Source organism: Hymenobacter edaphi (assembly GCF_003258365.1).
Classification (GTDB): domain Bacteria; phylum Bacteroidota; class Bacteroidia; order Cytophagales; family Hymenobacteraceae; genus Solirubrum; species Solirubrum edaphi.
On the sequence record NZ_QHKM01000009.1, the window covers coordinates 1 to 57,671 of the forward strand.

The window sequence follows — 57,671 nt, forward strand, 5'->3', positions numbered from 1 at the left end:
CCTCGACACCTACTTCAACCTCGACCGCCGTCACTCCGCTCTCGGCTACCGCTCGCCCCACCAGTTCGAAACCGACCTCGCCAATCACCTACCTTAGCACTCTGTCCGTTTCGGCTAGACCGCCCCATACAACGTCATTGAATACACAAGCTACTTTGTCCAGCTTTCTTAGATAAAGCCGGCTACACACCAATACACCGCTCCTACTTGGTTTTCAAACTCACCAAGGGTTCGGGTGTAAATCAGCACCACTGAGCTGCTCACGTACATACTGCCGTACCACAACTTGCTGTGCAGGTGTAAGGGATTTGCTGCTGCCAGTGTAAAAGCCCGCTACGATCAACTCCAGCTTACGCAGCAAGAGGCGGAACCGGTCGCGGCTCATGTTCAATTCAAGCGCCATTCGGCTTTTGCGCTTCATCGCTGATGGCAATACTTGCCCGGCCAAATAGTGCTGGGCGTCTCGTCTGTGTGGCCATGCGCTCATGCAAAACGGGCTTTGGGTTTCTCTAATGAAGCCAGCACCTCGTTGTGCTTGAAGTACAGGCGGCGTCCTTTGCGGTAGAAGGGCAAGCGCCCCGCGCGCATCCACTCGTAGCACGTCGGGCGGGAAATGGAGAGCAAGGCGCACACGTCCTTCATTTGCAGCAGGGCTCCGGGTTTATCGACGGGTGGGCGCCCTTCGGAGGAAGCAAGCACACGGGCCAGTGCCCGCGCAAAGCAATCGGTGAGGAATTGTTCGGCCTCCGGCAAACTGAGTTGAAATAGGTAGTGGTTCATGGGTTGTTAGATGAATGCCCAAAACAACTACTTCCCTTTTCGCAAAGAGTGCACACCATGCACAAGTGCACTATTGTGCACTCCTCCCAAGGTGCTCCTATGCCTTTGTCGCCCGGCCGCGTGGGGGAAACCACCGCCTAAACTGTTCGACTAGATCGTTGGGGACCAAATCCCAGCGTGCGGCCAACGACCGGGAAAGTGAACACCCGAACCGGGCACTGAAGGCCCGCGCTAACGCAGTGCGGTTGGTAGTGGCCAAGTACCCGCCTTCCGATAAGGCCATAACCAGCGCGACCAGTTCTCGTTTGCGGCCGCTGATCCCTGCCCACTGTCCGGCGGCATTCAGCACGTCCCGCGCCTGCAGCGCCTCCACGATATCTGCTCCCTTTACCTCGGGCCGGAACAACTCTTCGAACGCCGGATCGGTCCGCCGCGGCTTGGGCAGCGCTGTCACCAGCCGGCGCCGCCGTTGTTGCCGCTGCAACCGGCGCTGGGTAGCCGCCACGCCCTCGTGCACGCCGGGCGGCTCGGGGTAGCCCAGCAAATCCAATTGCAGGCGGCGCAGGTCGCGCAGCACCCGGTGCCATACCTCCAGCAGCAAAAACGCATGGAATTGCGCGTCGCTGCTGAGCCGAACGGCCGCCTCGCGCACCGCCAAGGGATCAACGGCGTCGAAGTCAGCAAATAGAGGAAGCCGTCGGCAACGCTCGGTTGTGTCCGCATGCAGGATCCGTAAGACTTCCAATCGGTGCCAATCGGTGGCTAGGTCCCGCACGGGCGCTACCAACTGCTGCAGGGCCTGTTGCGCGAGCTTGGGCGCATGTTCGTCCCACTCGCGGTGACGTGCCGTTTGAACAGCGGCGGAAACAGAAGGGTCAGAAGCAGACATATGTGCGGAATGGCAGTTACAAATCGAAAGCTACGCCCTAGCCACCCCAATCACCAAAGCATTCTGGGGCCATAAAGCTCAACTAGACGCTATTTGCTAACGGCTGACATGTGCCAACCTGACCGCTTGCTCTTACTTGACCAATCCTGCTAAACAGCCACCTAAATCAAGCTGGGATGCCTGAGTTTCCATACCCACTTACATACCCAGTAAATAAAAAACCCTGTCTGCAGTTTGCAGACAGGGTTTTTAGTGATTCCGCTGGGATTCGAACCCAGGACCCGTACATTAAAAGTGTACTGCTCTACCAGCTGAGCTACAGAATCGTTTTCTTTGTGGTCGGCGACCTGCTGTCGTCGATTGTGGCACAAAAGTAGCGGGCTACTCATCTAATGCCAAATTTTCCGGCAAAAAAAATTGCGGCATACGGGCTGCTTATCGTGCTTTGGGCGCAATGCGCTATTCTTCAGGCTGCTCCCTCGCTCCCATCCACCGCTGACTCGCTGTTTGCCGGCGGCCGGCCGCTGGAGGCTTACCAGCAATACCGCCAACTGCTGCACCGCCGCCTGGTAAGCCGGCAGCAGTTGCTGCGCATGGCCGCGGTGCAGGAAAGCCACGACCAGTACCCGGCCGCGCTCTATTACCTGAACCTGTACCAGCAGTATTACCCCAGCCCGGTGGTGTGGCGCAAGACCGCGGAATTGGCCGCGGCGCACCGCCTGACGGGTTACCCCGACAACTGGCGGCAGCAGTTGGGCCTGTCGCTGCGGCGCTACTACCCCACGGTGCTGCAGGGCCTGCTGGCCATCGGCGTGGCCGTCGGTACGCTGCTGTTGGTGCGGCGGCGCGGGCTGGCGCGCGGGTGGTGGCTCACCTACGGCTTTTACCTGCTGTTTGTGGCCGCGTTCCTGAACATCTTCGATACCAGCACCGTGGGCCTGGTATGCCGGCCCCGGGCGGCGCTGATGAGTGCGCCCAGCGCCGGCGCGGCCTGGCTGACCACGGCCGCGGCCGGCGACCGGCTGCTGGTACGCGGGCAGCAGGACATCTGGTACAAGGTGCTGTGGCGCGGCCGTACTGCCTACATCCGGCAGCACGACCTGCTGCTGGTGCAGTAACGCCCGGCTAGCGCACCGGCGAGTCTTTTTCCTTACGAAACTCGTTGAGCACCAGCCGGTCCATAATGCCGGCGGGCAACCACTTGTTCAGAAACACCGTCAGCTTGCCCTTGCTGGTAAGCACCAGCGTGGGGCTGCGCTGCTGCACGGCCCGCAGAATGTGCTGGGCCACTTCCTCGCTGCTCATCATGCTGGCCTCGTCGCGGGGCGACTCGCCTTGCTGCGAGCCGTCGGCGGCCAGGGCGGTGTTGCGGATATTGGAGGCGGTGAAGCCGGGGCAGGCCGTGAGTACGTGCACGCCCTGGGGGGCCAACTCCGTGCGCAGGGACTCCAGGAAGCCGTTCATGGCAAACTTGGAGGCCGAATAGCCGGTGCGGCCCGGCAGCCCGCGGTAACCGGCAATGCTGGAAATGCCCACCACGCTACCGCCGCCGCTGAGCAGGTGCGGCAGGGCGTACTTAGTGGTGTAGACGGTGCCGAAGAAGTTGGTTTGCATCAGCCGGCGGATAACGTCGAGCGAGGCATCGGCGAAAACGGCGCGCATGGAAATGCCGGCGTTGTTGATCAGCACGTCGAGGCGGCCGAAGGCCTGCACGGTTTCGGCCACGGCGCGCTGGCAGTCGGCTTCCTCGCCCACGTCGGCGCGGATGGCGCGGGCCTCGATGCCCTGGGCGGTTAGCAGAGCGAGCGTTTGCTCCAGGCGGGCCGCGTCGCGGCCGGTGAAGGCGACGCGGGCCCCGGCCCGGCCAAACGCCAGGGCGCAGGCCTGCCCGATGCCGGAGGTGCCGCCCGTAATCAGAACTACTTTTTCGTGCATGTGCAAAAGCGAAGTTAGGCCGTGGCTGCGGCCAGGACCAGCGGGCAAAACTACGGGCTTTTTTGGCAGGCCCGGGGCCCGGCCGCCTTTGGTCGACAAAACTGCCGGAACTGTCGATTTAGGCGCTTAAAAGTTGGATTGAAGGGAGTAAAGCCTTGGATTTACTCGCTACATTTAAGGCGGTGAATTCCCTCCCTACCGTCTACTTTATGACGCAGCATCTACGATTTGGGCGCCTGGCGCCGTTGTTTATTGTATTGGCCGGCTGGTTATCAGCCGCATCGGCGGCGGCCCAGTGCCCGGCCACCACCAGCACCTGCACGCCGGGCTCGGCGCCCTCCTCGTCGTACCCCTTTGCCATGGGTGTTTTCAACGTGACGCTGGGCACCATCAACAGCACCACCCTGGGCGTGGCCGACGGCTACCGCGACTACTCCTGCACGGTGGGCACCACGCTCAACATCGGGCAGAACTACCCCGTGCAGGTGCGCACCAACGCCGCGGCCGACGAGAACGTGCGCGTGTGGATTGACCTCAACAACGACGGTCAGTTCAACAACACGGCCCAGAGCAGCGGCGGCGAGCTGGTGTTCAGCTCGTCGGGCCGCGGCACGCAGACGGGCACGGTGCGCATCAGCGCCGGGGCCACCACCGGCGTGGCCCTGCGCATGCGCGTGGCCGCCGACTACGTAAACGCGACCGTGCCTACCCCCTGCTCGACGCCGCAGTACTCGCAGACCGAGGACTACCGCGTGACGCTGCAGGCGGCCACGGCGGCGCCGGTGGCGGCCTTCGTGGCTGATCAGACCCTGACCTGCTCGGGCTGCGTGCAGTTCACCGACCAGAGCACCAACGGCCCGACCAGCTGGCTGTGGGACTTCGGCGACGGCACGACCAGCACCCAGCAGAGCCCGCGCAAATGCTACACCACGGCCGGCACCTACACCGTGACGCTGACGGCCACGAACACGACTGGCTCGAACACCAGCACCCGCACCGGCTACATCACCTACAACAGCCAGGTGCCGGTGGCGGCCAGCTGTACCCCGGCCACGCTCAACTACTGCTGCAACTACGGCATCACGGCCGTGACGCTGAGTACGCTCAGCAACACCTCGGCCAGCGGTACGGCCGGCTACCAGGACTTCACCTGCGCCGGTCGGGTGTCGCTGACGGCGGCGACCCGCTACCCGATTACCATCATCACCAGCAGCAACCGGCAGGACACGCGCGTGTGGCTGGACATGAACAACGACGGGCAGTTTGCCGGCACCGAGCAGCTGCTGCAGTCGCTCGACCAGGCCTCGCCGGTGACGGGCTTTGTGACGATTCCGAACACGGCGGTGACGAACACGCCCCTGCGCCTGCGCATCGTGTCCGACTACGTGGGCTCGAGCTTTACGGCCTGCGCCGGCGTGCAGCAGGGCCAGGCCGAAGACTACACCGTGACGGTGCTGCCCAACACCCAGCCGCCGGCGGCCGATTTCACCTCCAACTACTCCAGCACCTGCACCAACCCGGTGCAGTTCACGGACCAAAGCTCCAACGCCACCAGCTGGGCGTGGACGTTCGGCGACGGCGGCACCTCGACGCAGCAGAACCCCGTGCACACCTACGCCGCCTCGGGCGTGTACGACGTGGCCCTGACGGCCACCAACGCCTTCGGCAGCCAGACCATGACCAAGCGCGCGTACATCGCCGTATCGGTGCCCTGCCTGACGTACTGCGCTTCCTCCGGCACCAACCTCAACTCGTGGATTACCTCGGTGCAGATCAGCGGCGGCTCGCTCGCCACGCCCTTCGTCAGCACGTCCTCGGCGGATGCCGGCGGCTACGGCAACTACACCACCCGCGTGGCGCAGCTGCGCCAGGGCACCACCTACACGATGAACGTGGCTACGGCCAACAACTTTCAGCGCACCACCACGGTCTGGATTGACTACAACCGCAACGGCTCGTTTACCGACGCCGGGGAGCAGGTGTTTAACGTGACGGGCACCACCACCATGTCGGGCCTGCTCAGCGTGCCCACCGCGGCTGCGGCCGCCGGCTTTACTCGCATGCGGGTGCTGATCCGGCTGAATTCCAACGCCCCGCAGCCCTGCCTGCAGAACCAGGTGAATTCCGAAACGGAGGACTACTCCGTCAACATCTCGCCCGCGCTGGCCACGGCCGGCGCCCGGGAGCTGCCGGGCCTGGAAGTGTACCCGAACCCCACCGCCGACGGCCACCTGCAGCTGCACCTGGGTGCGACGGCTGCGGGCACCTACGAGGCCACCGTCGAGAACCTGCTCGGGGCCGTGGTGCTGCGCCAGCCGGTGCGCCTGGGCGCCGCCACCGATGCGGCCCTGAGCCTGAGCCAGCTTCCGCAGGGCGTGTACGTGCTGCGTCTGCGCGGGGCCAATGGCGAGCAGGCGTCCCGCCGCATCGTGCGCAACTAACCCCGCCCCGCGGATTTTTCTCCCGGCCGAAACCTTGGTTTCGGCCGGGCTTTCCGGTCTTTTCTCCCCCCTACTTATATGACTAAACTTTTCCTCCGCTACGGGCTGCTTCTGCTGCTGCTGCTGGGCCTGGCGGCGCCGCAGGCGCAGGCCTCCCACTTGCTCGGCGGCGAAATGACCTACACCTACCTCGGGGCCCTGGGCACCGGGACCACCCCGTTTCGCTACCGGGTGACGGTGCTGATCTACGTCAACGCCGCGCTCGGGGGCTCGACGCCCTCCAGCGTGCCCGACGGCCGCCCGCAGATTACCGTCAACTTCTACAACAAGTCGCAGAACGGGATACTGATCCGCTCGCTGAACATGAACCGGCTGAGCAATCCGCTCATCGTGCCGCCGGGCTGCACGTCGGCCGGCACGCCGGTGCCGGTGCGCCTGTGTCGCTACGAAGCGACGGTGGATTTGCCCGTTTCGTTTGACGGCTACTACGCCACCTACACCGACGGCACCCGCAACCGGGGCATCACCAACCTGGCCAATCCCTCGGACTCGCAGCAGCAGACCATCTACATGGAAATGGCCCCGCCGCTGCTGCCCAACACCTCGCCCACGTTTTCGGACACGGCCGTGGTGGTTATCTGCCAGGGCGACACCAGCCTGTTTCTGAACAACGCCGTGGACCCCGACGGGGACCGGCTCGTGTACTCGCTGGTCACGCCCTACGACCGGCTGGTCAATAACAACCAGTTTACGCCCCCGCCCATTGCGGTGCAGTACGCGGGGGGCTACGGCCCGACAACCCCGTTCGGCACGAGCCCGGGCAACTTCGCCAGCCTGAACGCCAGCACCGGCCTGGCCACCTACGCCGTGACCCAGCTGGGCAACTACGTGGTATCGGTGGAAGTCAAGGAGTTCCGGACCATCAACGGGCAGCAGGTGCAGGTGGGCGCCACCCGCCGCGAAGTGCAGCTGGTGGTGCGAACCTGCCCGCCCAACAACTCGCCGCAGTTTACGGCCAGCTCGGTGGCCCAGCACCTCTTTACGGTGGAGGAAGGCCAGACCCTGAACTTCACCCTGGGCACCACCGACGCCGACGGTAACACCGTCACCCTGAAAGCCAACAGCGTGCTGCTCGACGGCACCGGGGGCTACAACGCGACCTTTGGCGGGCAGGCCGGCACGGTGCTCCCGGGCGCCCTCACCGGCAGCGCCTCGGTGGTGGGTGCGGGCGGCAACGCCAGCGCGGCATTCCGCTTCACTCCCCGCTGCGGCGACGCGCGCGCCAACCCCTACGACGTGGTGATTACGGCCACGGACCAGGTGAACTGTAATTCCAAGACCATTGCCGACGTATTCCAGATTCAGGTAACGCGCACGGCGGCGCCCACGGCCCTGAGCGGCGACAGCGTGGTGTGCGACGCCTCGCAGGTGCGCACCTACACCGCCGCCGGCCCCACCCCGGCCGGCGGCTACACCTGGCGCGTGCAGGGCGGCACGATTCAGGGCTCGGCCACCGGCCCGGCCATTCAGGTGCGCTGGAACGGCACCGGCCAGGGCCGCGTGACGGTGCGCAACATCTCGGCCTTCGGCTGCCAGAGCGACTCGCTGAGCCGCACCATCAACATCCGCCCGGCCAGCACGCTGGCCGTGACGGCTTCCGTTCCCAGCATCTGCGCGGGGCAATCGGTGACGCTGACGGCGACCAACGGCACGACCTACACCTGGACCGGCGGCACCGGCACGCCCACCAGCGGCAGCAGCATCACCGTCTCGCCAACGCAGACCACCACTTACTCCGTCAGCTCGGGCGACGGTGTGTGCACCACCACGCGCACCATCACGGTGACGGTGAATCCGCTGCCGCAGGCCAACGTGGGCGCTACGGCCACCCCGACGGTGTGCTCGGGCGAATCCATTACGCTGGGCGCGGCGGCCGTAGCCGGGCAGACCTACCAGTGGAGCCCGGCCACCGGCCTGAGCAGCGCCACCGTGGCCAACCCGACGCTGACGCTGACCAACGCTACCGCGGCCCCCATCACCCAGACCTACACGCTCACGGTTACCACCACCAGCACCGGCTGCACCAGTACGGCGGCCGTGACGGTGACGGTGAACCCCGGCGCGACGGCCAACGCGGGCACGGCCCCAACCTTCTGCTCCGGCGAATCGGCGCAGCTGGGGACGGCAGCGGTGGCGGGGCTGACTTACCAGTGGAGCCCGGCGACGGGCCTGAGCAGCGCCACCGTGGCCCAGCCCACCGTCACGCTGACCAACACCACCGCGGCCCCCATCACCCAGACCTACACCGTGACGACCACCACGCTCCTCGGCTGCCAGGCGACCAGCCAAGTGGTAGTGACGGTGAATCCGCTCATCGTAGCCCAGCCGGGCACCAACGTGGCCATCTGCTCGGGCGCTTCGGCCCAGCTGGGCGCGGCGGCGGTGACGGGGCTGACTTACCAGTGGAGCCCGGCGACGGGCCTGAGCAGCGCCACCGCGGCCCAGCCCACCGTCACGCTGACCAACACCACCGCGGCCCCCATCACCCAGACCTACACGCTGACCACGACCTCGGCCAGCACCAGCTGCGCCGGCACGGCCACCGTAACGGTGACGGTGAACCCGCGCCCGCAGGTGGCCCCGAACACCCCGCTCACGGTGTGCTCGGGCCAGGCCGCGGCGCTGACCGGCACGACGGCCGCCCCGGGCGTCACCTACGCCTGGACCTCGGCCACTATCGGCGACCTGGATAACCCGGCCTCCCCCACCCCGACGGCCACCGTTACCAACTCGACCAACGCCTCCATCGTGCGCACCTACACCCTGACGGCCACCAACCCGGCCGCCGTGGGCGGCTGCACCAACACGGCGGTGTTTACGCTGACGGTCAACCCGGCCGTCAACGTCAACGCCGGGAGCAACGTGACGGTGTGCTCGGGTGACACGCCCCCGCAGCTGGGCGCCGCCCCGCAAGCCGGCTACACCTACCAGTGGAGCCCGGCGACGGGCCTGAGCAGCGCCACTGTGGCCAATCCTACCTTCACCCAGACGCTGGCGCCGGGGGCCGGGCCGCAGGTCATTACCTACACCCTCACGGCCACCACGCCCGAGCGCTGCTCGGCCACCGCGCAGGTAGTGGTGACGCTCAACCCGGCCGCGGAGGCCGTGGCCGGCACCGACCAAACCATCTGCACGGGCCTTACCACGCAGATCGGTGCTCCGGCCGAGGCGGGGCTGACCTACCAGTGGAGCCCGGCAACGGGCCTGAGCAGCGCCACCGCGGCCCAGCCCACCGTGTCGCTGACCAACGCCAGCACCACCGCCTTGCTCACCCAGCAATACATCCTGACGGTGCGCAACAGCTTCGGCTGCTCGGACCGCGACACGGTGCTGGTGACGGTGAACCCGACGGTGGTGGTGACGCCCGGCGCCTCGCCCCGCAGCGTGTGCTCGGGGGAGTCCATCACGCTGGGCGCCCCGGGCCTGCCGGGCTACCGCTACCAGTGGAGCCCGGCCACCGGGCTGAGCAGCGCCACCGTGGCCAACCCGGTATTCAACCAGACGCTGGCCCCGGGCTCGGCCCCGCTGACCATTACCTATACCCTGACGGCCACCTCGCCCCAGAACTGCCCGGCTACCGCGCAGGTGGTGGTGACGCTCAACCCGGCCGTGGACGTGCAGGCCGGCCCGGACGTGGCCATCTGCGCGGGCAAGTCGACGCGCCTGGGCACGCCGGCCCGCACCGGCTACCAGTACCTGTGGACGCCGGCTACCAACCTGAGCAGCGCTACGGCGGCCCAGCCCACCTTCAGCACCCCGCTCAACGGCGCGGCCCAGACGCTGCGCTACGTGCTGCGGGCTACCACGCCGCAGGGCTGCGCGCTGACCGATACGGTGGTGGTGACAGTGAACCCGCGCCCGGCCAACGACAGCATTCAGGGCACGGCTTCGGTGTGCCCCACGGTGCAGGGCGTGGCCTACAGCATCCGCAACCCGCGCAACACGGCCTACCAGTGGATTGTGAGCGGCGGCACCATTGCCAGCGGGCAGGGCACGCCGAACATCACCGTGAACTGGGGCGCGGCCAGCAGCACCGCCAACGTGCGCGCTTTCCAGCTGAACGCCGCCACCGGCTGCTCGTCCGACACGGTGGCCTTCCCGGTGCGCATCAACTCGATTCTGCTCACGCAGAAGCCCACCGGCCCGTTGCGCGTGTGCCAGGCCGACGGCCCCTACACCTACCAGACGCAGCTGACTGCCGGTTCGGTGTACGGCTGGCAGATCATCGGCGGCACGCAGGTTAGCACCAGCGGCGCCGCGGTGGTGGTGAACTGGACGCGCACCGGCATCGGCAAGATTGTGGTGACGGAATCGAGCAACCCGGCCGGCGGCCGCTGCCTCGGCACCTCCGATACGCTGTTCGTGACGGTGCTGCCCTCGCCGGCCGCCCTGACCGTCAACGGTCCGGCCCGCGTCTGCACGGGCACCGCGGCCACGTTCACCGTGCCTTCGATTGCCTCCCCAACTTACCAGTGGACCCTGAACGGCACGGTTGTGCCCGGCGTGGTGACCAACAGCGTCACCTTCCCGACGCTGGCTCCCGGCCCGTACACGCTGTCGGTAGTGGCCACCAGCAGCGGCGGCTGCGCCAGCCCCGCGGCCACGCGCACCTTCACCGTTGATCCGCTGCCGGTGGCGCCCACCGTTACGGGCCCGCGCTCGGTGTGCCCCGAGGGCCTGACCGGCGTGACGTACAGCATCGGCAGCGCCAGCAGCACCAGCACCTATCAGTGGACGGTGGTGGGCGGTACCGTCGCCAGCGGCCAGGGCACCGGCTCGGTGCAGGTGACCTTCTCCGGCACCGCCCCCACCCGCAGCGTGGCGGTGACGGAAACCTCGCAGTTTGGCTGCGCCGGCCCGGCCACCACCATCATCCTGCCGCTCGACAACGCGACGGTGGCCCTGAACGCGGCGTCGGTGGACCAGACCACGGACCGCAAAATCACGCTGACGCTCAGCGTGGCCGACCGCAGCAACAACGCGGGCCAGGTGCGCATCCTGCGCCGCAACGCGGGCAGCACCACTGCCTTTAGCCAGGTGGCCACGGTGGCCAACGCGGCCAGCAGCTACGACGACACCAGCGCCGACGCCGATGCCACCGCCTACGAGTACCGCCTGGAGCTGCTCAACAGCTGCGGCACGGTGCTCAACAGCTCGAACCACACTACCATGCGCCTGGAAGTGACGGGCACCCAGACCGGCTCGGGCCGCGCCCAGGATGCGGTGAGCCTGCGCTGGAACGCCTACCAGGGCTTCGCGGTGCAGCGCTACGAGGTGTACCGCCAGGCCGATGGCGGCCCGGCCGAGCTGGTGCAGACCGTGACGCCCACCACGGCCCCGGACTACACCGTGAGCTTTGCCACCAGCGCCGCCGGCTTCGACCAGCACTACCGCGTGAAAGCCGTGGGCGCTTCGCAGGTTTCGTTCTCCAACGAGGCCGGCCGCGCCTTCACCAACGAGCTGGATTTCTACAACGTGATGACGCCCAACGGCGACAACCTGAACGACCAGCTCACCATCAAGAACGTGGCGCTGTACCCGGGCAATACGCTGGCCATTTACAACCGCTGGGGCAAGCAGGTGTACCAGACGCGCAACTACCAGAACACCTGGACCGGCGACACCCAGCCCGCCGGCACGTACTACTTCATGTTCACCGAAGCCTCCGGCAAGGTGACGAAGGGGTGGTTTGAAATCATCCGGTAAGCCGGGTACGATTCGCTGAAAACGGCCGTTCGGAGCAGATCCGGGCGGCCGTTTTGCGTTACCTTCCGGCCACTTTATTTCCCTTGGTGTTATGCGTCTTCTATCGATTCTGGCCCTGCTGCTGGCCAGCCTGACGGCCCACGGCCAGGCCATTATCAACCTCGACTTCGAGCCCGAAGCCAACGGCCGCCGCCCGCTGCTGCTCCGGGGCCGCCGCCAGTACCCCGACGACCTGCTCATCCGCCTCGACACCACCAGCCGGGCCCAGCACGGCCGCGGCAGCCTGCTCATCGACGCCTCGCGGGCCGAAGAGGCAGAAGCTACTTTTATTTCGGCGACCATTCCCGTCACGGACTCGCTGCGCGGGCAGATTGTCACCTTCACGGCCTGGATTCGCACCGAAGACTTCAGGGGCCAGGTCTGGCTGAGCGCCAATTCCGGGGTCATCAATGAAAGCTTATCCAGTGGCAACACCCGCACCGATGCGGTGTCAGCGACGCCCACGGCCGACTGGCAACAGTTGCGGCTGCAGCTGCCCGTGAGCCGGATGGCAGACCATGTGTGGCTGGCCGTGCACATGAACGGGCGGGGCCGCATTTGGCTCGACAACTACCAGCTGCACTGGCGGAACCAGCCCTGGGTAGATGCGCCCCTGCCTGGCACCGAGGCTCTGCTGCTGCCGCCCGGCACGCCCCTGCCCGACTGGGACTTCGAGCGCCGCGGCCCCGCCGAAGTGCGCGGCCCCCAGGCCTGGCCCCGCCGCTGGCAGCTCGATTCGGCCGTGGTGCAGCACGGCCGGCGCAGCCTGCGCGTGCCGGCCGCCGAGGCGGGTGCGGCCCCGGTGTACCTGGGCGTGGTGCCCCTCGACTCGCTGCAGGGCAAAACGCTGACCATCCGCGGCTACGTGCGCTATGCAACGGCCACCGGTGCGCCGGCCCAGCTACAGTACCGCATCCTCAGCAACAGCGACCGGCGCAGCTTTCCGTACGACCGGTTTAAGTGGCCGGGCCAGCTGCTGACGGCGGCGCTGCCGGCCCCCGCTGGCCCACCCGGCTGGCAACCCTTCGAGCTGAAAGTGCCTATTTCGGATAGATTCAACCACTCCGAACTGACCCTGCTGCTGCGGCCCGGCGCCGGCCCCGTGTGGCTCGACCACCTGGAGCTGCTCGTCGACGGCCACGGCTTCACCCCCACAGCCCCGCCCACGCCCGGCCTCCCCAAGCCCGCCGAGCTGGCCTGGCTGCGCAAAGCCGCTGTGCCGCTGCGCACCACCGCCCCCGACGGCGGCGACCAGAAGGACCTGGCCGCTTTCGGGCAGCTGGTGGGCACGAGCAAGGTTATCGGGCTGGGCGAAGTCACGCTGGGTTCCCACGAGCAGATGCAGCTCAAGCACCGCCTGTTTCGCTACCTGGTGGAGCAGAAGGGTGTGCGCCTGCTGGCCCTCGAAGCCGACCTGGGCCCCTGCCTGGCCCTGAACGACTACCTGCAAACCGGCCAGGGCGACCCGAAAGCCCTGGTGGCCGAGCTGCCCGCCTGGGACACCGCCGAAATGCTGGCCCTGGTGCAGTGGATGCGCAGCTACAACCAGCGCGCCCCCGGTGCCAAGCTGCAGCTGCTGGGCCTCGACCTACAAGAAGCCCCCGCAAGCCTGCGCTACCTGCGCCCGCACCTGCCCGCCAGCCCCAATTACCGCACCGACAAGCTGGCCGAGCTGCAGGCCCACCTGCGCGAGCTGGAAGCGGCCAACGTCCAGCTGCACCTGCTCCGGCAGCCTGACGCCGCCGCGCCCCTGCTTGCCGAGGCGCAGCGGCTGCTGGCCGAGCTGCGCACCGCCTACGACCTACCCGCCAAGCTCAGCAGCCGCTACCAGCCCTTCCCCGGCGAAGCCGTGCTGCTGCCCCAACTGCTGCGCGTGGCCGAGCAATTCAGCCTCTACCACACCCTCGCCGCCAGCCTCCGCCCCTCCTACCGCGCCGCCTGCCTGGCCGAAAACCTACAGTGGGCACGGGCTCAAACCAGCGGCGGCAAGGCGGTGGTCTGGTCGCACAACGAAAGCCTCGCCACCTACAACCGCGACGACGAAACCCTGGGTATGCAGCTGCGCCGCCAGTACGGGGCCGACTTCCTGGCCGTGGGCCTGGCCTTCCACGAGGGGACATTCCGCGCCCTGCGCAGCGAAGAGCCGCCCGCCTTTGTTACCGCCACGGCTGCTGCGTCCGCCGTCGGCAGCTACGAGCACTACTTCCGGGCCGCCGCCCTGCCCGCGGCCCTGCTCGACATCCGCACGCCCGAGCTGCTGCCCGGCACGCAGTGGCTGTTCGAAAACCTGCAGTTCCGGGAAGGCACCCTGAAAGCCTACACCCAACCCTTCGGCCGCCACAGCCTCCGCCGCGAGTTCGACGCCTTGCTGTACCTGCCGAAGTCGACCCCGGCGCAGGCGGTGCAGTAGGTAGTTCCGGCCAAGCCCCACCAATGCCCGTACCCGTTGCGCTGAAGCAGCGGGCACGGGCGTTTCCAATCACCGCTGGCCCGGTTGTATCAGCTACCGCCCCCGAACACACCACCCGACTTCGCCCCAACGCCTCCCAACTTCGCCCCAACGCCCCCTGACTTCGCCCCAACGCCTCCCGACTTCGCTCCGACACCTCCCGACTTCGATCCAACCCCATCAGACTTCGATTCAACGCCTTCCAACCTCGCTCCAACGCTACTTGACTGCGTCCACACAGGTCTTGACTACGGCAAAACACCTCCCGGCTTCAGCAAAACCTTGCCCGCCAGCTACATCACGGCACCGCTCCACCCCGCGCCGTCCACAAAATCCGTGTAATCCGAAAAATCCGGAAGAATCCGTGGTCTATCTTTGCACCCGTGAATCCCGTAATGCCTAACCCGAAGAAAATCCCGGCGGAGGACCTCCGCAACGTGGAGATACAAGACATGGTCGCCGAAGGCAAGTGCCTGGTGCGCCACAACAACCTGGTCATTTTCGTGTCGGGCGTCGCGCCCGGCGACGTGGTGGACCTGCGCATCACCAAGTCGAAGAAAAGCTACCTGGAGGCCGAGCCGGTGTTCTTCCACAAGTACTCCGACCTGCGCGTGGAGCCGTTTTGCCAGCACTTCGGCACCTGCGGGGGCTGCAAGTGGCAGCACCTGGCCTACGAGACCCAGCTGATGTACAAGCAGCAGCAGGTGAACGACACGCTGCAGCGCATCGGCAAGGTGGAGCTGCCCGAAATCCAGCCCATCATGGGCTCCAAGGAGACGACCTACTACCGCAACAAGCTGGAGTACACTTTCAGCTACCAGGGCTGGCTGACCTCGGAGCAGATCAAGGACGAAACCAAGCAGTACGACCGGCGCGTGCTGGGCTACCACCTGCCCGGCCGCTTCGACAAGATCATCGACATCGAGCACTGCTGGCTGCAGCCCGACCCGTCCAACCAGATCCGCCTGGCTTTCCGCGACTACGCCCGCGAAAACAACCTGCGCTTCGGCAACCTCTTCAAGCACACCGGCCTGCTGCGCACCCTCACCATCCGCACCGCCAAGAGCACCGGCGAGCTGATGATTGTGGCCATGTTCTACCGCCAGCACCAGCTCATCCCGGTCATCCTGGATTACCTGCTGGAGCAGTTCCCCGGCGTCACGTCGATGAACTACGTGCTCAACGACAAGGGCAACGACTCGCTCGACGGCCTGGAAGTCATCTGCCACCACGGCCTGCCCTACATCCACGAGGAAATGGAAGGGCTGCGCTTCCGCGTCGGGCCGAAGTCGTTCTACCAGACCAACTCCGAGCAGGCCTACGAGCTGTACAAAGTGGCCCGCGAGTTTGCCGGCCTCACAGGCACGGAGCTGGTGTACGACCTCTACACCGGCGCCGGCACCATTGCCAACTTCGTGGCCCGGCAGGCCCGCGAGGTTATCGGCGTGGAGTACGTGGAACAGGCCATCGAAGACGCCAAGCTGAACTCGGCAATCAACGGCGTGCAGAATACCAAGTTCTACGCCGGCGACATGAAGGACGTCCTCACCAAGGACTTCACCGACCAGCACGGCCGCCCCGACGTCATCATCACCGACCCGCCCCGCGCCGGCATGCACGTCGACGTGGTCAACCGCCTCATCGAGCTGCGCGCCCCGCGTGTCGTGTACGTGAGCTGCAACCCCGCCACCCAGGCCCGCGACCTGGAGCTACTCGCCGACACCTACCGCGTGACGCGCGTGCAGCCGGTGGATATGTTCCCCCACACCCACCACGTGGAGAACGTGGTGCTGCTGGAGCTGAAGTAGACTTTTGAATCACTTCATGCGGCTGGTATTTCTACTCTTTCTGCTTCTGTGCTTCCGTTGCAGCTTTGCTCAAAGCTCATTGCAAGAGAGGCTGCAGCAGGATATTTCAGCAAGCAGAGAGAAGCCGTATTCACTACACCCCTATTGGTATGCAAAGGATACGACCAATATCAGCGCCAGAGACACAATCACTTTCCATAACAAGCCCGGCTATTATTTTGACGCGCCAGGAGTTTGCAAGTTCCTGACCTGGTCGTTCGATTCAAGGTCAGTCATCAACCAGCACGCCTACTTTCCTTGTGTAGGTCATGGATATAGCATTTCGTCAATAAATGGTAGTGACCGATACAGCTTTAAACTCAAAGAAGTATCCGGTAAGACTTACCTGAAACTTATCAATTACAAGTTTCAGGTAAGCTGGTTTGCCGTTTCCCGGTCATTAGAGTATGATTCCCGTAACGTCGCTTATCCAATAATGACCTTGGTGCGCTTGAAACACAAGCCTCTTTAAAAACCCTACATGGACTACGCCAACGACCCCGAGCTGAGCGGCAAGTACCTCGGCACCATCACCAAGGACTTCGCCATTGTGGCCGATACGCTGAAGGAAGCCTCCTATCAGATCCGCCGCAACGACATCAAGTACCCCATTTTCATCTTCTCTCGCGTGCCCGTGCCCTTCGGCTCCCTGCTCCTCTCCCCCGAAGAGGTAGCCACCGAGTGGTACGTGCTGGCCTCCTACCTCGACGTGTTCGTGCAGCAGGGTCTGGTGGCCGAGGAACTGGTAGAAGACTTCCAGCGCGCCTACAAAGACCCCGACGAGTTCTGCTGCCTGTTCGTAGTCGACGGCGAGTTTACCAAGTTCGTCTTCGTGCCCTACCCGGAGGATTAGCCGTGCCCGGCCGCGGAGCGGCGCCACATCAATAGAATAGGTGCCCCAAGAACAACCAGAGCTCCGTAGGAGCGACACCCGAACCGCGTAGGTAGGTGCCGCTCCTACGGAGCTCGGCTTTTATCAGCTCGTCCGGGCTATTGACGTGACGCCGCTTCGCGGCTAAAAGCCACCTCGAACGTGTTACCTGTCACCTGTTACTTTCCGAAGTGTGCCCAGCCCTGGGCCCGCAGCGGCACGGCGTTGCCGCCTTTGGTGGCCAGAATAGCCCCGTCCGCGGCCTCGGTAATTTTGCCGATGATGGTCACGTCGGGGTGGTTCTTGAGCTTATCGAAGTCCGAGAGCGGGACGGTGAACAGCAGCTCGTAGTCTTCGCCGCCGTTGAGGATGCACATCACCGGGTCGAGGCGGAACTCGTCGGCCACCTCGTACACCTGCTGGTCGGCGGGCAGGCGGTCGGAGAAGATGGTGGCGCCCACGCCCGAGGCAGCGCACAGGTGCATCACCTCCGAAGCCAGCCCGTCCGATACGTCAATCATGCTGGTGGGCGTCACGCCCAGGTCGCGCAGCATATGGATGACGTCCATGCGGGCCTCGGGGCGCAGCTGGCGTTGCACCACGTAGTCGTAGGCTTCCAGGTTGGGCTGGGTTTCGGGGTCGGCCAGGTAGGCCTGCTTTTCGCGCTCCAGAATCTGCAAACCCAGGTAAGCCGCGCCCAGGTCGCCGGTGACGCAGATCAGGTCGTTGACCTGCGCGCCGGAGCGCCGCGCCGCCTGCCCGCGGGCCACCGTGCCCAGGGCCGTGACGGACACCACCAGCCCGCCGCGCGAAGCCGTGGTGTCGCCGCCCACCACGTCGACGCGGTAAGCCTCCGAGGCCAGGCGCACGCCGTCGTAGAATTCCTGCACGGCTTCCACCGAAAAGCGGCTCGGCAGGGCCAGGCTCACGGTAATCTGGGTCGGCAGCGCGTTCATGGCGGCAATGTCGGAGACGTTGACGGCCACGGCCTTGTAGCCCAAATGGCGCAGGGGGCAGAACGCGAGGTCGAAATGCACGCCTTCCACCAGCAGGTCGGTGCTGACCACCATTTCGTGTTCGGCGGGCGGGGCCAGAATGGCCGCGTCGTCGCCGATGCCGAGCACGGTGCTGGGCTGGTGCAGGGTGATGGTATCCTGAATCAGGCGAATCAGGCCGATTTCGCCGACTTGATTGAGCGGAGTTACTTGTTCAGACATAGCAGTAGGCACTACGGTGCGCGGGCCGCAAAGGTAGCGTTCCGGCCCGCCGAATCCGCTATTGCCCCGCCAGCTGCTCGATGCCGTCGGGGTAAATGGTTTCGATGCGGGCCGAATCAGCGGCGGCCACCAGGTCCAGCACCAGCCGGCCGTTGTCGGGCAGTTGCACCCGCGCCTGCCACTGCCCCGCGTCGGTTTCGGTGGCCGTAATGCGGCCGGTGGCCAGTGCCGCGGCCACGACCTTTTCGGGCTGCGGCGTGTACAGAATCCAGCCAAACCCGAAGCCCGTCGGCGGCCCGTAGGCCTGCCGGGTGCGGCGAAAATCGACGTCGCGGCGCCGAAACTGCTGGGCCTGGTCGCGCATGAACTGCGGCGTGAACCAGCCGGCTTTGGTTAGATAGTCGAGGTAGTGCTGCGCCCGAGCAAAGTTCACCTGGTAATGCGCCGTGTCGCCGCGGCCCTGCTTGCTGACGGTAGCCCGCAGCAGGCGGTCCAGCGCGGGTTAGCGGCCCTGGTACCACCGCAGGAAATGCCGCACGGAGCTTTTCCGGCGCGCTGCTTCCTGCGGGTTTTCGGCCGCCACTGGCCCCGGCGGTGGCGCCTGCTCCGAAATGGAGGGCGCCTGTTCGCCGCCGCAACTGCTCACCAGGACCAGCAAGGCCCCCAAACGTTTGCGAAAAACCATGTGAGAATGAAAAAGATAGTCGTAATATCGACCACCAAACTTCGGCAGCGCGAAAGAAAACCACAACCATTGTTTGCTAACGAACGTTAGGAACCAGTATATTTGTTTGCCGTTACGCCCCTTATGGAATCTACGCCGCCCACCCTCTCCCGCAAAGCCCAGATCGACCAGACGGCCACCGCGCTGTTTCGGCGGCGCGGCTACGCGGCCACCAGCATGCGCGAGCTGGCGGCGGCCCTGGGCATCGAGGCCGGCAGCATTTATTCCCACATCCGCTCCAAGGAAGAGCTGCTGCACCGCATCTGCTTCCGGGTGGCCGATGAGTTTATGGCCGGTCTGCGCGCCGCCACCGCCGACGACCTGGCCCCCGCCGCCGTGCACCTGCGCCTGGCCATCGACAGCCACGTGCGCGTGCTTATCCGCGACACCGACGCCTCGGCCGTGTTTCTACACGAGTGGCGCCACCTGAGCGAGCCGGCCCTGTCGGAATTCGTGCAGCTGCAGCGCGGCTACGAAGCCGCCTTCCGCGACATGATTGCCCGGGGCGTGGCCGACGGCGCCCTGCGTACCCCTGACCCGGCGTTTGCCACCCTGACGTTGTTTGCCAGCCTGACCTGGCTGCCCAACTGGTACCGCCCCGACGGCAAGCTGAATCCCGACCAGATAGCCGAGCGCCTTACCGACCAGCTGCTGGGCGGCCTGGCCACCGACTACAACCCCACAACTTGAGCGCAGCGGGGCCCTCGGATGAGCATTCCCCCCTGCTTTTCCCCGTTATCCGGGTGCCCTGCTGCTGCTCTCGTTTTATTCCCCGTTTCCCGCCCCCGTGCCGCCCCGCTCTTTTGCGCGGGGCGGCACGTTTTTTACCCGCTTGCTGGTTCTGCGCGGGCCTTGTGCCACCTTAGCGGCAGCCGGGCCTGAAATTTGTGGTTTTTCGACTACTGCGGGAATATCCCGCGCCGGTCCTGCGTTTGAAGGTTGTCATGCGAAAACTGCTTTTATACTTCCCGCTGCTGGTCCTGCTGGCCGCGGCTTCCTGCCGTAAAACCGGCGACAATGCCGTCGTTGATCCGACCTCCCCGGCAGCCGCCCGGGTGCAGCTGGCCATATTGCGCGACACCGTTGACGTGCGCTGGCAGCGGATGATCGACAGCGACAACCAGAAACTGGTGGCCACCACCGCCGTGCTCCAGACCCTCAAGCAGCTGCCCGGCACCGACAAAACCCAGGCCGACCAGCTGCGCCAGGCCAACGACCAGCTGCTCGGCCTGCGCTACGACCAGAAAACCATGGGCGAATCGACGAAAATCGACACCTACGACAACGCCCAGACCCAGGTGCTCAACGCCGTGTACGACCTGGCCCGCCCGCAGCTGGAGCGCAGCCAAGACGTGCAGGCCCTGACGGAAACCATCAAGGAGGCCGACAGCCAGGTTATCGGCTTCCGGGTGCGCTACGACCAGGCCGCCAAGAAATACAACCAATACCTGCAACTACACGCCGCAACCCTGAAGCGCGCGGGCCGCAAGTACTCCAATCTGCAGCCCCTACCCCTGTTTGAGCTGCAGCCTTAGCCCGGAGCCGCTGCCCTGGTTGCGGCGCCCGCGGAGCTTTCCGCGGGCGCTTTTTTTCTACCCTCCAGCGCCACTGCCTGCAACCTCCAGCCGCCGTCGGGGCTCTGCTCTATACACGCTACCCTCGCCCGCCCATGACGCGCCGCCTACTCACGCTGCTTGCCGCCGTGGCCCTGGTGCCGCTGGCCCTCAGCTGCCAGGACTCCCAAAACGAACCCAATCCCGATTGCAAGACCGTCGCCACCATCCGCAACCTGACGGGCCTGGATGGCTGCGGCTTCGTGCTGGAGCTGGCCGATGGAAAGCGGCTGGAGCCCCACGGCGAGCTGTGGCAGCACTACGCCAAGCACGACGGCGAGCGGGTGACCATCAGCTACGTGAACGAGCCGGCGGCCAGCATCTGCATGGTGGGCGAGGGCGTCAAGCTCACCTGCATTCAGATTCAGGTCGGCTGGTGCGGCACGCCAGCTGCCAACCAGGGCCGTTAATCCCGCTGACTTCACTACCTCCCATGCGTCCATTCCTTCTACTGCTGGCAACTGCTGCCGCCGGCCTGCTGACCGGCTGCTCCCTGTGCAACGACCCCGACGCGCCCGCGCCCGCCTGCACCACCCCGGCCGCCGTGCGCTACCCGGTGTGCAACGTGGCCAACTGCCCCGACCACCCCATACTGCTCGTGCTCAACGACGGACGGGAGCTGCGCCCCTTCGGCCCCGACTGGGATGCTTTCCAAACGGCTAACGCCAGCGCCCTGCCCGAGCAGGTCATGATTTCCTACAAGCCCGAGGCCACCCCGGCCGTGCATACCTGGCACAACGCCACCATCACCTGCATCAGCGCCGCGCAATAGGCAGCAGGATGTGCTTTTAAACCCGACGGCCCGACTGGTTATTACCAGCCGGGCCGTCGGGTTTCAGGGCTTCATCCGTTTACAGCTGCGCCATTTCCGTGCGCACGAAGTCGGCGAGGCTGCGCAGATAGTCGGTGCTGAAATCGAAGCGGATGCCGGCCGCTTCGTAAATCTCGCCGATGGTGGCGGTGTAGCCCAGGGCCAGGGCCCGCTTGTAGGCGTCGAGGCCGGCCTGCGGGTTCTGGCGGAAGTTGCGCCACACGGCAATGGCGCCGAGCTGGGCCATGGCGTACTCGATGTAGTAGAAGGGCACTTCGTAGAGGTGCAGCTGTTTCTGCCACAGCCAGGGCTTGTAGTTCTCCAATCCCTGCCAGCTCACGGTGCGCTGGTTGAACTCGTCGAACACCTGCGTCCAGCGCTGCTGCCGCTCGGCCGGGCTATGCTCCGGGTTTTCGTACACCCAGTGCTGAAATTTGTCGATGGTGGCCACCCAGGGGAAGGTTTCGAGCACCGACTCCAAGTGGGTTTTCTTGGCCCGGCGCAGCTCGTCGGCGTCCGCGAAGAACACATCCCAGTAATCCATCGAAATCAGCTCCATCGACATCGAGGCCAGCTCGGCCACCTCGCTCGGCGGGTGCTTGTCGGCGCCCATGGGCAGGCGGCGCGTCAGGAAGGAGTGCACCGCGTGGCCGCCCTCGTGCAGCATCGTAATGACGTCGCGCAGGGAGGACGTGGCATTCATGAAGATGAACGGCACGCCGGTTTCGTCGAGCGGGTAGTTGTAGCCGCCGGGCGCCTTGCCCTTGCGCGACTCCAGGTCCAGGTGGCCCATGTCGCGCATGGTGGTCAGGCAGTCCCCCAGGAAGGGGTCGAGGCGCTGGAAGACGGTAATGGTCTTGGTCAGCAGCTCCTGGCCGGTTTCGAAGGGCCGCATGGGCGCCTTGCCGGAAGGGTCCACGTCGAGGTCCCAGGGGCGCAACTCGGGCAAGGCCAGGTCCTGGCGCCGCTCCAGGTCCAGCTCGTCGATGAGCGGCACCACGGTTTCGCGGATGGCGCGGTGGAAGGCGAAGCAGTCCTCGGGCGTGTAGTCGAAGCGGCCGAGGGCGGCGAACATGTAGTCGCGGAAGTTGGCGAAATCCGCGTTGCGGGCCATCTGGTGGCGCAGGCCGATCAGCTGGGTAAACAGCGCGTCGAGCTTGGGCGCGTCCTGCAGGCGGCGGTCCTGAATGGCCTGCCAGGCCTGCTCGCGCTTGGCGCGGTCGGTGTCCTTGAGGCGGTCGGCGGCGCGCTGCAGGGTCATTTCCTCGCCGTCCAGGGTCACCGTCATGGCGCCCACCGTGGCGGCGTACTCCTGCTGCTTGGTACTGATTTCCGTTTTGAGCGGAATGTTCTCAGCCCGATAGATTTCCAGGGCCCGGCGCACCGAACGGAGGAAGATGCGGTACTTCTGCTGGTCCAGCTCACTGGCGTAGGGCGAGGCCACCAGCTTCTCGTTCAGGGCGTGGTCGTGGGGCGCCACCAGGGGCTCAATCTCGCTCACGAAGTACTGAAACGCCTCGGAGCGCTGCTGGTCCTGGGTGTCGCAGGTCATGCGGATATAGCGCCAGGCCAGGTCTTCGCTGAGCACCGATTCCAGCTCGGAGCGGTCGAGCAGCCACTGCTCCAGCTCGGCACCGGAGCCGATGGCCCGGTCGCGCAGCTCGACGAAGTACGGCTCGATTTGCGCCCAATCGGTGACGGTGAAGGCCTCGGGCAGGTAGTGCCGGGCCGGCCGTTGGGACGACGTCACGTCGGCGGAAATTTCCAGGGGGGAATAAAGCATGGACTAGATTGCGGCGGGCGGAAAGGTTGGAACCACTATGCTACGCAGCAGCGCGCAGAAAGGCAGCGCGGAGCGGCAAAAAAGGCTAATCAATTTCAATGACCACGTCGTCGGTGAGCGGGTGGCCCACGCACATGAGCACGTAGCCCTGCTGCAGCTCACGGTCCGAGAGGCCTTCGCGCTCATCCAGGTGCACCTTGCCGGTGAGGCACTTGCCGCGGCAGGCCGTGCAAAGGCCGGCCTGGCAGCTGTAGGGCAGGTCGATATCCTGGTCGAGGGCCGCTTCCAGCATGGTCTGGTTGGGCTGCACTTCCACTACGTACTCGGTGCCTTCGTACTGAATGGTGACCTTGCGGGCCGAAATTTCATCCTTGTCGTCGGCCAGCACGGTGCCGTGGCCGTCGGGCTGGGCCGCGGCGGCTTCGGCCGAGTCGGCGGAGGCCACGAAACTCTCGCGGCGGATGCGGTCGGCGGGTACGCCCAGCAACTCCAGGGCGGCTTTGGCCTCGGCCATCATGCCCTCGGGGCCGCACATGAAGTACTCGGCCTGGGCGGCGGGCGCCCGGTGGCGCTGCTCGAGCACGCGCAGCAGCATGGTGCGGTTCAGGCGGCCGGTGTGCTGGTGCTCGGCCGCCGGCTGCGGGGCCGGCGTGCCGCCCCCGAACAGGCGCGAGAACATGCCGCCGCTGGGTTTGGCGGCCTGCTTGGGCTGGCTGAACACGTGCTCGACCTGGAACCGGCCGGCGTACTGCTGCTCCAGCCGCTGCAGCTGCTCGCGGAAAATGGTGGTTTCCTCGTTGCGGTTGCCGTACACCAGCAGCACCTGGCTGCCGGGCTCCTGCTGCAGCACCGTTTTCAGGATGGACATCAGCGGGGTGATGCCCGAGCCGGCGCCGATGAGCACCAGGGAGCGGGCCGCCTGCGGGTTGGTGTCGGTGGTGAAGTTGCCCAGCGGGGCCATGGCCTCGATGGTCTGGCCCACGCGCACGGTGTCGAGCAAATGGTTGCTGACCAGGCCGCCGGGCACGCGCTTCACCGTCACGGAGAGGCGCGGGGCGTCGGCGGGGGTACTGCTGAGCGAGTAGGAGCGGCGCTCCGGGCGCTTGCCGCTGCCGCAGGGCACAATGAGGGTCAGGAACTGGCCGGGCTGGCTGGGCACGGGCTGCCGGTCGGCGCGTTCGAGGTGAATGGTGATGGCGTCGGCGGTTTCGCGGGTCAGCTCGACGACGTTCAGCGTCAGGTAAGGGCTGTTGCTCATGCGGTTCTCGGCCGGCCGCAGCCGGCGCACGAAAACTTAAGGTTCGGAGTGGGAAAAACGGGCCCGGCCGCTCAGGCAGCAACGGGTCTGCAAAATACGGCAAAACCGAGGGAAAGGGTAAATCCGCTGCATCTTCGCGGCTGATAGTTGTCAGCTGGGAGGGGCGAGCTGTCAGGCCGTTGGGCCGCATCTGCCGCCTGCTACCCCCGACTGACAACCGATAACCATACAACTGACAACCAACGAATGTCCGCTTCTTCCCTCGCTGAGCTGCTGCGCCGTCACGCGGCCGATTTCGGCCCGGTGCTGCCCGTCGACCTGAACGCCGCCGACGTGGCCCGCCTGGACTTCACCGCCGCCAACCCGCGCCTGGCCACCGCCGACCTGCGCGACACCGTGGCCTTCGACCAGCTGGTGCAGGAGCTGCTGCGCGCCCGGCACGCCCGCATCGGCGTGGGCGGCTACCTCGAAAACCGGGTCATCTACCGCCGCAGCCCCGGCCTGTTCGGCGACCCGGCCGTGCCCGCCCGCTCCCTGCACCTGGGCGTGGACGTGTGGCTGCCCGCCGGCACGCCGGTGCTGGCCCCGCTGCCCGCCACCGTGCACAGCCTCGCCGACAACGACAACTTCGGCGACTACGGCCCCACGGTGATTCTGCAGCACGAGCTGGCGGGCGTCACGTTCTATTCGCTCTACGGCCACCTGAGCCGCGCCGGCTTTGGCGACCTGCAGGCCGGGCTGCCCTTGGAAAAGGGCCAGGCCTTTGCCACCGTGGGGCCGTGGCCGGAGAATGGCGACTGGCCGCCGCACCTGCACTTTCAGCTCATGGCCGATCTGCAGGGCCGCCGCGGCGACTTCCCCGGCGTAGCCCTGCCCGAGGAGCGGGACTATTGGGCCGCCCTGTGCCCCGACCCAAACCTGGTGCTGCAGAGCCGGGTGCTGCAGAAGTAGGAATGCCCTTGTTGCCCGCCGCAGCTGCTGGGGCGGGCTCCGGCCCGCCTGCTTGCGCGGCACGCTGCCTGGTTAGATTTTAACCCGAGGCGCTGTATCTTTCCTACGCTGACCTCTTTGCCCTTTTCCGTTGCGGCTGCTCTCCCTGCTTTGTGCGCTTCTCTGCGCGGCGCCCGCGGGCGGGGCGGCCGTTGCCGCGCCCGTTGACAGCCTCCGGGCGCAGGTAGCCGCGGCCCGCCCCGACACCACGCGGGTGCTGCTGCTGGTGGAGCTGTGCCGCCAGCTGGACCGCCGCGACGCCGACGCCGCGGCCCGCTACGGCCAGCAGGGGCTGCAGCTGGCCCGGCGCATCGGCTTTGGGCGCGGCGAGGCGCTGTGCCTCAACGCCCTGGCGGCCACGGCACTCTGGCAACAGGATTACGTGGTGGCCAGCCGGTACTACCAGCAGGAGCTGCGGCTGGCGCGCACCCAGCCCTGGGCGGCCCAGGCCACCGCGCTGGCCTGGCTGGGCTTGGGCCGGGTGGCGGCGCAGGAGCAGGAATTCGAAAAGGCCGATCAGTATTTCCGCCGGGCCCTGGCGGGTATGCGCCAGTACGCCGCCCCGGCCGCCGACGTGGCCATGGGCCAGAACCACTTGGCCATGCTCTACGCAGGGTGGCTCCGGGCAGGCGTAGCTGCCCCCGACTCGCTGCCGCGGCTGCACGAGCGGTACGCCCGGCTGGCCCTGGCGGCCGGCCGCCGGCCCGGCGTGCCCCGCCACGCGCGGGCCACGGCCTTCAACGTGCTGGCGCTGGTACATCAGAACGCGGGCCGCTACGACTCGGCCGCCCACTGCCACCGCGCCGCCTTGCGGCTGCACCGCCTGACCGGCGACCAGTTCAGCGCGGCCCAGACCGAGTTGTCGCTGGGCGAGCTGCTGGGCCTGCAGAACCGCTGGGCGCAGGCGCTGCCCCTGCTGCGGGCCGGCACCGCCGAAGCGCACCGGCTCCGGGCCGCCGGTGTGGAAGCCGAAGGCTACGGCCTGCTGGCCAAAGCCGAGGCCGCCGCCGGCCGCGGCATGCAGGCGTACGGCCACGCCCAGCGCCAGCTCCGGCTGCTGGACAGCCTGAACTCGGCCGAGCGGCGCGAGGCGCTGGCCCGGCTGCAGGTGCAGTTCGACACGGAGCGGCAGCGCAGCCGCGTACGCGCCCTTAGCCAGAAAGCCCGTCAGCAGGCCCAGGAAGCCCGCAAGCAGCGCCACTACCTGCTGCTGATGGTGGCCCTGCTCAGTGCCACCGCCGCCGGCCTGATCGGGTCGGGCGTGCTGGCGTGGCGGTTGCGGCGCAGCCGGGCCCTGCTCGCCCGCCAGAACGCCGAACTGACGGCCACCCGCACCGAGCAGGACCGCCTCTACGCCCTGGTAGCTCACGACCTGCGCAGCCCCGTGGTAGCCTTCAGCGGGCTGGCCGACCTGATGACGCGCTACATCGAGCGGCAGGACATGGCCCGCCTGGCCGGCCTCGGCGGGCGCGTGCGCCAGGCCGCCGAAAGCCTGCGCGGCCTGCTCGACAGCCTGCTGGGCTGGGCCCTCTCGCAGCGCGGCGAGCTGCAGCCCCTGGTCGAAAGCGTGCCGGTGACCCCGCTGCTGAGCGAAGTGGCCACGCTCTACCAGCCCGGAGCCGAGGCCGCGGGGGTACGGCTGCTGGTGCAGGCGGGGCCGGCCGGCAGCGTAGCGGCCGATGCCAACATGACGCGCACCATCCTGCGCAACCTGGTCAGCAACGCCCTGCGGGCCACGCCCCCCGGCGGCACCGTGGCGCTGGCGGCCGAGGAGCGGTCCGAGGGCATCGAGCTGCGCGTGGCCGACACCGGGGTGGGCCTGGCGCCGGAGCGCATTGCGCAGCTGCTCAGCGGGCAGCTGACCGAGCGCCTGCCGGGCAGCTCTTCGACGGGCCTGGGGCTACGCCTGAGCGTTATTTTCGCCCGCATTCAGCAGGGGCGCCTCTCGCTCGAAAGCACGCCCGGCCAGGGCACCACGGCCCGGCTGCTGCTGCCGCCCGCCCCAATTCCGGCCGCTGGCGACGCAATTCCGGCAACTGGCGCCGCCCGGCAAGCACTAGCCTAGCCCAACAGCCATCTTACTGGCCGCTACCCGGGTAGGGCCGCCTCGCCGTGGAGGCCGCTGCTGCCCGGCCGCTGGTTATGACGCTGTTCCTCCCCTCTGCCCCCACCCCTCCGCCCGCGTGCGTATCTTCGGCCGCGGCGGGCCTGCTGCCCGTCCGGCAAGTTATGGCCCGGTCCGAAACGACTATTCGCGTGTTGGTGGTGGAAGACGAGCCGCTCTACGCCGAGCAGCTCGAAGCGGCCCTGGAAGACCTGGGCTACGAGCCCGTGGGCCCGGCCGCCGATGCGCGCATTGCCCTGGCCCTGCACCGCACCGAAACCGTGGACCTGGCCCTGCTGGACGTGCAGCTGCGCGGCGCTACCGACGGCATTCAGCTGGCCGCGCAGCTGCTGGCGCACCGCCCCATTCCGCTGGTGTTTCTCACCTCGCACGCCGATGGCCCGACCTTTGAGCGGGCGCAGGAAGTGGGGCCGGCCGCGTACCTGACCAAGCCCGTCGACCCGGACGCGCTGCAGCGGGCCCTGGCGCTGGCCGTGCGCAACTTCGGCGCCGCGCCGCCAGCGGCCGCGCCCCCGCCGCCCCCGGCCACGGTGCCCGATGCCTTGTTCGTGAAGGAAAACGGGCTGCTGGAGAAAATCCGGCTGAGCCTGGTGCAGTCGGTGGCGGCCGAGGACAAGCTGTGCGCCCTCACCCTGGCCGACCGCACCGTGCACGTGCGCATGCCGCTGCGGGAGCTGGTCATGCACCTGCCCGCCGACCGGTTCGTGCAGATTCAGCGCAGCTACTACGTCAACGTGGAGCACATCGAGCGGCTGGACCCGGTACGCCACCTGGTGCAGGTGGGCAAGCAGCTGCTGCCCGTCAGCCGCCTGTACCAGGACGAGCTGCTGCGCCGCCTGCGCACCATCGGCTAGCCCGCGCCGCCGCCCTGGCCGGCGCGGCTGAGCAACTACGCCGCCCGCCGCACCGGCCCGGCTTCCCCTCCTGCTCTGCTTCCGCTTCAGCGGCCGGCTTCTCAGCCGCAGCCGGCTGATGCGGGCCCTTTTCCGCTTCAACCACTCCCTTTTTCTCTGCTATGCACACACCTGTACTCGTTACGCTCCGGCGGCCGTTGCGGGCCCTGACCGCGGCCCTGGGCCTGCCGGCGCTGCTGGCCGCGGCTCCCGGCGCCTACGCCCAAACGCCGCTCAGCGGGGCCTACACCATCAACAGCGCCCAGGCCACGGGCGGCACCAACTACGCCTCCTTCGCCGACGCGGCCGCGGCCCTGGGCACCAACGGCGTGAGCGGGCCGGTAACTTTTGCCGTGAGCGGCGGGCCCTACCTGGAGCAGGTGAGCCTGCCGGTCATTGCGGGCAGCAGCGCCGCCAACCGGGTGACCATCAACGGCAACGGCCGCACGATTCGCTTCGCGCCGGCCAACGCCGCCCAGCGGGCCGTGGTGACGCTGAACGGGGCCGACTACGTGACCGTGAACAACCTGGTGGTCGACGCCACCAACGGCGGCATAGCCGGCACGTACGGCTGGGGCATTCAGCTGCTGAACGGGGCCGACAACAACGTCATCAGCGGCTGCACCGTGACGGCCAACACGGCCACCGTGGCCAGCGCGGCCCTCACCAACTACGCCGGCATCGTGGCCAATGCCTCGGCCACCTCGCTGACCAGCGCGGCCACGGGCATCGTGGGCAATCAGAACCTGACGCTGCAGAACAACACCGTGACGGGCGGCTACCACGGCATCGTGGTGGTGGGCGCGAGCAATACCGCCCAGGCAGCCGGCACCAGCATCACGGGCAACGTCATCAGCGACTTTTTCAACGCCGGCGTGTACGTCAGCGCGCTGAGCGGGCCGCAGATTACGGGCAACGACATGTCGCGCCCCAACCGCACCAACGCCGAAACCTTCTACGGGGTGCAGATGAGCACCGGCGTGAGCGGCGCGACGGTGGCCCGCAACCGCATCCACCAGATGTTTCCGGCCAACAACACGCCCACCTCGGGCGCCTACGGCATCTACCTCTTCACGCTGACGGCCGCCACCGCGACCAGCCCCAACGTCATTGCCAACAACCTGATCTACGACGCGAAGGGCGCGCAGGTGTACGGCATTTTCAACGGCTCGTCGGACAACGCGCGCTACTACTACAACACCATCGACATCGACGACCAGACGAACACGGCCAACTTCGGCGGCTTTGGCTTCTACCAGACCACCGGTGTCGGCGTGGAGTTTCGCAACAACGTGGTGCGCGTGCGCCGCACCGGCCCGACCCTGCAGTACAGCATCTTCCTCTCGTCGCCGGTACCCGGCTTCGTGAGCAACCACAACGACCTGGTGGGCAGCGGCACCAACTACCGCACCGGCTACTACCAGACCTCGCCCTACGCCACGCTGGCCGACTGGAGCACGGCCAACGGCGGCGCCTTCGACCAGAACAGCCTGAGCGTGGAGCCGCAGTTCAACGGCCCGGCCACCGGCGACCTGCAGCCCACCAACCCGGCCCTGAACGGCGCCGCCGCCCCGCTGGCGGCCGTGCCCAGCGACTTCAACGGCACCCCGCGCAGCACGACGGCCCCCGATCTGGGCGCCTACGAGTTCAGCCCGCCGGCCGGCACCGCCAGCGTGGCCCTGCGCAGTATCGATTCGCCGGCGGCGCCCGCCACGGCCGGCAGCCGCCCCGTTACGGTGACCATCGGCAACAACGGCACCACCCCGCTCACGACCGTGCAGCTGGAGTACGTGCTCAACGGCGCGGCCCCCGTCGTGCAGGTGCTCACGCCGACCGGCGGCCTGGCCGTGGGCGCCACCCTGAGCTTCTCGTTTACCACGCCGGCCGTGCTCGTCAGCGGGCGTAACTTCCTGACGGTAACAGCCCGCCAGCCCAACGGCAGCACCAGCAGCAGCAGCCTGACGCGCCACTACTACACCCCGCTGGTGGGCACTTATACCATCAATAAGAACGGGCCGGCCAGCGGCACCAACTTCACCGGCTTCGCCGACGCGGCCACCGCCCTCAACAACGGCGGCGTAGCCGGGGCGGTGCGCCTGAACGTGCTGAACGGGCCTTACCAGGAGCAGTTTGCCCTGCAGGCCATCAGCGGGGTCTCGGCCACCGACACCATTGTGGTGGACGGCGGCGCCGGCAAGCAGCGCCTGACCTACGGCGGCACCCAGGGCCAGCCGGCGGCCGTGCTGCTGAACGGCACCGACTACCTGACCCTGCAGAACCTGACCGTGGACGTGGCCGCCTCGCCGCAGTACGGCATTGGGGTGCACCTGGTGGGGCAGACGCTCAATAACCGCATCCGCAACTGCGTGATTCTGGCTCCCAGCGCGGCCACCCTCATGAACACCAACGCGGGCATTGCCGGCAGCAGCTCGCTCACCGCCACCACCGGCGGGGCCGACGCCAGCGGCCTGCGCATCGAAAACGACACCATCCGCGGCGGCTACTACGGCGTGAGCTTGACGGGCCTCTCGGCCGCCAGCCGGAGCACGGGCGTACGCATCACGGGCAACCTGATCGAGAATACCTTCAGCACCGCCGTCACGCTGGTCAACCACGCCGGCGCCCGGGTGCTCGACAACAACATCCACCGCGAAACCCGCGTGGCCACCACCACTTTCTACGGCCTCTACGTGGCCAGCTGCGTGGGCCTGGCCATCGAGCGCAACCGCATCCACAACCCGAACACGGCCAGCAGCAGCGCCCTGCCGGTGTACGGCATTTACTTCACCAGCTCGCCGAGCACGGCCGGGACCGAAAACGACGTGGTCAACAACCTGCTCTACAACCTCGACGGCTACGGCACCAACTACGGCATCTACAACGCCGGCTCCGGCTTCGCCCGCTACTACCACAACACGGTGCTCATGAACAGCCCGCGCCAGTCGAATTCGACGGTGATGGGCTTCTACCAGACCAGCCCGGCCACCGACATCGACTTCCGCAACAACCTGGTGGTGGTGACGCAGCCCGCCGCGACGGGGCGCTACGCGGTGAACTTCAACGCCCCGACCTCGACCATCACCTCGAACTACAACGACCTGTTCGTGGGCGCGGCGGGCCCCGGGGTCTTCACCGGCCGCTACGGCACTACCGACTACGCCCTGCTCAGCGACTGGCGCACGGCCAACGGCGGCGCTTACGACCAGAACAGCCAGCAGGCCGACCCGCAGCTGCTGACCGCCGGCAGCCTGCAGCCCGGCGCCCCGGCCCTGAACGGCACCGGCACCCCGGCCACCCTGCCCCGCGTGCCCCGCGACTTCGCCGGCACCACCCGCAGCAACCCGCCCGACCTCGGCGCCTACGAGTTCAACCTGAATGCCAACGACGTGGCGCTGGAAAGCATCGACGCCCCGACGGGTACGCTGACCGTGGGCAACAACCCGGTGACGGTGAGCCTGCGCAACTACGGCACCAGCCCGCTGAATTCCGTGGTGCTGAGCTACACCATCAACAACGGCCCGCCGGTAACGCAAACCTTCACGGGCCTGACGCTGGGCTACAACGCCACCCAGCCGCTGACCTTCACCCAGGGCCTGACGCTGCCCTTCGGCACCTACACGCTGACGGTAACGGCCAGCCTGCCCAACGGCAGCCCCGACGCCAACCCGGCCAACAACGTGCAGACCACCATCTTGCAGCAGCTCGTACCCGACAACAACGAGCCCTGCGGGGCCGTGGCCCTCGGTAACAGCGTGAGCGGTACCAACGCCGGGGCCACGTTCAGCAACCTGCCGGGCAACACCACCGTCGCCTGCTCGGGCGCCCAGGCCCCGCGCGACGTGTGGTACAGCTGGACGCCCACCGCCAGCACGGCCACGCTGTACCTGCGCGGCACCAGCGCGGGCCTGGTGCGCGTGTTTACCGCCGCCAGCTGCTCCACCGCGTTCAGCCAGGTGTTCTGCCAGGCCGCCAGCGGCCCCGGCGTGGGCCTGGGCACGGTGCCGGTAACGGGCCTGACGCCCAACCAGCGGCACTACGTGGCTGTGTCGGGCTACACCAGCAGCGAAGCGGGCGGCCCGTTCAGCATCGGCCTGGCGCCGCTCAGCACCCGCCTGCAGGCGGCCGCGGCCGCCCTGCAGGTATACCCCAACCCCAGCCCGGCCGGCCGCCTGACCCTGCGCCTGCTCCGGCCGCTGGGCGCGGGCCAACTCACGCTGCTCAACGGCCTGGGCCAGGCGGTGCGCACCCAGCCGCTGACCACGGCCGCCGAGCAGCCGCTCTCGACCCAGGGCCTGGCGCCGGGCGTGTACACGCTACGCGTGCAGGCCGACGGGCAGGTGCTTACCCAGAAGCTGCAGCTCGTGCCATAAATCTACCCGCACCCACCCAGCAAAAAGCCCCGGACCAATCTGGTTCGGGGCTTTTTTTCATGGTCGGAATCCGTGGTACCCGGAGGCAAGTTTCTCGCAGGGAATACGCCGAGCTATTCGGCCACGTCCTCGGCGCACCTCGGCGAGAAATGACGCCTGAACGCTTGCCAGGGTGTGTGGACAGCAACTGACAATGGGGTTCTGCTGGTCCCTGGGCTGTCATGCTTCGTCGGGTGGCTGCTTGTCGAACCGCAGGAAGGCGCAGCCAAGCAGCCCTGCCGAACCACGAAGCGGTAGAGATGCTCCGCGAGGCTCACGGCTCAGCCTGACGTTCCTTTTGTCCACGGGCTACCGGCCCTAGTCGAACTTGATGGCTACCACCGGCTTGATGCGGGCAATCAGGTAGGTGGGGATGAGCACGGCCAGCTGGGAGGTGATGAACACGGCCAGGTTGATGAGCAGGATAACCTGCCAGTCCCAGTGAATCGGCACCCGGTCCATGTAGTAGTTCTCGGGGTCGAGGGGGATGGGGTGGAAAAAGTACTGGATGGCGCAGAAGCCCAGGGCCACCACGTTGCCCCAGAGCATGCCTTTCAGAGTCAGGTTCAGGCCCCGGAAAAAGAACATGCGTCGGATCTGGTTGTCCGTCGCGCCCAGGGCCTTGAGCACCCCGATCATGTTGGTGCGCTCCAGAATCATGATGAAAATGGTGGCGACCATGTTGAAGGTGGCCACGAAGATGATCAGGATCAGGAAGATGATGACGTTGCGGTTGAGCAGCTGCAGCCAGTCGAAGAGCTGGGCGTACTGGTCGGTAATCTTGTCCAGCTTCAGGTCGTAGGGCAGGTTGCCGAGCACGTTGTCGTACACCGGGTCGAGCTGGCGGAAGTCGCGCAGCACCACCTCGTAGCCGCCCACCAGGGAGTCGGGCCAGGCGTTCAGCTCCCGGATCTGGCGGATGTCGCCCATCACGTACACGTCATCGAACTCGTCGAGGCCGGTTTGGTAGATACCGACCACTTGAAAGCGGCGGATACGGGGCGGGTTCTGGATAAAGTAGAACAGCGCTTCCTCGCCCACTTTCAGCCGCAGCTGGTTGGCCATTTTGCGCGAGATGATGATGTCTTCGGAGGCTGCCGTGTCCGGGTAGCTCAGAAATTTACCCTCTACCAGGTTCTGGCGCATGGGCGAGAGGCCGTTCTTCTCGTCGATGCCTTTGAGCACCACACCCTTCACCTCATCTTTGGTTTTGATGATGGCCGTTTTGCGGGCGAAGGGCTGCATCCCGGTTACCTGGGGGTAGCGGCGCAGCTCCTGGGTCAGCTTGGGCCCGTTGATGGGCTCCACTTCCAGGGAGTTGTTGTTGTCGTACTTGCTGACCGTGAGGTGCGCCCCGAAGGAAAAGATCTTGGCCTGGATTTCGTTACGAAAGCCTTCCAGAATAGCAAACGAGACAACCATCACGGCCAGCCCCAGCGCAATGCTGATGATGGCAATTTTGGTTACCGACGAGGTAAACGACCCCGAATCGGAGCCTGCAATCTTCTGGGATATGTACCGCGAAACGTTCACTGGGCGTAAAGCTACGCGAAGCCGGCTAGTTTTGTGAATCTCCCACCCTCTCGGATGACAACTATGATTTCCCTTGCTCTGCCCGTGCTCGGCACGCTGCTGTTGCTGCAAGATGCGGGCTGTACGCGCCCGCAGCCGGCAACGTTGCCACCGGCCCCCACCTCGACCGTAACTTCTTCACCGGCCGCACCTTCCAGTTCCCCGGCCGCAGCGGCTCAGCTACAGGTCGGCGCCGCGCAGTTCGACAAGTATTTGCCGCTGCTCAAGGGCAAGCGCGTGGGCGTGGTGGTCAATCAGACCTCCACCGTGGGCCGCACCCTGCTGCCGGATACGCTGCTGAGCCGGGGCGTCAACATCACCGCCATCTTCGGGCCCGAGCACGGCTTTCGGGGCGAAGCGGCCGACGGGGCCACCATCAAGGACGGCAAGGACGCGCGTACCGGCAAGCCGGTGCGCAGCCTCTACGGGGCCACCAAAAAGCCCACCGCCGCCATGCTGCAGGACGTGGACGTGCTCATCTTCGACATTCAGGACGTGGGCACGCGCTTCTACACCTACATCAGCACCATGCACTACGTGATGGAGGCCGCCGCCGAGCAGGGCAAGCCCGTCATCGTGCTCGACCGGCCCAACCCCAACGGCTGGTACGTCGACGGGCCGGTGATGGAGCCGGCGCACAAGTCGTTCGTGGGCATGCACCCCATCCCGGTGGTACACGGCCTGACGGTGGGCGAGCTGGCGCGGATGATCAACGGCGAGAAGTGGCTGGTCGGCGGCAAGCAGTGCCAGCTCACGGTGATTCCGGCCGCGGGCTACACCCACAGCACCCGCTACAACCTGCCGGTGCGCCCCTCCCCCAACCTCCCGAACCCGCACGCCGTGTCGCTCTACGCCACCATGTGCCTGTTCGAGGGCACCGACGTGAGCGTGGGCCGCGGCACCGATACGCCCTTCGAGGTCATCGGCGCGCCCACCCAGCCCAGCACCCGGCCCTACTCCTTCACGCCCCGCCCCAACGCGGGCTCCACTGCCCCGCCGCAGAACGGCAAGCTCTGCTACGGCCAGGACTTGCGCCAGACCGGCAACGACGTGGGCTTCACCCTGAAGTACCTCATCGACTACTACCAGCAGAGCACGGCCAAGGACAAGTTTTTCGGCAAGTACTTCGAGCAGCTCACCGGCACTTCTTCCGTGCGCGACATGATTGTGGCCGGTAAGTCGGAGCCGGAAATCCGCGCCGCCTGGGAGCCGAAGCTGGGCCAGTACAAGCTCATGCGCCAGAAGTACCTGCTTTATCCGGATTTCAAGTAAAACTATTGGTGAGCGAGGTCCTTAACATCTTAGCCGACCGCCAACTCAGCGCCGTGGTGTTCGTGCAGGATTACTTGCAACTGCAATTCGATGGTGACTGCATGACGCTGTATGTGTGGCCAACTTTGCTGCTGCCGCAAGGCGTTTGTGACTTCGGCGAAGTTGCCTACCGGAACGAACTATGTTCCTTTATCGCGCGAATGGTGCAGCGCGTTGAATTGCTGGATCAGCAACACTTGCTGCTGCATTTTCAGAATACCCGCGCCGCCATCCGTATTCCGCTGGATACTGGCCACGAGGCTGTGTATTTTACGGAGTACGACAAAACTTCCTGGCTCACTCTCTAGTCTAGCCCCACGCAATTGCAGCTTCTAGCTAGTTTTGCCCGCTCTACGTCGAACCTTATGCCCGAAACCGTCCCCCTCCGCATCGTCTTCATGGGTACGCCCGAGTTTGCCGTGCCCACCCTGGAAGCCCTGCTGACCTGGCCCGGCTGCCAGGTGGTAGCCGTGGTGACGGCGGCCGACAAGCCGGCGGGGCGCGGGCAGAAACTGGCCGAATCGGCGGTGAAGCAGGCGGCGGTGGCCCGTGGCCTGCCCGTGCTGCAGCCGACCAACCTGAAGGCGCCGGAGTTTCAGCAGGAGCTGCGCAGCTACGCGGCCGATCTGCAGGTCATTGTGGCGTTTCGGATGCTGCCCGAGGCGGTGTGGAACATGCCGCGGCTGGGCTCCATCAACATCCACGCCTCCCTGCTGCCCCAGTACCGCGGCGCGGCGCCCATCAACTGGGCCATCATCCACGGCGACCGGGTCACCGGCGTCACCTCGTTTTTCCTGCAGCACGAAATCGACACCGGCAACCTGATCTTCCAGGACGAGGTGCCCATTGAAGACGAGGACGACTTCGGCGCGGTGTACCTGAAGCTGCAGCACGCCGGCGCCGCCCTGGCCCTGCGCACGGTGCAGGCCATTGCCGCCGGCACCGCTCCCAGCATTCCGCAGTCCCCGGGCCGCGGCGACCTGCGCCCCGCGCCTAAGCTGCAGAAGGAAACCGGCCGCCTCGACTTCCAGCAGCCCGCCGCCGCGCTGGCCAACCTGGTGCGCGGCCTCTCGCCCTGGCCCACGGCCTTCACCACCCTGCCCGATGGCCGCGGCCTGAAGGTGTTCCGCGCCCGGGCCCTGCCCGGCGCCCCCTCGGCCGACGCGCCCGCCGGCCGCTGGCTCACCGATGGCCGCAGCTACCTGCGCGTGCAAACCCCGGACGGCCAGTTCGACCTCGTCGACCTTCAGCTCGAAGGCAAGAAGCGCATGCCCGTGGCCGACTTCCTGCGCGGGTTCAACGCGGCGGTCCTGCAAGGGTAAGCTGGCGCCGGTTTAGCTGTCGAAGACGGCGTAACCGGTACCCACCTTCGGGCCGGCTTTCAGCCGGCGTCCGGCGCCCGGACGAACGGCACGATGTAGCACCGTTCCACGCAGGTTGAAAACCTGCTTTATAGTAGGCACCGGTTACGCCGTCTTCGATGGCTAAACCGGCGCCAGTTCTTCCTTCGTTATTTCTCCTGCTCCTTACACCAGATGACTGCCATCGTAGTAGCCCGGGCCGACAACGGCGTTATTGGGCGCGACAACCAATTGCCCTGGCACCTGCCGGCTGATTTGCGCCATTTCAAGCAGCTCACCAGCGGGCACCCGGTGGTGATGGGCCGCCGCACCTTCGAAAGCATCGGCCGGCCCTTGCCCAACCGCCGCAACATCGTGGTGACGCGGCAGGCCGGCTGGCAGGCCGCGGGCGTGGAAACTGCCCACTCGGTGCTGGGCGCGCTGGAAGCCGCCCGCCAGTCGGACGCGGAGGTGTTCGTCATCGGCGGGGCCGAAATCTACCGCGAAGCTCTGCCGGCCGTGGACACGGTGTACCTGACCGAAGTGCACCACGCCCCCGCGGGCGACGCCGTGCTACCCGACTTTCCGGCCGAAACCTGGCGCGAGGAAAGCCGGGAGCGGCACGAGCCCGACGACAAGCACGCCTACGCCTTCAGCTTCGTGACGCTGCGGCGGCGGTAAGCACCTTGCCGGCTTGCGTTAGCCCGACAAAAAAAGCCCGGTTCGTCTGAACCGGGCTTTTCTGTTGGAGATAAGCAGCGTTAGCGCAGCAGCACCAGCTTGCCCCAGCCTTTCTTGAAGGCCTGGTCGGCGGCGGTGCGGCGGTGCTCATACTGGCCGTCGGGGTCGTCGAGCACCACGCGGTAGAGGTAGGTGCCATTGGCCAGCCGGTCGCCGTACTCGTCGGTGCCGTCCCAGGCGTAGCTGGTCACGTTGTTGCCGATGCGCAGCGGGCCCAGCTCGCTCTGCATGATTTCGCGCACCACCTTGCCCGTCACCGTCAGGATCTGAATCTTCATGTTGCGCGGCGGCGTCGAGCCGGTGAGCGTGAACACGAAGCGGGCCTTGCTGGTGATGGGGTTCGGGTACGGGAAGACGTTGGTGATGCTGGTCTTGTTTACCACCTCGAACGTGACGCCGTAGCGCTGCGCGGCCACCTGCATGTCGCTCATGTCCTTGGCCTGCACTTCCAGCTTATACACCCCGTCGGGCAGCGTTCCGGGCGTGTAGTACACGCGGGTGCGGCCGGCCGAGGAGTCGTTCACGAAGCGAATCAGCGAGCTGTTGGTCATCGACACCACTTCCGGGGTGCTGTTGGGCCGGGTCAGCAGCAGCTGCACCTTGGTCGGGTCGGTGAGCGGGCGCCGCCGGTCTTCGTAGCGCACATCCACGAGCACCTCCGGGTTGGGCGACACGATGTCGCCGTTGAGGATGTGCGTGCCGTCAAACGCCACGTCGAGCACCGGCGGCACGCTGATGTTGGGCGCGGTGAAGTTCAGGGTCAGCTCGTTGTTGTAGTACACCTGCTCGGGCAGCTCCTGCGAGTTGGCAATGATGCGGATGGTGGCCGCCCCGCGCACCGCCGCCACGTTCAGGCGGAAGTTGTAGACGGCCGTCGAGTCGCCCCCCGGCCGCACGGAAAAGCCCGGCACCCGGCTGGCCCGGATGGACACCGTGTCGGGCCGGCCGCTGCTGGTTTCCGTCACGATGGCCTTGGCGCGCGTCAGGGCCGCAAAGCTCACCGGCGACACGTTTTCGAAGTACACCGGGATGTTCAGCACGCCGGCGCTGGCGGCGGCCGTGCTCAGCGTGGCCGCGTCGTAGGCGCCGGCCGGGATGCTCGGATGGTCGCGGCGCACCACGCCCTCGGGCACGCCCTGGTAAGTCACCAGCCACTGCTTCAGCTGCGGGGCAGTGCGGTTGGTGGTGTCCCGCAGCACCATTTCCAGCTGCAGGTAGGGATACTGCCGGGCATCGACGCCGGTCAGCGAGTAAGCACCGTTGCGCGGCTGCACGTTGCGGCGCAGCACCACGCGGGCATTGGTGCGGGTGTAGCCGATCAGGTTCAGCGTGTCGCTGTCGGCCGTGGGCTCGGGCAGCTTCACGGTGTGGTAGAGCGTCTGCCAGCGCTGGGCCGGCCCGATAAACGTGCTCGTCACCGTGCCCGAGCCTTCGCGGGTGCGGATGGTGTCGTTCAGCGCAATGGCCTGCTCGTTGCGCGGAGTGGGGCTGCTGGGCGAGAAGGTCACTTCGCGGCGGTCGGCCGGGAAGCCCTTGTGCAGCACCATGGCCAGCGGGTCGCCGTCCTGGGCCGAGCCAATCAGCTGCGAGCCCAGCGCCTGCAGCTCGGCCTTCAGGGCCGGGCTGAAGCTGCTGTAGTTGACCTTGTTGATGGAGAGCAGGGCCACGTAGGCGCCGTTGGGCACGTTGCGCAGCAGCTGCAGCAGCTGCCCCTGCCGGCGGGCCGCGTTGATGTTGTCGTTGAGGCTGTCGGCCAGGCCGGGAGTGTTCAGCGCGTAGGTGCTGGCGAAATGGTAGTACGTAATCGAGCCCACGGCCCCGCAGCGGCTGTAAACGCCGCCCGGCAGGTTATTGAGCTGACGCAGGTTGCGGCCCTCGAACACGGCCACCATGATGTTGGGCGTGCGCACGGTAATGCCGTTGTAGACGCCGCAGTTGTCCACCCGCACCGGCTGGTTGTCGACGATGATGCCGTTGGAGAGCAGGAAGGTGGGCGTCGCGTCGGGCGCGCCTTTGGTGGTCAGCTGCAATGAGCGGGTGCGCTCGGTAAACGCCCAGCGCCCGCTCGGCGCCGCCTGCGTCACGCGCTGCTTCTGGTTGCGGGCCATCTGCCCGTAGTGGCTCTGCGACCAGCCGCCCGGGCTGCCGCTGATAAAGCGGAACGAGCTGTTGGCCCAGCTCACGTCGAGGCCGGCCGGGGCGGTCGGCGGCGAAAAGCGGAAGCGCCAGTAGTACACCACCGAGTCGCGGCCGGCCGCGGGGGCGGGCAGCGTGGTCGTCCAGCTAGCTATGTCGCGGCCCGATACCGGCCCCGACAGCCGCCGGAAATTGGAGGTGAACGTGGGAATGGTGTCCAGCTCAAACTCGTAGTTGATGGGCTGCGCCTGCGGCAGGTTGCTCTGGCCCACCAGGCGCACCGTGGCCCGGTTGACGATGGCAAACTCGGTGGGCTGCAGCAGGGTCACGCCGCCGTTCAGGAAGTTGTAAGTGAAGGTGGTCGAGTTGTTGGTCTCGTCCAGCTCGTCGATGACGTTCGGGTTATCCAGCCGCACCGTGAAGGTGTTGCTGCCCAGCACCGGGGTGCCGGCCGGGTTGGTCATGGTGATATACACCGCGGTGTCGCGGCGGAAGTAGCGCAGCGTGTCGACCGTCAGCGGCAAGGTGGTCCCGTTCACGGTGCGCTCCACGGTGATGCGCAGCTTGTTGGTCACGATTTTGCCGGGGTTGCTCAGTTGCAGCTTCAGCCGGAACGTGGGGGCGTTGGCCAGCACCGGGCCGGCGGCGTCGTCCACCCGGGCGGCCGTGGCGTTCGGGGTGAACTTGTAGTCGGGCTTTTCGGGGGCAAACAGCGTCAGCGCCGGGTCGCCCTGCCAGGTCAGGTTCATCAGCAGGGAGAGGTAGTAGCGCCGGGCCTGGTTGTTGGTGGCCGGCGGAATGCTCAGCGACATGCGCCGGGCCACCTCGGCCTGCACCGCGGCCACGGGCTTGCCGTACCAGGCCGGCTCGTTGAACAGCGCCGAGTACATCTGGCTGCAGTAGCGGTCCTGGTCGTCTTCCAGGCCGAAGTCCGAATCGGCCAGGAAACCGATGATGCCCTTGTTGGCAATCAGCAGCCAGTCCTCGGCAATGGAGCCGCCGGTGGTGTAGGTGTTGCCGGCCGCGCAGCCGTTCACGTAAAACACCGGGTACTTGCCGCCCCCGCTGGGGTAGTTGCTGCCCGGGTCGTTAATGGGCGTGGGCAGCAGGTCGAGGTAGTTGGTCGAGCCGTGGCCGAAGTAGGTAATCAGGCTCAGGCCCTTGCGCAGCTGCTGCGTGATGTCGACCGACACCACCCCGCCGTTGGTCAGGATGGTGGAGTTGAAGATATTCTCCACGCTGGCCCCGAAGAAGGGCCGCTCGGCCTTCTGCTGGTAGCCGCGCAGAAACGCCTGGAAGCGCGTAAACTCGCCCGCGTCGTGGCCGCCGGCCATGTGCAGGATGTTTTTGCGCCAGGGCTCCGGGCCCAGCCCTTCGTACTGCTTGAGCTTGTCGAGGTAGTTGATTACCTGCTCCCCGGTCGCGGCCGGGATGCGGCCGGTGGGAATGCGCGGCACGTAGGAGCCGTTTTGCCAGTCGGCCGTGAAGAAGATGTCGGAGGCCCCGCGGGTGCTAGTGGGCACCAGGTCGGGCCAGGCCGCGCGGTTGGCCGCGGAGGTCTGGCGGTAAAAGCCGCCCGCCCACTCGGTGATGAGCACGCCCTTGCCCAGCAGCAGCAGGTAGCGGTTGGCGCGCGGGGTGGCCATCATGTAATCGGCAAAGCGCTTGAGGGCCAGCGGCGACCGTTCGCCGTAGTGAAACTGGTCGTAGAGCTGATCCGACGTCACCACCAGCGTGTCGTGGCGGCCGCCGGCCGTGGAGGCGCGGTAGTTGGCGTACTCGCGCACCGGGTTAACCTGGTTAGCGCCGGTTTTGCGCATCAGCGCCGCGTTCGACACGATCAGGAAGTTGTAGCTGGCCGCGTTCAGGGCCCGGAAGCGCACCGGTTGGGCGGCGCCCGGCACCACCGGCTGGGCGGCGTCGGCCAGCACCAGGGGGCGCATGCGGCCAATGGTGCTCGGGAAGCTGAAGCCGCGCCGCGTGGCCGAGAGGCTGGTGCTGCTCACGCGCTGCACGTTGTTGGGGTCGGCCACGTTGTAGCCGTACACCGTCGCCGGAATGCTGTCCAGCTCGTAGTACGCGCCGCCGCCCTGCGTGGAGTCGTTCCAGAACTGGAAGTACTGCCGGCCGCTTTTCCAGTGGGCCGTCTGCGGATACGTCACCCGCAGGTAGCCCACCCGAAACTTGTCGGTGGGCGGGTTGGCCGGGTTTTGCACGGCCGCCCGCACGCTCACGCGGTTGGTGGTGCCAAAGTCGCTGCGCTGCAGCGGCAGGCGCCCGCGCCGCACGTCGTAGCCGTTGTAGGTCTGCACCGGCAGCTGCCGCTCCGGGCCGGTGCCCCCCGGAAACACCGAGAGCAGGGTGTTGTGCTGATTGGGGAAGGCCCCGACCAGCACGAAGTCCAGCCAGGCCTGCGCCCCGCCCGGGGCCAGACGGCTGGCCACCATCGGGTTGTAGGTGAAGCCCGTGATGACGTAGGGCGGGCGGGTTTCGCCGATGGCCCCGCCCAGAAACCCTTCGCCGGTATCGGCCCAGGGCATGAAGGCGACCTGCTGGTCGGTCTGGCCGTAGCTGTAGTCGCCGTTGTCGAGAATGATGTTCTGCTGCAGCCAGTTGGCGTGCACCGTGCCGGCCGTCGACGTGTTTTCCGCCATGTCGCGGCCGTTGGCGGTGGCCGAAACGGTCAGGAAGTAGGCGGCCGTGTCGGTGAACATGCTGTAGAGCTGGTGCGGCTGGTGGGCCGCGGCCAGGTACATGTCACGGTCGAGCTTGCCGTCGTTGCGCTGCCCAAAAAACTCCACGTAGGTAGTGGCGTCCAGCTGGTTGCGGTTGCCGCCGATAAAGCGCGCCACCTGCTGCCCGCGCCGCCACAGCTGCAGGCGCTGCGGGTTGGTGCTGGCGCCCAGGCCCGCCCGGGTCAGGTAGGCGTGGTCGAGGCGGTAGATGCCGTCCTGCGTGATTTTGATCTTGTAGTAGGTCTGCGAGGGCACAATCCACTCGTTGCCGTACGGCCCCGACTGGGCCTGCACGGCGGTGGCGGCCAGCACGGCCAGCAGCAAACCCAGGCAGCGCGTTAATAGCCGGGTATATCGTTGTGTCATAGTCGAATTACTTAGTGCGAAGCCAGTACGCTCCCGGGGCCGCTTACGTTCCTTGCCCACTTATTTAAAGCCGTAGCCCAAGGACACCATGATGGAGTTGGCCTGCGAGCTGGCGCCCAGCCGCTCGATGGCCAGGCGCGAGAGGGCCAGGTCGAGGCGCAGGCCGCTCAGGGCCACGCCCACACCCAGCGTCGGCTGCACCTTCCACTCTTCTTGGCCGTCGAAGGCCTGGATTTTCTGCACGTTGGTGGCCCCGCCGCGCAAGAACAGCAGGTTCTTGTAGCCCAGTTCGGCCCCCACGTGCGGGGCAATGCTCACAAAGTCACTCGACACCGGGGTGTTGCGTTTGCCGTCGGTGGTCATTTCCAGGTCGATGGCGGCCACGGCGGTCAGATCGGCGGGCAGCTTAAACGAGCGGCTTACCCCGAGCACGAAGCGCGGCAGGGTAATTTCGGTGCTGTTCTTGGGAATGAAGTCCAGCGTGTCCTGGGTGGGCTTGAACTTCTCGGTGTTCATCGACCACGCGTTGAAGGTGGTGGTGATGTCGCGCGCCATCAACGCCAGGCGCCAGTTGCCGCGCTGGTACTGCGCGCCCGCGTCGATGCCGAAGCCCCAGGCGTTGGCGTAGTCGCCCACGTTGCGGTACACGATTTTGGCGTTGGCGCCCACGTTCAGGCCTTCCACCGCTTCCAGCTTGCGGGCGTAGGAGAGCAGCAGGCCGTAGTCGGCCACCGAGAAGTAGGTAATCCGGTCGTAGCTGATCTGGTTGTACTCGTTGACCAGCGCCCGCGTGTCGGGAATGTCGTCTACCCCCACGCGGATCAGGCTGGCCCCGATGGCGCTGCGCTCATCCAGCGGCATGGAAAAGGCGGCGTAGTCGTTTTTCACGATGCCCGAAAACAGCTCGGAGTGCATCAGCACCGCGTCGTACTTGGTTTTCTGCCCGATCAGGCCGGCCGGGTTCCAGTAGCCGGCGGTGGCGTCCTGCGCCAGGCTCACCTGCGTGCCGCCCATGGCTAGGGCGCGCCCCCCCACCCCGATGGAGAGGAAGTCGTTGCTGTACTTGGGGGTGTTGTCCGTGGTGGGCGGGGTGGTCTGGGCCAACGCGGCGCCGGTCCCTACCAGCGAAACCGTCGAGAAGGCCAGGATACTGCGGCGGAAAAAGTGAGGCATAGCGTAATGGGTAAAAGCCAGGCATTGCGAGCAGGCTTCACAACGCAAGTTACTTATTAATAGTGCGGCGCCCGACGGCGAATTCCACCGCGAACATAATGCCAGACCGGCAATCGGTGCGTCGGGTTGTGAGGCCGCCCAAATCTTTGGGCTAGTTGCCGCACGCGCGGCCCGCGGCCTCACATCATTGGGGGAGGGGCGAAAAACTCGCTTCAACTGCCGTGCTGACAATCAACTACTTGCCGGCTTCAACTTTCCGGGAGTATTTCGCAACCAAAATTATTCTGACCAAGTACCTTGCTTTACAAAGTACCTGCTTTTATATTTGTACCATTCTTCACCGACTACCGCCCGCAAGCCCATGAAAGTCGAAAACACCCAAGTGCAGATGCGGAAAGGCATCCTGGAGTTCTGCATTCTGGAAATCATTGCGCGGGGCGAGGTGTATGCCTCCGACATGCTGGAGGAGCTAACCCAAGCCCGCATGATCGTGGTCGAGGGGACGCTGTACCCCCTCCTCACCCGCCTCAAGAATGCCGGATTACTCGATTACACCTGGAAGGAATCGAGCAGCGGACCGCCCCGCAAGTACTACACCCTCACCGCCGTGGGGCAGGATTTCCTGCACGAGCTGCGCCTGACCTGGGAGGAAATCGAAGATTCCCTGCAGATCATCCGCAACAAACCCCAGGGCCCGGCGCCGGTCGCCCCGGCCGCCTACCCGCCGCCCGCGCCCGCTCCGTCGGCCGACGAAGACGCGCTTATCTAGCCACCGCTTTAGTTGCAGCACTGCGATGAAAAAGAATATCAGCATCAACCTGCAGGGCCTCATCTTCCACATCGAGGAAGACGGCTATGAAGTCCTCCAACGCTACCTGCAGGACGTAAAGGCGCACTTCAGCTCCTTCCGCGGGCACGAAGAAATCGTGGCCGACATCGAGGGGCGCATTGCCGAAATCTTCGCCGCCCGCACCTCCGCCCTCAAGCAGGTCATCACCTACGAGGACGTGGAGGCCATGATGAGCAAGATGGGCCGGGTGCAGGACTTCCAGAACGACGGCGCCCTCGACGAGGACGACGACGCGGCCGACCTCGGCAGCTACGGCAGCCAGCCCCAGGGCGGCATCGGCTCGGCCAACGGTCCGTTCGGCCCCGAAGGGGCATTCGGCAAACGGGGACCGTTCGGCCCGGAAGGCCCGTTTGGTCCCAAAGGCCCGTTCGGCAAGGAAACGGCGGCCGACGCGGAAGCTGGTGCGCCCCGTCGCCTCTACCGCGACATGAGCAACCGCCGGATGGCCGGCGTGGCCGCCGGCCTGGCCCGCTACTTCAACGTGAACCCGCTCTGGATTCGCCTGGCCTTCGTGCTCACGCTGCTCTCGCCCATCGTCGGCGACTTTGTGGGCGCCCTGCCGGCCGTAAGCTTCCTGACCTACCTGATACTCTGGATTTCGCTGCCCAAGCGCTACGACAACGACAGCCCGATGCCCGACGACGACGTGACGCGTAAGCTCTACCGCGACACCGACAACGGCTCGGTGGGCGGCGTGGCCAGCGGCCTGGCCCACTACCTGGGCATCGAGGTAGCCATCGTGCGCATCGTGTTCGTGCTGCTGGTGCTCTTCGGCGGCAGCGGCCTGCTGCTCTACCTCATTCTTTGGATGGTGGTGCCCCCGGCCCTCACGCTCAGCCAGAAAGCGCAGATGCGCGGCGAGGCCGTGACGCTGTCGGGCCTGGAAAACAGCCTGCGCAACCCCTCGCAGCCCGCCAACCGCCCCGTGGGCGCCTTTCTGGAGGAAGTAGCCCGCGCCGTGCGCCCTATCGCAAAGGCGGTGGGCACGGTGGCACGCATCTTCGTGGGCCTGATGTTCCTGCTGACGGGCTTCGCGCTGCTGATGGGCCTGCTCGTGCTGGTCGGCGTAGCTTTGGGTTTGCTGCCTGAGTCGCAAAACATTCACCTGGGCGACGCGCCGGCCTACACCGTGCTGGCCGGGGTACCGTGGTGGTTCGTGGTGAGCGGCTTCCTCGCCGCCGGCGTGCCGGTGCTGCTGCTGCTCTTCTCGGGCGTGGGCCTCATCGTGCGCCGCTGGCTGCTGGGCCGCACCCTTACGCTGGTGCTGCTGGGCCTCTGGATGCTGGGCATCGTGGGCTCCATCATGGGCGGGGTGCGTTACTCGCAGGAATTCCAGGAGGAAGGCTACTTCACCGCCACCCGCAACCTAGGCGCCGTAGCCAACCCCGTCGTCACCCTCGACGTGCGCACCTTCGACTACGACGGCTGGGACATGCGCCCCGACCTGAGCCTGGCCGCCGCCGACAGCGGCAACACTGTCACGCTCGTGGAAGACTACTCGGCCCACGGCCGCACCGAAGCCGCCGGCGCCGCCCTGGCCCGCACCAGCATGAACTACCGCGCCGTGGTGCGCGACTCCACCGTGCTCCTCGATGACCGCTTCACCTTCAAGCCCGGCGCCGTGTTCCGCGGCCAGGGCCTGGACCTGACGCTGCGCCTGCCCCGCAACAAGCGCATCCGCCTTTCCCGCGACTTTGAGCGCCTGCTCGACGACGACGACTTCGTGAACGAGCAGCGCCCCAACGACCCGGAAAAGCACACCTACGAGCTGGTGGGCCGCCAGCTGCGCTGCCTCGACTGCACCCCCGCCGACCTACCCGAAAGCGACGACGAAGACTACAGCGGCGACGACGTGCAGATCGGCGACATGAAGGTGCACGTCGACACGGACAACGACGACGAAGTGCGCGTATCGGTCGACTACGACGGCGACGTAAACTTCTCCACCGAGCCCGCCGACTACGGCTCCGGCTCCCGCGAGTTCCGCTACGTCGACTTCGACGACGTGGCCGTGTCGGGCGCCTACCGCGTGCTCATTCGCCACGCCGAGGGCTACAGCGTGAAGGCTTACGGCGAGGAGCGCGCCCTGCGCGAGCTGGACGCCGAAAGCCCCGGCGACGAGCTGCACCTGCGCCCCAACCGCCGCGGCTTCTTCAACTTCGGCACCCGCGACGACGCCCGCAACCGCGTGCTCATCGTGGTGGAAACGCCCGACCTGAAGCAGCTCAACCTGAGCGGGGCCGTGCAGGCCAAAGTCACCGGCTTCAACGACCTCGACGACCTGACCGTGGACCAGTCGGGCGCCAGCCACCTCTCTTTCGAGGGCACCTGCCGTAGCTTCGCCGTGGACATGAGCGGGGCCTGCCGCACCAACCTCAAAGGCCGCGCCGACCGCCTCGAAATCGACGGCTCGGGCGTGTGCCAGGTGCAGGGCGCCGACTTCGCCGTGCAGAGCGCCGACGTGGAACTCAGCGGCGCCAGCAAGGCCCGCCTGAACGTGGAGAACCAGCTGCGCACCGACATTTCGGGCGCCAGCCAGGTCGACTACAGCGGCAGCCCCAGCAACGTGCGCAACCAGAAATCGGGCGCGTCCCGCGTACGGCGCGTGGAATAGGCTTCTGCGATAAAAAGCTGCCATTCCACGTCTTACCAAGCGAACTTATCCCTATATTGGGATGCATCCTTACTCGGTTGCCTGCGTAAGCACCTCCAGTACGGCTTGTTCGCATCTACCTCTGACTGCTACGAGATTAGGGGCCCTTGGTGAGTGAATGGTTGCCCCCGAGGGAACCCGCGCTTTTCCGAGCTGCAACAGGAAGGCAACGGTTTCCTCGAACTCGCAGTGACGGGCGTAGTTCGACCCCGCCTAACGACAAAGCCGGTCTGCTCAGAGAGCAGGCCGGCTTTGTCTGTTTATAGCTGAGCCGTCGAGCAGCTGATTAGTCGCTGTTACTCGCTCGGTTGGGGCGCGGGAACCTCGGTTTTCACCTCCAGCCCCTTGCGCCGGCCCAGGGCCAGCAGAAAGGCATACGCTTCGGGGTATTCGTTGCGCACCTGCCCGTCGAGGATGGCTTCGAGCACGGCCTCCTTCAGCTCACCCACCGCTTTGGAGGGCGCGAGGCCGAAGGTCTGCATGATGACTTCGCCGGTGATGACGGGTTTGAAGTTGCGCAGGTGGTCCTTCTCCTCCACTTCCTTCAGCTTCTGCTCCACCCGCTCGAAGTTGCGCAGGTAGCGGGCCACGCGCTGGTGGTCCTTGCTGGTAATATCGGCCCGGCACAGCTTCATCAGCAGGTCGATTTCGTCGCCGGCCTCGAACAGCAGCCGGCGCACGGCCGAGTCGGTCACGGTTTCCTTCACCAGCGCGATGGGGCGCAGGTGAAGCTTCACCAGCTTCTGCACCATGCGCATTTCCTCGCCCAGCGGCAACTTCAGGTCGGCGAAGATGCCGGGCGTCCACCGGGCGCCCTTGTCCTCGTGGCCGTGGAAGGTCCAGCCCACTTTCGGGTCGAAGCGCTTGGTGGCGGGCTTGGCAATGTCGTGCAGGATGGCGGCCCAGCGCAGCCACAGGTCGGCGCCGGCCTCCACCACGTTGTCAAGCACTTGCAGCGTGTGGTAGAAGTTGTCCTTGTGCGCGTGCTGCCCGCGCTTTTCCACGCCCTGCAGCAAGGCCATCTTGGGGAAGATGAGCGGCAGCAACCCCGAAGCAAACAGCAGCTTGAAGCCGTAGCTGGGCTTCGGACTCATGATAATCTTGTTCAGCTCGGTGGTAATGCGCTCCTGCGACACGATGCGAATCCGCTCCTTGTTCCGGCTGATGGCATCGAAGGTGTCCGGATCAATGTCGAAGTTGAGCTGGGTGGCGAACCGAATGGCCCGCATCATGCGCAGCGGGTCGTCCGAAAAGGTGATGTCCGGATCGAGCGGGGTGCGAATAATGCGGTCCTGCAGGTCACGGATGCCGTTGTAGCGGTCCACCAGCGTGCCGAAGTCCGCCGCGTTCAAGCTCAGGCCTAGGGCGTTGATGGTGAAGTCGCGGCGGGCCAGGTCTTCCTCCAGCGTGCCGGCTTCCACTTCGGGCTTGCGGCTTTCGGCCCGGTAGCTTTCCTTGCGCGCCCCCACAAACTCCAGCTCGATGTCGGGCGTGGGCAGCATGGCGGTGCCGAAGTTCTTGAACACCGTCACTCGCGGGCGGTTCGGCAGCCGCCGGCCCACGGCCTGGGCCAGCTGAATTCCGTCGCCCACGCACACCACGTCCACGTCCTTGCTGGGCCGTTGCAGCGCCAAATCCCGCACGTAGCCGCCGATGACGTAGGCCGGGTAGCCCAGCTCCTGGGCGGCATCGGCAATGGTACGAAACAGGGGCAGGTCGGGCAGCTGGGGCAGCAGGTTCATGCGAAAACGGGGTCAATGAGCCGGCAAAGGTACGGCAGAAGCGCGGGGCCGGCCGTACCCGGCTCCCACTCCGGCCTCAATCGCGCAGCACTTCCAGCCCGCCATCGGGCAGCACCCGCACCACCCGCGAGGGCGCGTGGCGCGTTTCGTCGTCCTGCCGCCAGCTCACCACGTAATCGGCGCCGCGCACGATGGCCGGCGTCACTTCCTTATAGATAGCCGGTGCCGGCTCCCCGCTGATGTTGGCCGAGGTCGACACCAGCCCGTGGCCCAGGCGGCGCAGTACTTTGTGGGTAAACTCGTCGCCCCGCGCCACGCGCAGCCCGATGGTGCCGTCGGCGGCCAGCAGGTTGGGCGCCAGCAGGCGGCTGCCTTGCACCACGTAGGTGGTCGGCTTCTGCTGCCCGGCCAGCAGCTCGGGCAGGTTGGCGGGCACCTGCTCGGCGTAGCGGGCAAACATGGCCTCATCGGCCACCAGCACGATGCAGGCCTTTTCGGCCGGGCGCTGCTTGAGCTGGTAGAGCTTCTCCACGGCCCGCGGCACCTCGGCGTCGCAGCCCAGGCCCCAAACCGTGTCGGTGGGGTACAGAATTACCTGCTGCAGCAGCAGCGCGTCCACGGCGGCGTCGACTTCCTGAAGGAAAAATTTCATGCGGATTCTACGTTACGGCGGCCCAATTCGGTGCCGGGCCGGCGAAGCTACGGCAAAGCCTGGCCCTGACAACCGCGCCGGCCGCATTCCGTTCAATCCGAAGCCCGAACGCCATTTTTATGCCCGCTACGCACACCGTCGATACCGAAGTACTCCGTATTGCCTACGAGCGGCAGGGCCCCGCCGACGCCCCTGCGGTCCTGCTCCTGCACGGCTTCCCCGACGACCTGCGCACCTGGGATGCCGTTATTCCGGGCCTGCTGGCTGCCGGCTACCAAACCATTGCCCCGGCCATGCGCGGTTGCGGCGGCACCGTCTTCCCCGACCCCGATACCATGCGCAGCGGCCAGACCACGGCCCAGGCCCAGGACGCCATCGATTTGCTCGACCACCTCGGCATCCGCAAAGCCGTGGTGGTGGGCCACGACTGGGGCGCCCGCGCCGGCTACCTGCTGGCCGCCCTCTGGCCCGAGCGGGTGGAGCGCCTGGTAGTGGCCTCCGTGGGCTACGAAACCGGCATCAAATCCGGCGACCAGCTGAAACCCGAGCAGATTCACGCCTACTGGTACCAGTGGTTTTTTCACTCCGAACGGGGCCGCGAAGCCCTGCAAGACAACCGCCGCGCGTTCTGCCGCTACATCTGGCACGCCTGGTCGCCCACTTGGCCGTTCGACGACGCCACCTTCGAGCGCACGGCCAAATCCTGGGACAACCCCGACTGGGTCGCGGTGGTGCTGCACGCCTACTGCGTCCGCTGGGGCGCGGCGCCGCCCGATCCGCGCTACGAGGCGCTGGAAAAGCAGCTGGAGCCGCAACCCAACATCAGCGTGCCGACTACGCTGCTGCACGGCGAGCTGGACGGCGCCAGCCTGGCCGCGTCCTCCGAAGGCAAGGAAACGTTCTTCACCGGCCCCTACGAGCGGCGCGTGTTGCCCGGTATCGGCCACTACGTGCCCCGCGAAGCGTCCGAGGCCATTGTGCAGGCGGTAGTGCAGAAATAAGCAGAACTCGTTGCTGACGCTCAGCGCCGCTGCGCCTTCTGCGCAAACTTCCGCGCCCTCCGCGGACTAAAAACGCCTGAACAGCCCAAGCTGCGCGCTACTCCTTAATAGACTGGCACAGCTCCACCAGCACGCCGTGGGCCGATTTCGGGTGCACGAAGCACACCAGCTTGTTGTCGGCGCCGCGCTTGGGCTCCTCGTTCAGCAGCACGAAGCCCTCGGCGCGCAGCCGCTGCATCTCCGCCCGGATGTCGTCCACTTCGAAGGCCACGTGGTGGATGCCCTCCCCCTTCTTGGCCACGAACTTGGTAATGGCGCTGTCGGGCGTGGTGCCGCCCAGCAGCTCGATCTTCGAGCCGCCGACCTGGAAAAACACGGTATCGACGCCCTCACTATCCACCGTTTCGCGCTTGTACGGCGCCATGCCCAACAGCGTGGTGTAGAGCGTGGTAGCGGCTTCCAGGTCCTGCACGGCCAGGCCGAGGTGTTCGAGGTTGGTGAACATATAATAAGGAGTGCAACAACGTCCGGGACGGCGGCGCCCGCGTTATTTGGATTGTGTCTACTTTTGTGCGCACAAAAGTAAACCTCCAGCCTCGTTTCGCTGTTCTACCCGCGAATCATTCTCCGCTGGATTCCTCGTGGTATCCGCGGCCCAGTGGTTACCTTTGCCCGCGACAATACTAAGCACCATGCTCAAGCTGCCCATTTACCTCGACAACAACGCCACCACGCCGATGGACCCGCGCGTGCTCGAGGCTATGTTGCCCTATTTCACCGAGCAATTCGGTAACGCCGCCTCGCGCAACCACCCGTTTGGCTGGCAGGCCGAAGAGGCCGTGGACTACGCCCGCGAGCAGATTGCGCAGCTGATCAACTGCGACCCGAAGGAAATCATCTTCACCTCGGGCGCTACTGAGTCGGACAACCTCGCTATCAAGGGCGTGTATGAGATGTACGCCCAGAAGGGCAACCACATCATCACCGCCACCACCGAGCACAAAGCCGTGCTTGATACCTGCAAGCACCTCGAAAAGCAGGGCGCCCGCGTAACCTACCTGCAAGTGAACGAGGAAGGCCTCATCAACCTCGAGGAGCTGGAAGCCGCCATGACGCCGCAGACCATCCTGGTCGCCATCATGTACGGCAACAATGAAATCGGCGTGCTGCAGAACATGCGCGCCATTTCGGCCATTGCCAAGAAGCACGGCGCCCTCTTCTTCTCCGACGCTACCCAGGCCGTGGGCAAAGTGCCCGTCGACGTTATTGCCGATGGCATCGACCTGATGGCCTTCACCGGCCACAAGATGTACGGCCCGAAAGGCATTGGGGCGCTGTACGTGCGCCGCAAGAACCCGCGGGTGAAAGTAACCGCCCAGATGGACGGTGGCGGCCACGAGCGCGGCATGCGCTCCGGCACCCTGAACGTGCCCGGCATCGTGGGCCTGGGCAAGGCCTGCGAGCTGGCCCGCCTGGAAATGGAGTCGGACACGGCCCGCATTTCGGCCATGCGCGACCGGCTGGAGCGCGAGCTGCTGACCCTGGAGGAAAGCTACGTGAACGGCTCCCGGGAGCACCGCCTGCCGCACGTGACCAACATTTCCTTTAAGTACGTGGAGGGCGAAGGCCTGATGATGGGCGTAAAGGACCTCGCGGTATCGTCGGGTTCGGCCTGTACCTCGGCTTCGCTGGAGCCTTCGTACGTGCTCAAGGCCCTGGGTTTGAGCGACGACCTGGCGCACAGCTCCCTGCGCTTCGGCCTTTCCCGCTTCACCACCGACGAGCAGATCGACTACGCCATCAATCACGTCAAAGAAGCCGTGACCAAGCTCCGCGAAATGTCTCCGCTGTGGGAGATGTTCAAGGAAGGCATCGACCTGAACTCCATCGAGTGGGCCGAACACTAAAATTTAGGGTTGTCAGCTGCGAGTTGTCAGTTGTCAGATACTGACTTCAAACTGCAGCTCATTCAGACTGATAACTCGCAACTGACAACTGACAACTCATCAAAAGCCATGGCTTACTCCGATAAAGTAATCGACCACTACAGCAACCCGCGCAACGTGGGCACGCTGGACAAGAGCAAGAAAAACGTGGGCACCGGCCTGGTCGGCGCCCCCGAGTGCGGCGACGTGATGCGCCTGCAGATCGAGGTGGACGAAGCCACCAACGTCATCACCGACGCCAAGTTCAAGACCTTCGGCTGCGGCTCGGCCATTGCTTCCTCGTCCTTGGCGACGGAGTGGCTGAAGGGCAAGTCGGTGGACGAGGCGCTGAACATCGACAACATGGAGATTGTGGAAGAGCTGGCCCTGCCGCCGGTGAAAATTCACTGCTCGGTGCTGGCCGAAGACGCCATCAAGGCCGCCATCAACGACTACCGCGTGAAAAACGGCCTGCCCGAGCTGGAAGCCGCCAAGTCGCACCACTAATCTGAGTTGTCAGTTGCGAGTTGTTAGTTGTCAGGGACGTTTTGCGCCTTGATGCACTGACAACTCGCAACTGTTACCTGACAACCGACTACATGGAAGTCTCCCCCGATGTGCACGTAGAGAGTGCGCGCCTGCAGCGGCAGATTGCGGAAGCCCTGGGGTTGCCGGCCGATCAGCTGGTGTTTGATTTCCGCCAGATCGACGGGCAGACGCGGCTGGACCTGATTACCGTCAACCCGCGCCACCAGCAGAGCTTTCTGTTTCGCTACGAGCTGGGCCACGACAAGCTGGACGCGCTGCGCAAGATGCTCGGCTACGTGCAGACCTCGCGCGACGCGGAAGCCTCTTACACCATTCAGTGGCGGGCCCGCGGCGACAAGGAGCTGCAAACCTCCTACTTCCGCGCCCACAACGCCTACGAAGCCCTCGACAAACTTTACTACGGCCGCGACCTGAACACCATCACCGTGTTCAGCGTGGTGCTGAATCCTTCTTCGTAGTTGTTTGTTATCAGCCCGGGCGTGCCGCTTCGGTGCTGACGCCTCCGCCTGACAACCTGCAACCGACAACTGACAACCCACATGATTACCGTTTCTGACAAGGCTCAAGAGAAAGTAGCCGCCCTGCGCGCCGACGCGGGCCTGACCGACGCTTTTCGCCTGCGCGCCTCGGTGGCCGGCGGCGGCTGCTCGGGCCTGAGCTACAAGCTCGACTTCGACGACGAGGTAAAGCCCATGGACCAGGAATTTGAGGACAAGGGCGTGCGCGTGGTGGTCGACATGAAGAGCTTCCTCTACCTGGCCGGCACCGAGCTGGACTTCTCGGACGGGCTGAACGGCAAGGGCTTCTTCTTCAACAACCCCAACGCCTCCCGCACCTGCGGCTGCGGCGAGAGTTTCTCGGTGTAGCCCCGCTCCCACCGTGCTTCGATACCAAACCCCTTCTGCCCCGCGGCGGAAGGGGTTTTTCGTGTGCGGGCTGCGGCGTGCGTGACAACGCCCGGTTCGGACTACAACGGCCGGTTGGGCCCTGCAACGGCCGGTGCGGGTGACAAGGGCCAGGCCACGGCTGACAACGCGGCGCGCACGGCCTCCAATGCAACGGGTACGGCTGACAACGCGCCGTCCACGCCTTGCAATGCGGCGGCGAAGGCTCACCATGCCTGCGGCCCGCGGGGCAATGCGCCGGGCAGGGCTGACAACGCGGCAGGTACCGGTGACAACGCGCCGCCCACGGCTTACCAGGAGGCGCCAATAACTGACAACGACAGGATTGGCCCCGGCCACGCGGGCTGACCATGCGTTTTGGCTACCTTCACGCCCTTTCTCACTCCCTATGCTATCCGTAGTATGAAAAACGACCTGATTGAGGCCCGCCTGCGCCGCGACGAAGCCTTGAACACCTTTCTCAGCGCTGACAAAAGTGCCTACGCCGACATCGAAGCTGACGTGGCCCCGCTGCGGCAGCAGCTCACCGGCGCGCTGACGCAGGCCCAGGCCACGGCCCAGGACGTGCTGACGGCCGACAACGACGGCAACTCCGGCCGCAAAAAAGGCCAACGCAACCAGCTGACGCAGCTGCTGCGCCGCCTCATCGTGGGGCTGCAGGCCGTGGCTACCAGCACCAACGATGCCCGCCTGCTGGCCCTGTCGGGGCAGGTGAGCCGCCTCTCGCGCCTGCCCGAAACGGCCTTTATCGACGAAGCCCGCCGCCTGCTGAGCCTGGCTCCCGAGCGCAGCGAAGCCCTGACCAAGCGCCGCTTCACCCCCGAGCACTACCGCGAAGCCACCGCGCTGACCGCCGAGCTGCGCCGCAGCATCAACGACGGCCGCCTGAACGACGCGGAGGGCAGCACCGGCCGTCAGAGCCTGGAGCGCCTTATCAAGCAGAACGCCCGCGCCATCGAGCAGCTGCGCACCTACTTCCGCGTGTACGAGCTGGACGAGCCCGACCTGTGGGCCCGCTTCGAAGCGGCAGCGCGCGTGGTGAACCGCGGCGGCAACCCCGGCAGCGCCGCCGACGCGAAGTAGCCCGTTGCCCCTTCAGCAGCACAAAGCCCCGCCGGCAGTACCGGCGGGGCTTTGTGCTGCTGAAGGGGTAGCAGAGGCGGGCCTCACTCGCCGGGGGCGTATTTCAGGAAGGTGCGCGTGGCGCGCAGCGTGCCCGTGCGTAGCTCCAGGGTGTGGTTGCCGTTGCGCAGGCGGCGCACATCGATGCGCTGCCCGGCCACGAGGCGGCCGGTGAGGACGGTGCGGCCGGCCGCATCCGTGATGCGGTAGTCGCCGCTGGCCGGGCCGCAGCTCAGCCAATCGGTGGCGGGGTTGGGGCTGGGCTGCCAGGCGCTGTTGTCGGGGGTGTAGGTGAGTACCGCCGAGGTGCCGCTGCCCCCCGCCACGGGCTGCCGCAGGCGGTAGTACACCGTGCTGGCCCCGGCCCCGGCATCGAGGAAGCGGTACCCGGCCGCTTCGGCCGCCAGCACCACTCCTACCGAGCGAAACGTCACCCCATCGGAGGAGCGTTCCACCTCGAAGCGCAGGGGCGTTTTGGCAGTCGGCGCGGTCCACGTCAGCACCACGCCCTGGGGCGTAGCTGCGGCGGCCAGGCCTACCGCCGCTACCGGGCTGGCCGTGCGGGCGGCACCGGGCGCGGCAGTAGGCGCGGTACCGGCGGGTGGGTTGTTGGCCGCCACGTCGCGCAGCGCCGGCTGCTGGGCCAAGCCGAGAAAGGGCACAAACCACAGGGCCCAGAGGCCCCGCGCCGCGCCCCGGAGGGCCAGGCTGCGGCTATGGGTAAGCAAGGGGTGCATGGCTAAGGCAGTAAGAAGGAGTAGCAGATCAAGAGCATCAAGCAGGAAGGCAATATACTATTTATTATATCTTTATTTATATAAAAATCTGCTTTAGATACAAAAAACGGCCACTGCCCTGGGGCAGTGGCCGTCGCAACGGGCCGGGGCGGTAGTCGCGGCTAGTTGGTTTTGATCAGAGAGCGAATCACGCGCTGGGTGCCGCTGCGTACCTCCAGCTGGTAGCTGCCGGCGGGCAGCGTGCGCAGGTCGAGGGTGGTCTGGCCGAGGGCTTTGCCCTGGCGCAGGGGCTGGCCCAGCAGGCTCAGCACCCGCCACTGCACCGGGCCTTCGCCCAGCTGCAGGTGCAGCTCGTGCTGCACCGGGTTGGGGTAAGCGGCTACCAGCAGTTCGCTGGTGCCGCCCAGCACCACGATGCGCGAGTCGGAGGCCGTGCCGTCGCGGTCGACCTGGTGCAGGCGGTAGTACACCGGGCCGGCCGCACCCTTGTCCAGGAAGCTGTAGCTGCTGGCCCGGGTGCTGGTGCCCTGCGCCTGCACCCGGCCCACCGCGCGGAACTCGCGCCCGTCCAGGCTGCGCTGCACTTCGAAGTACGCGCTGTTCTTCTCCTGCGCCGTGGTCCAGCGCAGCAGGGCATCGGCGCCGCGACGCTCGGCCGTAAAGCTGCTCAGCTCCACCGGCAGCGGGTTGTTGCCGGGCGCATTGTCGAAGCTGGTGGTAGCCAGCGCGAAGTCGCCCAGCGAGGTCAGGCCGGCGTTGCTGGTGATGGTGCCCGACAGGAAGGTGGTACCGTCGGCCTGCGGGGGCGTCACGGTGCCGCCGAGGTTCAGCCAGCTGCCGTTGACGCCCTGGGCCACGCGCAGCGTGCTGGGGGCGTCCACTTGGTCGATGGCGACAAAGCCCATGGCGACCTGGCCGTTGGTAAAGGCGACGCTGTTGTACAGGTTGTAGTAGCGCACGCCCGATACGCGCTTCAAATCGTTCGGCGCCAGGGTGTAGGCCGGGGCGTAGCTCTTGTAGGGCGTCACGAAATAGGTACCGCCCGTCGTGCCCGTCTGGGTCAGGCCGATGCTGATCGGGCCGTAGCCGGCGGCAACGCCCACGGGGAAGAACAGCCCCGTGCTGGTGGAGAGGGCGTAGGTGCCGGCCCCGGGCGAATTGCGCATCATCGGGCCTTCCACGTAGCTGTCGTTATCGGCGCCGGTTATCGGGGCGGTGGTCGGCAGGCTCAGGTAATTGCTGGAAGAGGTGATGAGGTGGCCGCTCTGCGCCCCGAAGGTCAGCGCTTTGGGCACATCCAGGATTTTTTGCAGCTCTACGC

General features: G+C 66.2%; 42 protein-coding genes and 1 tRNA gene (1 of these 43 running past the window's edge). 26 read left to right on the forward strand and 17 right to left on the reverse strand.

Features of this window, described 5'->3' with window-relative positions; translation table 11 throughout:
- Positions 1-483: 483 nt before the first annotated feature.
- From DLM85_RS20750 to DLM85_RS20760, 3 genes are all read right to left on the reverse strand, one after another.
- The gene (locus DLM85_RS20750) at positions 484-780 is read right to left on the reverse strand and encodes a helix-turn-helix domain-containing protein (protein ID WP_111480101.1); all 297 of its coding nucleotides are present in this window, start codon (positions 778-780) and stop codon (positions 484-486) included.
- A gap of 97 nt (positions 781-877) precedes the next feature.
- Positions 878-1,669, reverse strand: a complete 792-nt coding sequence (locus DLM85_RS20755) for a hypothetical protein (RefSeq protein WP_111480102.1) — start codon at positions 1,667-1,669, stop codon at positions 878-880.
- 253 nt (positions 1,670-1,922) lie between these two features.
- Positions 1,923-1,995, reverse strand: a tRNA-Lys gene (locus tag DLM85_RS20760).
- 114 nt (positions 1,996-2,109) lie between these two features.
- Here DLM85_RS20760 and DLM85_RS20765 point away from each other — a divergent pair.
- Entirely contained in the window at positions 2,110-2,787 is a 678-nt protein-coding gene (locus DLM85_RS20765) for a hypothetical protein (protein WP_133257178.1), read from the forward strand.
- A 7-nt stretch (positions 2,788-2,794) separates the two neighbouring features.
- Here DLM85_RS20765 and DLM85_RS20770 read toward each other — a convergent pair whose 3' ends face one another.
- Positions 2,795-3,604: an SDR family oxidoreductase gene (locus DLM85_RS20770; protein WP_207891073.1), complete on the reverse strand. Its 810-nt coding sequence runs from the start codon at positions 3,602-3,604 to the stop codon at positions 2,795-2,797.
- 209 nt (positions 3,605-3,813) lie between these two features.
- On the opposite strand from DLM85_RS20770, the gene DLM85_RS20775 reads away from it, so the two are divergent.
- The 5 genes from DLM85_RS20775 to DLM85_RS20800 all read left to right on the forward strand — a co-directional run bounded on the left by DLM85_RS20775 (position 3,814) and on the right by DLM85_RS20800 (position 16,999).
- Positions 3,814-6,045 carry a GEVED domain-containing protein gene (locus DLM85_RS20775; protein ID WP_111480105.1) on the forward strand — a complete coding sequence of 744 codons (2,232 nt, stop codon included), beginning with the start codon at positions 3,814-3,816 and terminating at the stop codon, positions 6,043-6,045.
- A gap of 78 nt (positions 6,046-6,123) precedes the next feature.
- A complete protein-coding gene (locus DLM85_RS20780) occupies positions 6,124-11,811 on the forward strand; it encodes a T9SS type B sorting domain-containing protein (protein ID WP_111480106.1) in 5,688 nt (1,895 codons plus the stop codon).
- Positions 11,812-11,902: 91 nt separating this feature from the next.
- Positions 11,903-14,260 (forward strand): erythromycin esterase family protein, encoded by a 2,358-nt coding sequence (locus DLM85_RS20785; RefSeq protein ID WP_111480107.1) that lies wholly within the window; start codon positions 11,903-11,905, stop codon positions 14,258-14,260.
- A 434-nt stretch (positions 14,261-14,694) separates the two neighbouring features.
- A complete protein-coding gene (gene rlmD, locus DLM85_RS20795) occupies positions 14,695-16,107 on the forward strand; it encodes a 23S rRNA (uracil(1939)-C(5))-methyltransferase RlmD (protein WP_111480108.1) in 1,413 nt (470 codons plus the stop codon).
- Between the two features lie 520 nt (positions 16,108-16,627).
- On the forward strand, positions 16,628-16,999 hold the full coding sequence (locus DLM85_RS20800) for a hypothetical protein (RefSeq protein ID WP_111480109.1): 372 nt from the start codon (positions 16,628-16,630) through the stop codon (positions 16,997-16,999).
- A 197-nt stretch (positions 17,000-17,196) separates the two neighbouring features.
- Here the strand turns inward: DLM85_RS20800 and thiL are convergent, their stop codons facing one another.
- From thiL to DLM85_RS25605, 3 genes are all read right to left on the reverse strand, one after another.
- The gene (gene thiL / locus DLM85_RS20805; protein ID WP_111480110.1) at positions 17,197-18,234 is read right to left on the reverse strand and encodes a thiamine-phosphate kinase; all 1,038 of its coding nucleotides are present in this window, start codon (positions 18,232-18,234) and stop codon (positions 17,197-17,199) included.
- 58 nt (positions 18,235-18,292) lie between these two features.
- A complete protein-coding gene (locus DLM85_RS20810) occupies positions 18,293-18,667 on the reverse strand; it encodes a hypothetical protein (protein ID WP_111480111.1) in 375 nt (124 codons plus the stop codon).
- Between the two features lie 69 nt (positions 18,668-18,736).
- On the reverse strand, positions 18,737-18,985 hold the full coding sequence (locus tag DLM85_RS25605; protein WP_165822232.1) for a YdgH/BhsA/McbA family protein: 249 nt from the start codon (positions 18,983-18,985) through the stop codon (positions 18,737-18,739).
- Positions 18,986-19,042: 57 nt separating this feature from the next.
- Between DLM85_RS25605 and DLM85_RS20815 the strand changes: the two genes are divergently transcribed.
- The 4 genes from DLM85_RS20815 to DLM85_RS20830 all read left to right on the forward strand — a co-directional run bounded on the left by DLM85_RS20815 (position 19,043) and on the right by DLM85_RS20830 (position 21,343).
- Complete coding sequence (locus DLM85_RS20815; RefSeq protein WP_111480112.1) at positions 19,043-19,648, forward strand: TetR/AcrR family transcriptional regulator; 606 nt, start codon at positions 19,043-19,045, stop codon at positions 19,646-19,648.
- Positions 19,649-19,902: 254 nt separating this feature from the next.
- Positions 19,903-20,493, forward strand: coding sequence for a hypothetical protein (locus tag DLM85_RS20820; protein WP_111480113.1), 591 nt, complete (start codon positions 19,903-19,905; stop codon positions 20,491-20,493).
- 134 nt (positions 20,494-20,627) lie between these two features.
- Positions 20,628-20,981: a hypothetical protein gene (locus DLM85_RS20825; RefSeq protein WP_111480114.1), complete on the forward strand. Its 354-nt coding sequence runs from the start codon at positions 20,628-20,630 to the stop codon at positions 20,979-20,981.
- 23 nt (positions 20,982-21,004) lie between these two features.
- On the forward strand, positions 21,005-21,343 hold the full coding sequence (locus DLM85_RS20830) for a hypothetical protein (protein ID WP_111480115.1): 339 nt from the start codon (positions 21,005-21,007) through the stop codon (positions 21,341-21,343).
- Between the two features lie 79 nt (positions 21,344-21,422).
- Here the strand turns inward: DLM85_RS20830 and DLM85_RS20835 are convergent, their stop codons facing one another.
- Both DLM85_RS20835 and DLM85_RS20840 read right to left on the reverse strand, forming a co-directional pair.
- On the reverse strand, positions 21,423-23,165 hold the full coding sequence (locus tag DLM85_RS20835; protein ID WP_111480116.1) for a M3 family oligoendopeptidase: 1,743 nt from the start codon (positions 23,163-23,165) through the stop codon (positions 21,423-21,425).
- An 85-nt stretch (positions 23,166-23,250) separates the two neighbouring features.
- A complete protein-coding gene (locus DLM85_RS20840; RefSeq protein ID WP_111480225.1) occupies positions 23,251-24,423 on the reverse strand; it encodes a ferredoxin--NADP reductase in 1,173 nt (390 codons plus the stop codon).
- A gap of 246 nt (positions 24,424-24,669) precedes the next feature.
- On the opposite strand from DLM85_RS20840, the gene DLM85_RS20845 reads away from it, so the two are divergent.
- The 4 genes from DLM85_RS20845 to DLM85_RS20860 all read left to right on the forward strand — a co-directional run bounded on the left by DLM85_RS20845 (position 24,670) and on the right by DLM85_RS20860 (position 32,801).
- Complete coding sequence (locus tag DLM85_RS20845; RefSeq protein WP_111480117.1) at positions 24,670-25,374, forward strand: peptidoglycan DD-metalloendopeptidase family protein; 705 nt, start codon at positions 24,670-24,672, stop codon at positions 25,372-25,374.
- A 130-nt stretch (positions 25,375-25,504) separates the two neighbouring features.
- The gene (locus DLM85_RS20850; protein ID WP_111480118.1) at positions 25,505-27,478 is read left to right on the forward strand and encodes an ATP-binding protein; all 1,974 of its coding nucleotides are present in this window, start codon (positions 25,505-25,507) and stop codon (positions 27,476-27,478) included.
- A 164-nt stretch (positions 27,479-27,642) separates the two neighbouring features.
- The gene (locus tag DLM85_RS20855; RefSeq protein ID WP_165822233.1) at positions 27,643-28,392 is read left to right on the forward strand and encodes a LytR/AlgR family response regulator transcription factor; all 750 of its coding nucleotides are present in this window, start codon (positions 27,643-27,645) and stop codon (positions 28,390-28,392) included.
- Positions 28,393-28,553: 161 nt separating this feature from the next.
- Positions 28,554-32,801 carry a T9SS type A sorting domain-containing protein gene (locus DLM85_RS20860; protein ID WP_111480120.1) on the forward strand — a complete coding sequence of 1,416 codons (4,248 nt, stop codon included), beginning with the start codon at positions 28,554-28,556 and terminating at the stop codon, positions 32,799-32,801.
- A gap of 357 nt (positions 32,802-33,158) precedes the next feature.
- Here DLM85_RS20860 and DLM85_RS20865 read toward each other — a convergent pair whose 3' ends face one another.
- Positions 33,159-34,373: an ABC transporter permease gene (locus DLM85_RS20865; RefSeq protein ID WP_111480121.1), complete on the reverse strand. Its 1,215-nt coding sequence runs from the start codon at positions 34,371-34,373 to the stop codon at positions 33,159-33,161.
- A 63-nt stretch (positions 34,374-34,436) separates the two neighbouring features.
- Here DLM85_RS20865 and DLM85_RS20870 point away from each other — a divergent pair, with 63 nt between their 5' ends.
- The 4 genes from DLM85_RS20870 to DLM85_RS20885 all read left to right on the forward strand — a co-directional run bounded on the left by DLM85_RS20870 (position 34,437) and on the right by DLM85_RS20885 (position 37,744).
- Positions 34,437-35,684 carry an exo-beta-N-acetylmuramidase NamZ family protein gene (locus DLM85_RS20870; protein WP_111480122.1) on the forward strand — a complete coding sequence of 416 codons (1,248 nt, stop codon included), beginning with the start codon at positions 34,437-34,439 and terminating at the stop codon, positions 35,682-35,684.
- Positions 35,685-35,692: 8 nt separating this feature from the next.
- Positions 35,693-36,031 (forward strand): hypothetical protein, encoded by a 339-nt coding sequence (locus DLM85_RS20875; protein ID WP_133257179.1) that lies wholly within the window; start codon positions 35,693-35,695, stop codon positions 36,029-36,031.
- Positions 36,032-36,088: 57 nt separating this feature from the next.
- Positions 36,089-37,045, forward strand: a complete 957-nt coding sequence (gene fmt, locus DLM85_RS20880) for a methionyl-tRNA formyltransferase (protein ID WP_111480124.1) — start codon at positions 36,089-36,091, stop codon at positions 37,043-37,045.
- Positions 37,046-37,258: 213 nt separating this feature from the next.
- Positions 37,259-37,744 carry a dihydrofolate reductase gene (locus DLM85_RS20885; RefSeq protein WP_111480125.1) on the forward strand — a complete coding sequence of 162 codons (486 nt, stop codon included), beginning with the start codon at positions 37,259-37,261 and terminating at the stop codon, positions 37,742-37,744.
- 80 nt (positions 37,745-37,824) lie between these two features.
- On the opposite strand, the gene porU2 is transcribed toward DLM85_RS20885, so the two are convergent.
- A complete protein-coding gene (gene porU2, locus DLM85_RS20890) occupies positions 37,825-43,041 on the reverse strand; it encodes a putative type IX secretion system sortase PorU2 (protein WP_111480126.1) in 5,217 nt (1,738 codons plus the stop codon).
- Positions 43,042-43,101: 60 nt separating this feature from the next.
- Entirely contained in the window at positions 43,102-44,214 is a 1,113-nt protein-coding gene (locus DLM85_RS20895) for a putative type IX sorting system protein PorV2 (protein ID WP_111480127.1), read from the reverse strand.
- Between the two features lie 361 nt (positions 44,215-44,575).
- Here DLM85_RS20895 and DLM85_RS20900 point away from each other — a divergent pair, with 361 nt between their 5' ends.
- Complete coding sequence (locus tag DLM85_RS20900; protein WP_111480128.1) at positions 44,576-44,983, forward strand: PadR family transcriptional regulator; 408 nt, start codon at positions 44,576-44,578, stop codon at positions 44,981-44,983.
- Between the two features lie 25 nt (positions 44,984-45,008).
- The gene (locus tag DLM85_RS20905) at positions 45,009-47,678 is read left to right on the forward strand and encodes a PspC domain-containing protein (RefSeq protein WP_111480129.1); all 2,670 of its coding nucleotides are present in this window, start codon (positions 45,009-45,011) and stop codon (positions 47,676-47,678) included.
- A 335-nt stretch (positions 47,679-48,013) separates the two neighbouring features.
- Here the strand turns inward: DLM85_RS20905 and DLM85_RS20910 are convergent, their stop codons facing one another.
- The gene (locus DLM85_RS20910) at positions 48,014-49,459 is read right to left on the reverse strand and encodes a CCA tRNA nucleotidyltransferase (protein ID WP_111480130.1); all 1,446 of its coding nucleotides are present in this window, start codon (positions 49,457-49,459) and stop codon (positions 48,014-48,016) included.
- A gap of 76 nt (positions 49,460-49,535) precedes the next feature.
- The gene (locus DLM85_RS20915) at positions 49,536-50,111 is read right to left on the reverse strand and encodes an L-threonylcarbamoyladenylate synthase (protein ID WP_111480131.1); all 576 of its coding nucleotides are present in this window, start codon (positions 50,109-50,111) and stop codon (positions 49,536-49,538) included.
- 119 nt (positions 50,112-50,230) lie between these two features.
- Between DLM85_RS20915 and DLM85_RS20920 the strand changes: the two genes are divergently transcribed.
- A complete protein-coding gene (locus DLM85_RS20920) occupies positions 50,231-51,112 on the forward strand; it encodes an alpha/beta fold hydrolase (RefSeq protein ID WP_111480132.1) in 882 nt (293 codons plus the stop codon).
- A gap of 97 nt (positions 51,113-51,209) precedes the next feature.
- Here the strand turns inward: DLM85_RS20920 and mce are convergent, their stop codons facing one another.
- Positions 51,210-51,617 (reverse strand): methylmalonyl-CoA epimerase, encoded by a 408-nt coding sequence (mce, locus tag DLM85_RS20925; protein WP_111480133.1) that lies wholly within the window; start codon positions 51,615-51,617, stop codon positions 51,210-51,212.
- 187 nt (positions 51,618-51,804) lie between these two features.
- On the opposite strand from mce, the gene DLM85_RS20930 reads away from it, so the two are divergent.
- From DLM85_RS20930 to DLM85_RS20950, 5 genes are all read left to right on the forward strand, one after another.
- A complete protein-coding gene (locus DLM85_RS20930) occupies positions 51,805-53,019 on the forward strand; it encodes an IscS subfamily cysteine desulfurase (protein ID WP_111480134.1) in 1,215 nt (404 codons plus the stop codon).
- 108 nt (positions 53,020-53,127) lie between these two features.
- Positions 53,128-53,544: a Fe-S cluster assembly scaffold IscU gene (gene iscU / locus DLM85_RS20935; RefSeq protein ID WP_111480135.1), complete on the forward strand. Its 417-nt coding sequence runs from the start codon at positions 53,128-53,130 to the stop codon at positions 53,542-53,544.
- Between the two features lie 92 nt (positions 53,545-53,636).
- Positions 53,637-54,044, forward strand: coding sequence for a hypothetical protein (locus tag DLM85_RS20940; RefSeq protein ID WP_111480136.1), 408 nt, complete (start codon positions 53,637-53,639; stop codon positions 54,042-54,044).
- 81 nt (positions 54,045-54,125) lie between these two features.
- Positions 54,126-54,452 carry a HesB/IscA family protein gene (locus DLM85_RS20945; protein ID WP_111480137.1) on the forward strand — a complete coding sequence of 109 codons (327 nt, stop codon included), beginning with the start codon at positions 54,126-54,128 and terminating at the stop codon, positions 54,450-54,452.
- A 441-nt stretch (positions 54,453-54,893) separates the two neighbouring features.
- Positions 54,894-55,574, forward strand: coding sequence for a TraB/GumN family protein (locus tag DLM85_RS20950; RefSeq protein WP_111480138.1), 681 nt, complete (start codon positions 54,894-54,896; stop codon positions 55,572-55,574).
- Between the two features lie 83 nt (positions 55,575-55,657).
- Here the strand turns inward: DLM85_RS20950 and DLM85_RS20955 are convergent, their stop codons facing one another.
- Both DLM85_RS20955 and DLM85_RS20960 read right to left on the reverse strand, forming a co-directional pair.
- On the reverse strand, positions 55,658-56,350 hold the full coding sequence (locus DLM85_RS20955) for a T9SS type A sorting domain-containing protein (protein ID WP_111480139.1): 693 nt from the start codon (positions 56,348-56,350) through the stop codon (positions 55,658-55,660).
- Between the two features lie 161 nt (positions 56,351-56,511).
- Positions 56,512-57,671, reverse strand: the end of a protein-coding gene (locus DLM85_RS20960; protein ID WP_111480140.1) for a T9SS type A sorting domain-containing protein. It continues 1,552 nt past the right edge of the window; 1,160 of the gene's 2,712 nt are visible here — the last part of the coding sequence; the start codon falls outside the window, past its right edge; it ends in the stop codon at positions 56,512-56,514.

Coding starts and splice junctions, on each gene's coding strand:
- DLM85_RS20750 (WP_111480101.1), bottom strand. CDS start 780: ATGAACCACTACCTATTTCAACTCAGTTTGCCGGAGGCCGAACAATTC.
- DLM85_RS20755 (WP_111480102.1), bottom strand. CDS start 1,669: ATGTCTGCTTCTGACCCTTCTGTTTCCGCCGCTGTTCAAACGGCACGT.
- DLM85_RS20770 (WP_207891073.1), bottom strand. CDS start 3,604: ATGCACGAAAAAGTAGTTCTGATTACGGGCGGCACCTCCGGCATCGGG.
- DLM85_RS20775 (WP_111480105.1), top strand. CDS start 3,814: ATGACGCAGCATCTACGATTTGGGCGCCTGGCGCCGTTGTTTATTGTA.
- DLM85_RS20780 (WP_111480106.1), top strand. CDS start 6,124: ATGACTAAACTTTTCCTCCGCTACGGGCTGCTTCTGCTGCTGCTGCTG.
- DLM85_RS20785 (WP_111480107.1), top strand. CDS start 11,903: ATGCGTCTTCTATCGATTCTGGCCCTGCTGCTGGCCAGCCTGACGGCC.
- rlmD (WP_111480108.1), top strand. CDS start 14,695: ATGCCTAACCCGAAGAAAATCCCGGCGGAGGACCTCCGCAACGTGGAG.
- DLM85_RS20800 (WP_111480109.1), top strand. CDS start 16,628: ATGGACTACGCCAACGACCCCGAGCTGAGCGGCAAGTACCTCGGCACC.
- thiL (WP_111480110.1), bottom strand. CDS start 18,234: ATGTCTGAACAAGTAACTCCGCTCAATCAAGTCGGCGAAATCGGCCTG.
- DLM85_RS20815 (WP_111480112.1), top strand. CDS start 19,043: ATGGAATCTACGCCGCCCACCCTCTCCCGCAAAGCCCAGATCGACCAG.
- DLM85_RS20820 (WP_111480113.1), top strand. CDS start 19,903: ATGCGAAAACTGCTTTTATACTTCCCGCTGCTGGTCCTGCTGGCCGCG.
- DLM85_RS20825 (WP_111480114.1), top strand. CDS start 20,628: ATGACGCGCCGCCTACTCACGCTGCTTGCCGCCGTGGCCCTGGTGCCG.
- DLM85_RS20830 (WP_111480115.1), top strand. CDS start 21,005: ATGCGTCCATTCCTTCTACTGCTGGCAACTGCTGCCGCCGGCCTGCTG.
- DLM85_RS20835 (WP_111480116.1), bottom strand. CDS start 23,165: ATGCTTTATTCCCCCCTGGAAATTTCCGCCGACGTGACGTCGTCCCAA.
- DLM85_RS20840 (WP_111480225.1), bottom strand. CDS start 24,423: ATGAGCAACAGCCCTTACCTGACGCTGAACGTCGTCGAGCTGACCCGC.
- DLM85_RS20845 (WP_111480117.1), top strand. CDS start 24,670: ATGTCCGCTTCTTCCCTCGCTGAGCTGCTGCGCCGTCACGCGGCCGAT.
- DLM85_RS20855 (WP_165822233.1), top strand. CDS start 27,643: ATGGCCCGGTCCGAAACGACTATTCGCGTGTTGGTGGTGGAAGACGAG.
- DLM85_RS20860 (WP_111480120.1), top strand. CDS start 28,554: ATGCACACACCTGTACTCGTTACGCTCCGGCGGCCGTTGCGGGCCCTG.
- DLM85_RS20870 (WP_111480122.1), top strand. CDS start 34,437: ATGATTTCCCTTGCTCTGCCCGTGCTCGGCACGCTGCTGTTGCTGCAA.
- fmt (WP_111480124.1), top strand. CDS start 36,089: ATGCCCGAAACCGTCCCCCTCCGCATCGTCTTCATGGGTACGCCCGAG.
- DLM85_RS20885 (WP_111480125.1), top strand. CDS start 37,259: ATGACTGCCATCGTAGTAGCCCGGGCCGACAACGGCGTTATTGGGCGC.
- porU2 (WP_111480126.1), bottom strand. CDS start 43,041: ATGACACAACGATATACCCGGCTATTAACGCGCTGCCTGGGTTTGCTG.
- DLM85_RS20895 (WP_111480127.1), bottom strand. CDS start 44,214: ATGCCTCACTTTTTCCGCCGCAGTATCCTGGCCTTCTCGACGGTTTCG.
- DLM85_RS20900 (WP_111480128.1), top strand. CDS start 44,576: ATGAAAGTCGAAAACACCCAAGTGCAGATGCGGAAAGGCATCCTGGAG.
- DLM85_RS20905 (WP_111480129.1), top strand. CDS start 45,009: ATGAAAAAGAATATCAGCATCAACCTGCAGGGCCTCATCTTCCACATC.
- DLM85_RS20910 (WP_111480130.1), bottom strand. CDS start 49,459: ATGAACCTGCTGCCCCAGCTGCCCGACCTGCCCCTGTTTCGTACCATT.
- DLM85_RS20915 (WP_111480131.1), bottom strand. CDS start 50,111: ATGAAATTTTTCCTTCAGGAAGTCGACGCCGCCGTGGACGCGCTGCTG.
- DLM85_RS20920 (WP_111480132.1), top strand. CDS start 50,231: ATGCCCGCTACGCACACCGTCGATACCGAAGTACTCCGTATTGCCTAC.
- mce (WP_111480133.1), bottom strand. CDS start 51,617: ATGTTCACCAACCTCGAACACCTCGGCCTGGCCGTGCAGGACCTGGAA.
- DLM85_RS20930 (WP_111480134.1), top strand. CDS start 51,805: ATGCTCAAGCTGCCCATTTACCTCGACAACAACGCCACCACGCCGATG.
- iscU (WP_111480135.1), top strand. CDS start 53,128: ATGGCTTACTCCGATAAAGTAATCGACCACTACAGCAACCCGCGCAAC.
- DLM85_RS20940 (WP_111480136.1), top strand. CDS start 53,637: ATGGAAGTCTCCCCCGATGTGCACGTAGAGAGTGCGCGCCTGCAGCGG.
- DLM85_RS20945 (WP_111480137.1), top strand. CDS start 54,126: ATGATTACCGTTTCTGACAAGGCTCAAGAGAAAGTAGCCGCCCTGCGC.
- DLM85_RS20950 (WP_111480138.1), top strand. CDS start 54,894: ATGAAAAACGACCTGATTGAGGCCCGCCTGCGCCGCGACGAAGCCTTG.
- DLM85_RS20955 (WP_111480139.1), bottom strand. CDS start 56,350: ATGCACCCCTTGCTTACCCATAGCCGCAGCCTGGCCCTCCGGGGCGCG.